This window comes from Ruminococcus flavefaciens (assembly GCF_900119075.1).
Lineage (GTDB): Bacteria > Bacillota > Clostridia > Oscillospirales > Ruminococcaceae > Ruminococcus > Ruminococcus flavefaciens_Q.
The window spans coordinates 1-57,671 of sequence record NZ_FPIP01000007.1; the positions used below are offsets into that span (position 1 = coordinate 1).

At 46.8% G+C, this 57,671-nt stretch carries 38 protein-coding genes and 1 other annotated feature (1 of these 39 running past the window's edge); of the genes, 13 read left to right on the plus strand and 25 right to left on the minus strand.

All coding sequences use genetic code 11. The features are described from left to right. The 3 genes from BT105_RS10380 to BT105_RS10390 all read right to left on the minus strand — a co-directional run. The coding region (locus BT105_RS10380) for an MBG domain-containing protein (RefSeq protein WP_143186576.1) at positions 1–6,830 on the minus strand (6,830 nt) is incomplete at its 3' end. 1,019 nt (positions 6,831–7,849) lie between these two features. Continuing rightward, positions 7,850–8,368 carry a putative ABC transporter permease gene (locus tag BT105_RS10385; protein ID WP_072300688.1) on the minus strand — a complete coding sequence of 173 codons (519 nt, stop codon included), beginning with the start codon at positions 8,366–8,368 and terminating at the stop codon, positions 7,850–7,852. Next, on the minus strand, positions 8,365–8,538 hold the full coding sequence (locus tag BT105_RS10390) for a YccF domain-containing protein (protein WP_081367863.1): 174 nt from the start codon (positions 8,536–8,538) through the stop codon (positions 8,365–8,367). The genes BT105_RS10385 and BT105_RS10390 overlap by 4 nt, the downstream gene beginning before the upstream one ends. A gap of 814 nt (positions 8,539–9,352) precedes the next feature. Here BT105_RS10390 and BT105_RS10395 point away from each other — a divergent pair. Continuing rightward, positions 9,353–10,624, plus strand: coding sequence for a hemolysin family protein (locus BT105_RS10395; RefSeq protein ID WP_072300689.1), 1,272 nt, complete (start codon positions 9,353–9,355; stop codon positions 10,622–10,624). A gap of 50 nt (positions 10,625–10,674) precedes the next feature. Next, positions 10,675–10,980, plus strand: a complete 306-nt coding sequence (locus BT105_RS10400; protein ID WP_072300690.1) for a hypothetical protein — start codon at positions 10,675–10,677, stop codon at positions 10,978–10,980. 176 nt (positions 10,981–11,156) lie between these two features. On the opposite strand, the gene BT105_RS10405 is transcribed toward BT105_RS10400, so the two are convergent. The 8 genes from BT105_RS10405 to BT105_RS10440 all read right to left on the minus strand — a co-directional run bounded on the left by BT105_RS10405 (position 11,157) and on the right by BT105_RS10440 (position 21,780). Beyond that, positions 11,157–12,473 carry a protein kinase domain-containing protein gene (locus tag BT105_RS10405; protein WP_072300691.1) on the minus strand — a complete coding sequence of 439 codons (1,317 nt, stop codon included), beginning with the start codon at positions 12,471–12,473 and terminating at the stop codon, positions 11,157–11,159. A gap of 24 nt (positions 12,474–12,497) precedes the next feature. Next, positions 12,498–13,445, minus strand: a complete 948-nt coding sequence (locus tag BT105_RS10410) for a GDSL-type esterase/lipase family protein (protein WP_072300692.1) — start codon at positions 13,443–13,445, stop codon at positions 12,498–12,500. Between the two features lie 12 nt (positions 13,446–13,457). Continuing rightward, complete coding sequence (locus BT105_RS10415; RefSeq protein ID WP_242940121.1) at positions 13,458–15,149, minus strand: MBOAT family O-acyltransferase; 1,692 nt, start codon at positions 15,147–15,149, stop codon at positions 13,458–13,460. A gap of 395 nt (positions 15,150–15,544) precedes the next feature. Further along, positions 15,545–16,948 (minus strand): sodium-dependent transporter, encoded by a 1,404-nt coding sequence (locus tag BT105_RS10420; protein ID WP_072300693.1) that lies wholly within the window; start codon positions 16,946–16,948, stop codon positions 15,545–15,547. A gap of 249 nt (positions 16,949–17,197) precedes the next feature. Further along, positions 17,198–18,055 (minus strand): bifunctional methylenetetrahydrofolate dehydrogenase/methenyltetrahydrofolate cyclohydrolase FolD, encoded by an 858-nt coding sequence (gene folD / locus BT105_RS10425; protein WP_028515806.1) that lies wholly within the window; start codon positions 18,053–18,055, stop codon positions 17,198–17,200. 2 nt (positions 18,056–18,057) lie between these two features. Continuing rightward, complete coding sequence (gene lgt / locus BT105_RS10430) at positions 18,058–19,233, minus strand: prolipoprotein diacylglyceryl transferase (RefSeq protein ID WP_072300694.1); 1,176 nt, start codon at positions 19,231–19,233, stop codon at positions 18,058–18,060. 4 nt (positions 19,234–19,237) lie between these two features. Next, a complete protein-coding gene (gene yfmH, locus BT105_RS10435; protein WP_242940122.1) occupies positions 19,238–20,518 on the minus strand; it encodes an EF-P 5-aminopentanol modification-associated protein YfmH in 1,281 nt (426 codons plus the stop codon). Further along, entirely contained in the window at positions 20,515–21,780 is a 1,266-nt protein-coding gene (locus BT105_RS10440; protein ID WP_072300695.1) for a M16 family metallopeptidase, read from the minus strand. Before BT105_RS10440 ends, yfmH begins: the two co-directional genes overlap by 4 nt. 342 nt (positions 21,781–22,122) lie before the next feature. Here BT105_RS10440 and BT105_RS10445 point away from each other — a divergent pair, with 342 nt between their 5' ends. After that, complete coding sequence (locus tag BT105_RS10445) at positions 22,123–23,091, plus strand: RING finger protein (RefSeq protein WP_072300696.1); 969 nt, start codon at positions 22,123–22,125, stop codon at positions 23,089–23,091. Positions 23,092–23,174: 83 nt separating this feature from the next. Beyond that, entirely contained in the window at positions 23,175–23,708 is a 534-nt protein-coding gene (locus BT105_RS10450; protein ID WP_072300697.1) for a hypothetical protein, read from the plus strand. Positions 23,709–23,785: 77 nt separating this feature from the next. Here BT105_RS10450 and BT105_RS10455 read toward each other — a convergent pair whose 3' ends face one another. From BT105_RS10455 to BT105_RS10470, 4 genes are all read right to left on the minus strand, one after another. Further along, a complete protein-coding gene (locus tag BT105_RS10455) occupies positions 23,786–24,349 on the minus strand; it encodes a type II secretion system protein (RefSeq protein WP_051530652.1) in 564 nt (187 codons plus the stop codon). Positions 24,350–24,495: 146 nt separating this feature from the next. Continuing rightward, positions 24,496–25,713, minus strand: a complete 1,218-nt coding sequence (gene tyrS, locus BT105_RS10460; protein WP_072300698.1) for a tyrosine--tRNA ligase — start codon at positions 25,711–25,713, stop codon at positions 24,496–24,498. A 126-nt stretch (positions 25,714–25,839) separates the two neighbouring features. Further along, positions 25,840–28,662, minus strand: coding sequence for an excinuclease ABC subunit UvrA (gene uvrA / locus BT105_RS10465; RefSeq protein ID WP_072300699.1), 2,823 nt, complete (start codon positions 28,660–28,662; stop codon positions 25,840–25,842). 17 nt (positions 28,663–28,679) lie between these two features. Then, positions 28,680–29,141, minus strand: a complete 462-nt coding sequence (locus BT105_RS10470; RefSeq protein ID WP_072300700.1) for a hypothetical protein — start codon at positions 29,139–29,141, stop codon at positions 28,680–28,682. A gap of 60 nt (positions 29,142–29,201) precedes the next feature. Beyond that, positions 29,202–29,408: a binding site (T-box leader), on the minus strand. A gap of 375 nt (positions 29,409–29,783) precedes the next feature. Here BT105_RS10470 and BT105_RS10475 point away from each other — a divergent pair. After that, positions 29,784–31,253 carry a DUF1846 domain-containing protein gene (locus BT105_RS10475; RefSeq protein WP_072300701.1) on the plus strand — a complete coding sequence of 490 codons (1,470 nt, stop codon included), beginning with the start codon at positions 29,784–29,786 and terminating at the stop codon, positions 31,251–31,253. 122 nt (positions 31,254–31,375) lie between these two features. Here the strand turns inward: BT105_RS10475 and BT105_RS10480 are convergent, their stop codons facing one another. From BT105_RS10480 to BT105_RS10495, 4 genes are all read right to left on the minus strand, one after another. Continuing rightward, positions 31,376–31,918 carry a stage V sporulation T C-terminal domain-containing protein gene (locus tag BT105_RS10480; protein WP_028515817.1) on the minus strand — a complete coding sequence of 181 codons (543 nt, stop codon included), beginning with the start codon at positions 31,916–31,918 and terminating at the stop codon, positions 31,376–31,378. A 117-nt stretch (positions 31,919–32,035) separates the two neighbouring features. Continuing rightward, positions 32,036–33,109, minus strand: coding sequence for an iron-containing alcohol dehydrogenase family protein (locus BT105_RS10485; RefSeq protein WP_072300702.1), 1,074 nt, complete (start codon positions 33,107–33,109; stop codon positions 32,036–32,038). A 390-nt stretch (positions 33,110–33,499) separates the two neighbouring features. Then, complete coding sequence (locus tag BT105_RS10490; protein WP_072300703.1) at positions 33,500–34,627, minus strand: MORN repeat-containing protein; 1,128 nt, start codon at positions 34,625–34,627, stop codon at positions 33,500–33,502. A gap of 172 nt (positions 34,628–34,799) precedes the next feature. Continuing rightward, the gene (locus tag BT105_RS10495) at positions 34,800–39,248 is read right to left on the minus strand and encodes a leucine-rich repeat protein (RefSeq protein ID WP_072300704.1); all 4,449 of its coding nucleotides are present in this window, start codon (positions 39,246–39,248) and stop codon (positions 34,800–34,802) included. 219 nt (positions 39,249–39,467) lie between these two features. On the opposite strand from BT105_RS10495, the gene BT105_RS10500 reads away from it, so the two are divergent. Further along, on the plus strand, positions 39,468–40,700 hold the full coding sequence (locus BT105_RS10500; protein WP_072300705.1) for a leucine-rich repeat protein: 1,233 nt from the start codon (positions 39,468–39,470) through the stop codon (positions 40,698–40,700). A 37-nt stretch (positions 40,701–40,737) separates the two neighbouring features. Here the strand turns inward: BT105_RS10500 and BT105_RS10505 are convergent, their stop codons facing one another. From BT105_RS10505 to BT105_RS10525, 5 genes are all read right to left on the minus strand, one after another. Beyond that, positions 40,738–41,847, minus strand: a complete 1,110-nt coding sequence (locus tag BT105_RS10505; RefSeq protein ID WP_072300706.1) for a GGDEF domain-containing protein — start codon at positions 41,845–41,847, stop codon at positions 40,738–40,740. Positions 41,848–41,919: 72 nt separating this feature from the next. Then, positions 41,920–43,605 (minus strand): bifunctional diguanylate cyclase/phosphodiesterase, encoded by a 1,686-nt coding sequence (locus BT105_RS10510; RefSeq protein ID WP_177243963.1) that lies wholly within the window; start codon positions 43,603–43,605, stop codon positions 41,920–41,922. A gap of 147 nt (positions 43,606–43,752) precedes the next feature. Beyond that, positions 43,753–45,495 (minus strand): putative bifunctional diguanylate cyclase/phosphodiesterase, encoded by a 1,743-nt coding sequence (locus BT105_RS10515; protein ID WP_072300708.1) that lies wholly within the window; start codon positions 45,493–45,495, stop codon positions 43,753–43,755. Positions 45,496–45,698: 203 nt separating this feature from the next. After that, positions 45,699–47,990: a putative bifunctional diguanylate cyclase/phosphodiesterase gene (locus BT105_RS10520; RefSeq protein ID WP_072300709.1), complete on the minus strand. Its 2,292-nt coding sequence runs from the start codon at positions 47,988–47,990 to the stop codon at positions 45,699–45,701. Positions 47,991–48,026: 36 nt separating this feature from the next. Beyond that, positions 48,027–49,739 carry a sensor domain-containing diguanylate cyclase gene (locus tag BT105_RS10525; protein ID WP_072300710.1) on the minus strand — a complete coding sequence of 571 codons (1,713 nt, stop codon included), beginning with the start codon at positions 49,737–49,739 and terminating at the stop codon, positions 48,027–48,029. Between the two features lie 236 nt (positions 49,740–49,975). Between BT105_RS10525 and BT105_RS10530 the strand changes: the two genes are divergently transcribed. The 4 genes from BT105_RS10530 to BT105_RS10545 all read left to right on the plus strand — a co-directional run bounded on the left by BT105_RS10530 (position 49,976) and on the right by BT105_RS10545 (position 53,608). Next, positions 49,976–50,446 carry a VanZ family protein gene (locus BT105_RS10530; RefSeq protein WP_081367865.1) on the plus strand — a complete coding sequence of 157 codons (471 nt, stop codon included), beginning with the start codon at positions 49,976–49,978 and terminating at the stop codon, positions 50,444–50,446. A gap of 178 nt (positions 50,447–50,624) precedes the next feature. Next, positions 50,625–51,632: a GHMP family kinase ATP-binding protein gene (locus BT105_RS10535; RefSeq protein ID WP_072300711.1), complete on the plus strand. Its 1,008-nt coding sequence runs from the start codon at positions 50,625–50,627 to the stop codon at positions 51,630–51,632. Between the two features lies 1 nt (position 51,633). Then, a complete protein-coding gene (locus BT105_RS10540) occupies positions 51,634–52,938 on the plus strand; it encodes an HAD-IIIA family hydrolase (RefSeq protein WP_072300712.1) in 1,305 nt (434 codons plus the stop codon). Positions 52,939–52,954: 16 nt separating this feature from the next. Further along, positions 52,955–53,608, plus strand: coding sequence for a D-sedoheptulose-7-phosphate isomerase (locus BT105_RS10545; RefSeq protein ID WP_072300713.1), 654 nt, complete (start codon positions 52,955–52,957; stop codon positions 53,606–53,608). Between the two features lie 73 nt (positions 53,609–53,681). On the opposite strand, the gene BT105_RS10550 is transcribed toward BT105_RS10545, so the two are convergent. Next, a complete protein-coding gene (locus BT105_RS10550; RefSeq protein WP_072300714.1) occupies positions 53,682–55,220 on the minus strand; it encodes a hypothetical protein in 1,539 nt (512 codons plus the stop codon). Positions 55,221–55,502: 282 nt separating this feature from the next. Here BT105_RS10550 and BT105_RS10555 point away from each other — a divergent pair, with 282 nt between their 5' ends. The 3 genes from BT105_RS10555 to BT105_RS10565 all read left to right on the plus strand — a co-directional run. After that, positions 55,503–56,087, plus strand: coding sequence for a 3'-5' exonuclease (locus BT105_RS10555; protein WP_081367866.1), 585 nt, complete (start codon positions 55,503–55,505; stop codon positions 56,085–56,087). Continuing rightward, positions 56,074–56,838, plus strand: a complete 765-nt coding sequence (locus BT105_RS10560) for an MmcQ/YjbR family DNA-binding protein (RefSeq protein WP_072300715.1) — start codon at positions 56,074–56,076, stop codon at positions 56,836–56,838. Before BT105_RS10555 ends, BT105_RS10560 begins: the two co-directional genes overlap by 14 nt. Positions 56,839–56,952: 114 nt before the next feature. Next, positions 56,953–57,671 carry the 5' portion of an alpha/beta fold hydrolase gene (locus BT105_RS10565; RefSeq protein ID WP_072300716.1) on the plus strand. It continues 301 nt past the right edge of the window, so 719 of the gene's 1,020 nt are visible here — the first part of the coding sequence; it begins with the start codon at positions 56,953–56,955; the stop codon falls past the right edge of the window.

Consider the following 57,671-nt stretch of genomic DNA (forward strand, 5'->3'; position numbering starts at 1 on the left):
ACCTGATCACCGTAAACATAGTTTTCACCGATCTGGATATATGGTCTCAGGTAGATGCCTGTACCATTGTCACTTGCTCCGATCGTGCCGGTTGCAGCCGTCTTTATGACGCTTGCTACGCCAGCCATACCGACTGTCATATCCTTATCCAGTTCTCCGTCTCTATAGCACAGGAAACCGTAGACTGCATTCTCTGGTCCGTCATAAGTATTCTTGTAACTAAAAATGATACCGCCGGTGCTGTTGGCTACCTTAAAGCCTGTTATCTTTGATGTTGCTGCCGCCAGCGTTTCCTGCTTGAGCAGCTCGGAATGCTTTACATATACCTGATCTCCGTACTTGTATTTATCACCGATCTTGATGTATGATCTCAGATAAATACCATTTCCTTTGTCGCTTGCTCCGAGTGTTCCCTCGGCAGTTGTCTTTTTAATACTTGCTATGCCTTCCATTCCAACTGTCATGTTCTCGTTCATTACGCCGTCTCTATAGCACAGGAAGCCATATTCTGCATTTTCATTTCCGCTATATGTATTACTGTAATTAAAGATAACTCCTCCGTTTTTATTTGCAATGGTATAGCCCGTGATCTTTGATGCCGCTTCATCAAATGCCTTTTGAGCCATAAGCTCGGAATGCTTTACATATACCTGATCTCCGTACTTGTACTTGTCACCGATCTTTATATACGGTCTCAGATAAATGCCATTTCCCTTGTCGCTTGCTCCAAGCGTTCCCTCAGCAGCTGTCTTTTTCACACTTGCAATACCAGCCATATCAACAGTCATATCCTTGTTCAGTACGCCGTCTCTATAGCACAGGAAGCCATATTCTGCATTTTCATTTCCGCCATATGTATTGCTGTAATTGAAGATAACACCGCCGGTGCTGTTTGCCATGACATAACCTGTTATTGCAGTTGTTGCTTCATCATACGCCTTCTGATCCATCAAATCAGAGTGCTTTACAAACACTTGCTCGCCATAAACGTATTCTTCACCAATCTGGATATACGGTCTCAGGTAGATGCCTGTACCCTTGTCACTTGCTCCGATCGTGCCGGTTGCAGCCGTCTTTATGACGCTTGCTACGCCGTTCATTCCTACTGTCATATCCTTATCAAGTACACCGTCTCTGTAGCAAAGAAATCCGTAAACAGGATCGGTATCGCCTTCATAGTTATACCTGTAGCTGAAGATAACTCCGCCTGTCGTATTTGCAGACTGCCAGTCGGTGATCTCGGAGAATGCTGTGATATACGTATCCTGTACTGTCTTTGATGTCGAATACTCTTCTTCCTCAAAGGTCACAGTTGCTGTATACTTCATTCCATTAGCTACTCTCGTCGGCACCACAGCAGCATTGACTGTTGTCTTTGCGCCGCAATCATCACATTTAAATATTGCAACCGCCTGATTGTCATTCGTCCAGTACCACTGTATATTTTCAGTGCCATAGTCGTGATTTCCGGTCACTGCAATTGCAAGCTGGGCAGCTGTTACAGGAATATATGCTCCCTCTTCATTCTTGAGGTATGCTGCACCGTTTTCATCTGTCCAGTGTGCCTTTACTCCTGCTGCTCCGCAGGATGCATTGACCTCGGCTACTGCTGTGTAAGCGTGATCTATGACAAATGTTCCGTCTGCTGTACCTGTGTAGTTCGTTCCTTTCTTTGCTGTTACGATCACATAAGCCGTACCAACCTTTGTATTGTTGATGTACTCAATGTCGTAGTTTTCAGGAGCAATAACGCTTTCATTTGCATCCTTTACAACGATAGTTGCTGGAATAATTGCAGTGCCTGTATACGAGAATGTTCCAGTCACTTCGGCCGTCGCTATTCTCGCCTTAGCGATTTCAAATGTCGCAGATGCAGTACCTGTATAGCCATTTTCAGCTTTTCCGGTAATAGTAACCACAGCAGTTCCCGCATTGATGTTTTCTGAGTAGTTTACTTCATAGTTATCGGCATTGACAGTATTGCTTCCGTATATAACTGTTACAGCAGGTCTTTTTTCACTTCCATCATAGAAAAGATCTGCGGTATCAACCGTTATCTCTGCGTTTGTAAGATCTGTGCCGATGATGAAATACGCTCTGTATTCTTCAGTATAGTTATTAATACCTTTAATGACAACAGATCCCGTACCTGCACTGTTATTGTTCTCGTAAGATACAGTATAGTCTGTGCCTTTTATGAGTATAGTGCTGCCCATGATTACAAAATCAACATTAGGCTCATATGGAGTGTCTCCAAAATCGAAGGCCGTCTTATTCAGTATGACATCAGCAGAACTGATTGACTTCGCTGTGATTTCAAACTTCGGAATATCCTCGCCTGTCGCAAGCTGTACCTGATAGTTGCTTCCAGCGTCAAGCGTGCCAATCGCAAACGCATATTTGCCAAAATTTTCTCCTACCGCTCTGCTCAGAGTACCTGAAACGGTATCCTCTCCAACAAGGCCAACCGATGTATATGTGAAAGTCGGATCTGTTTCGCCGAATACCTTTGTCTGTTCCGCATCAGGAGTTACCGTTACATCTTTCTTCGTGATGTTGACAGTAGCATAACCGGTCGCTGTCACATAATTTTCCTTTTCGACCTTGTAGTAAACTGTCTGTGCTCCGTCTGTGAAGTCCGTAAAGGTGACCGCAGCTTCGGAATACGTGCCGTCAGCTTTTGTAGAATAGGATATGGTTACACCCTCGGGATTTGTTACGTTAACGCTTATACCGTGAGCCTGACCGTCATATGCGCCTTCATACCCGACAGCTTCGACTGATATTGCAGCTTCTGCAATACTTGCCGTGTCGATTGTACCGAAAGGTGCATCCTCGCTGCCAAGATCATTATGATTGTTATCGCCCTTAACATACCAGTAAATGGTATATGTGGAAGCATTTGTGCCAGTTGGAATATCCTCAGACCATGCGCTGTAATTGCCGAGACGATACCAGATCGTACCAATATTGCCTGTTACAGAACCTGCATTTACAAGTCCATAGCTTGCTTCCGGAGCATACACAAGACCGTTAACGGCAGTCGGAGGAGTCACATCATCAGTCAGTATATTCGCCTTAGCAATACTATAATTAGCTGAAGCCTCATTGATAATATAATTACCGTTTGTTTTATCTGCATTATTTGTAACAGTAACCGTTGCGGTACCTGTTCCCGCCAATGTGTTATTTGTATAGGAATATGTATACTCAGAAGCATCTATCACAGCACCTGTCTCTGCATCACCGTCCTTGACTGTAAATGACATTTCTTTTGCATTTCCGTCATAGGTCAGGACTTCATTGCCGAGCACGATTGTGGGAGTCACCTGTTTCGGGTTGATCGTAAACTGCTTTGTGAATTCCGTAAAGCTGTAATTGCTGATATCCACAGGTTTGATCGTTACGTTAGCTGTACCTGCGTTCACATTATTAACATACGAAAGCGTATAGTCCGTACCCTTAACAAGAGTGGCGTTTCCGACCACAAGTGTCGGCTCGGGTGTCTGCTCGGCACGGTTATATGTTACGGCTGTAATTTCTGAAACGTTCAGCTTAGAAGCAGTATCTGCTGAATTCTCAGAAATCATCAGCCGATTGATCGTCCAATCAGCAGTTGTCTCACCTGTGTAATTTCCCTTAAACTTTATCGCTACCGAATAAGTACCAGCATTCGTCTGAGCGAATACATGAGCACCATCAAATTCTTTAAAGGCTCCGCCGTCAGACCACCCAAAGTCAAAATCTGTACCCTCAATGAGAGCAATACCTGATCTTGTTATCGTAAATGTAGGAGTCTGAGCGCCGCCATTAAAGGTGAGCGCAGGAGCAGAAATGCTGTACTCTGTTGTATCAGTATAAGCTCTGGCGCTGATCGTGAACTGTTTTTTTAGCGTGTAAGTCGCACCGTTGTATGTAACAACCGCAGCCACAGTATATGTGCCGACAGGAACCGTCCCACCCGTCAGCGCAGTCGCTGTGATCTCCTGATCACTGCTGTTATAGACCTTGACGCTATTTATTTCTGCGTTCTTGCCATAACGTTCAGTCAGCGTAACACCAGGATCAATAGTATTACCAAAAGTGTATTCTGTATCAGTATTGATTTCTGCAAGTGTCAATACATCAAGATCATTTCCAGCACAGCCAATCACAAGCTGATAGCCGTTTTCAGCCACACTTGCTGCATATGGATGATCATGAACTGCAAGCTGATAATTCACTTCATCTGTAACAGTCAGCACATAGCTTTCGCCAATTCCGAGTGTTACAGGATTTTGACCAGTAAGCGTTAGGATCTTCCCAGTGTTATTTGTGATCGTATAGCTGCTTTCTACTGCAAGTGTGTAAATATTTTCAGATGCCGTAACACCTGAAACCGTAATGCCTTCGGCGATCTCATTTGTGACAGTTAGTTTCTGATTTGCATTTCTCGCTGTAAAGGGAATAGTAACAGTATCCTTGTAAAAAGCCTTACCCTCAAGTGTAACTGTACCCTGTTTATGCTTTCCTGTAATCGGATATTCCACAGACTTTACGATGTAATCAGTATCAAGTGTCAGTTTCTTGCCGTTGAATGTGATGTCAATATCAGCATTTCGGAAACTATCGGTCGTGACTGTATTATTATCATTCAGTACGATCGTCTTATTGACAGAAGCCGAGGTATAACTACTATTGTTAAGCTGTCCGATAATGTTGAAATTCAGCACTCTGCTGTCGCTGTAATTTCCCTTGCCGACAACTACGACACGTGCCTGTCCCGGATCCTTGTTGCTGTTGTAATAGCAGTAAAAATCAGTATCTTTACGAAGTGTATCATCACCGTTTTTCAGAACGGGAACAGGCTCTTTTTCGGTATTATCAAATGTAACGTCAGCAATAGCTTCACTTTGAACGCTTGCAATATCTCTTGCGGAGATCACGAAGTTTTTCGTGATCTTGCCTGCATAAGTACCCTTGCCGATGATTGTGACAGCACCCATACCTACCGCAGTATTCTCGCCGTACTCCAGTCTGTAATCAGTACCCTCTATAAGCTCCTCGCCCTCATAAACAACTGTTACATGAGGTCTGATCTGCTCAGCCCGATATGACTCAGTTTCCGGATCAAGCGTCACAACTGCATCGCGGATATCCGTACCAACAACATAATCAGTGGTTGCACTGCCAGTAAAATTTTCGCTGATGTCTTTGACAGTCACAGTAACTGTACCGATGTTGTCACTGTCAACTGTGCAGGCAGAATCATATTCATCAGCAGGAACGACTAAGCTGCCCGCAATAACGACTGTAACATTCGGATTAGTAGCAGTATCGGGCACGCTTGTCTTGTCCAAAACGATAGTTGCACTGCTGATACTTTTCTTTGCTATCGTTACCTCAACAGGAGTTGCAGAAATGACAGTTTTATAGTTGCCTGCGGCGTCTTTCGCCATTGTCCAGACCTTGTAAGTACCTGCATCTGTGCCCTTGGGGATAACCGTGCTCCAATCGCTGCTGTCAGCAGCAAGAGCAGAATCACCGACTGCATAATACAGTGTACCGTGTGCTGCACTGCCCTTGGTAACAAGCGACTGAGCCTTGCTTGTGTAGGTAAGTCCCGACCTTGCAGCAGGGGCATTTATAGAGTTATCCGCCTGCTTTATTTCAACAGCAACTTTCTCGACCGCAGAATCATTATGGTTGCTGTCTCCCTTGACATAGTACCATACATAATATGTACCTGCATTAGTCATTTCAGGGACAGAATCGCGCCAGCCGTCAGTGTTTGTTGCAGGCGTGCTATCTTCTGTGGTTACCTTATACATGAGTGTACCGCCGCTTGCTGTGCCTGCGTTGACAAGCGCCTGCGGATTTGTATTATAGGTCAGGTCTATTGCAGACGGAGCAGAAGCAGAAGAAGCAGCCTTGTTTATAGTAAAATTCTTAGAGCCGCTTACGGTATAGTTACCGTTTGCCTTATCGGTAATAGTAACAGTCGCCGTGCCTGCATTTTTATTATTTGAATAGCTTGCTGTGTATTCGTCTGCTTGGATGACAGTGCTGCCGTCCTTGACTACAACAGCAGGTTTCTTTTCATTTCCGTCATAAGTGTAGCTGCTCTGGTTAAGCTCAATAGTCGGATTGCTGACGGTCTTGGGGCTTATCGTGAAATTAGCCGTAGCTGTTCCGCCGTTGTAATTAATGGTCGCAGGAATGGTAGCCTTGACTGTATATGTCCCTGCGTTGCTTGGCTTTGTATTCGAGTAGGCGCTGTCTGCTTCGGTGCTGACCTTATACTGATAAGTTGGAGTACCATTGCCCGGATTTCCGCTGACAGACGGGTTGCTTGCCGTGCTGCCGTATGTCCAGCCTGTCATAGAGACTGACGGGTTAATACCTGCCTTGCCGACAGTCACCGTAACAGTCGAATCCTTTGTTCCGCTGTTGTAGTTACTGTTTCCGGCAGCTGTTGCCCTGATTCCGAGTGTATATGTACCCACAGGTGTATTTGCAGCGATAGTGAGCTGTGTACCGTTAAGTGAGAAATAGTTTGAAGAATTGCCGCTTTGGATAGCATATGATACTGTGCCCTGTACGTTTGACGCGCCTGTCAGCGTTGCAGTCTGTGCGCTTGTGCTAAAGGATTTGGAGACATTTTGATTGCTAAAGGTCAAAGGGTTTGATGCCTTACTAATCGTTACTTCAACAGAACCTTCACTCGAATCAGAATAGGTCGTACCACCATATGTACCGCCGGACGCTTTATAGTAAACAGTGTATGTTCCTACACTCGTGGCAGTGGGAACAGTATCTTGCCAACTGCCGTCACCAAGCTTATATTTCATGGTGCCGTTACTTGCAGTACCGCTTGTTACAAGAGCTTGAGCTGAACCAGTGTAGGTCAATGTATTCGCAACCGGAGCACTGGTAACTTCTGCTTTAGGTGAGCTTAAAGTTATATGGCCTCTACTATAAGTTAATTGACTTGTGATGGTAAGAGTAACATCTGTTACTATATACATATGGTCTGTTGTATAAGTCTCTCCACCATCCTGAGTATAAAATAATTTGGGAACACCATCTACGTTCAAATAATAATTATCTGTTGTAGCACTATATCTATCATTGTAACCGGGATTTTTAAATGTTACACCGGCTTGAATAATATCTCCAACTTTCAAATCGTTATATTTGAGATCATATCCATATCCAATTCCTGTTCCACTGGAATATGTCGTTGCCGCACTCGCCGTCAAAACATTATTGGCAAACAATCCGCCTCCCTTCACGTTCGCATAGAGACCGCTGCCGCCTGCTACAATCAGAAGCGCCATTATACCCGATAAAACACGCTTCATTCCATGACTTAAATTGCTTGCCATAATAAAATCCTCCTTATTAATAATAAAAAAATCTTCCTGTAACGGCTCGTCCTCTTAACCCCCTGAGACTTTGCCGCCGTAAAATATAAAAAGCGTACCAACGAGCATAGTTAACCCGTCAGAACGCTTTTAAATCATTATTGAATTGTAAAAGGGCACAGTTATTCCATGTCTGTCTGTCTGTCTGTCTGTCTGTCAAATAATACGACCACCACATGGATCAGTCAACCTCTTTTCACAAAAATTTACATAATGTTAATAATTATATAGCAGTATATAACTGTTATATGATTATTATAACACAACGATACAACTTTTTCAAGTAGTTTGTAAATATTTTTTGTATTATTGCAAATTGACGAGATCTCTCATATTTATACATATAGTTGAATCACGGTTGATGTTAGTATTCGTGAAGTTATAGATGTCAACTCCAGAATAGTGCGCTATAGAGGAGCGCGTTCAGGGGCTCGGCAGATTTTTTATTTAAGATGTTCACTGAATGATATGACTATATCCGTAAGTATTGCTCCTGCCATAAAAGCTCCCGTGCCGAGGCATACTGGTTCGGGGAGCTTCTCGCTGAGCTTACCCGACAGCGGGTGAAGCCCGTAAAAATAAGCCACCGCAAGAACTCCGAATATAGCGCTTGATATAAGGCTCGACCTGTCAAGTATGGAGAAATACCATGTCTCGTATGTCCAGAACTGCTCGTGGAAGATGAATCCCAGCAGATATGAAGCTCCCAGCTCTAATACCGTCGTCACTGCCATTGCAAACAGGAAGATGAACAGCGGATTTCGCTTTTTTCTCAGCAGGGCAAGAAGTATGAATGCTCCCACGGAATAAATGGGTATTATCGGCATATGGAGCATTCCGCGGTTGTCGTAGTAACGGAACATTATCCATGTCGTCGCTACCTCATAAAGCCAGCCCACGAAGCCTGCTGCCGTGAACTCGAATACATATCGGAAGAATATCCGCGTCCACTCTTTTTTCATCTTACCTTAGCCCCGAACGGCATAAGAGCCAGCTTTGCCAGCTTGAAGCACTGCTTGCCTATCGGTATGCCGATTATGGTGATACACCACAGAACTCCTGCCAGAAGCCAGCTGAGCCCGCTGGCAAATCCTCCGAATATGAACCATAATAAATTACCTATGCACCCCATATTTACCCTCTTTTCATGTGTTTTGTCACTGCCTGTGACTTCATAAAATAATAAATATGTATTTGACATGCTTAATAAAGCGTGGAATGGAACTAAAAAGAACTTAGATAACTTAATACAATAATCATAGAAAAAGTTACAATATTGCATTGAAGGTCATAAGATAATGGTGAGACTTGTTTTGACATTGACGTATTTGTGAGTAATACTTTGCGAAAATGCTAAATGAAATAATTAAGCCTACATATTATTCTAAGGCTTGAGAAGAAAAATACCTTTAATAACGCTTGAACGTTATCAAAGGTATTTTTTATAAAAGTATACAAGATATATTAACGCCCTATAAAGATTTGTTCCTATTCGGATTGAATTACTTTTCTTTGATAAGGGAATCTTGCGTTGCAAGGCGTCCCCTCTCAAAAAACAGTCCACCGGACTGTTTTTTGATTCACCCCTTGCGAAGCGCCTTCGTAACTGTGGGGCTTTGCCCCAGGCTAATCGCCCCAGCCCCTCTGTCGCTTTGCGACATCTCCCCACACCGTGGGGAGTCACCCCACCAGAGGCGCTGCCTCTGGACTCTGCCAAAGGAACACAGTCCCTTTGGAATCCCGTTCATAGTATCAGCATAAATAACAGTTCACTAATTACCCAAATTACTTGCATTATTCTGATATATATGATATAAGCGCGGAGCCCACGCCGCCTTTTGGCGTTAAAGTTATTATAAACATTAGTTTTTTAGCCGTGAATGTTGCTTTTTCTGTTTTTTTATGATATAATAAAAATATTATATATTATTAAGGAAAGGAAAACTATGGACAGTTCAGATATATGGAAGATAGTTCTTGTAGTTGCGATGATGATATTTTCGGCGATATTTTCAAGTACCGAAACTGCCTACTCCAGCGTCAACAAGCTTCGTCTGAAGAATTATGAGGCTCAGGGCAGCAAAAAAGCCAAAAAAGCCCTGAAGCTTGCAAACCGCTTCGACGAGGTGCTGACGGCAGTCCTTATCGGCAACAATATCGTCAATATCGCAACATCGTCAGTGAGCACTATCATATTTATAAGTATAATGGGCAGCAAGGGCGCGGCGGTGTCCACTATTGTGATAACCGTGCTGGTGCTTATCTTCTGCGAGGTGCTCCCCAAGTCCTACGCCAAGAAAAACGCTGAAAAACTGGCGCTTGCGTTTGCTGCGCCTCTTTCGTTCCTTGTTATGGTGTTCAAGCCCTTTGTGTGGCTGCTGAACAAGCTCTCGTCGGCTATTGCCAAGGGCGATGAGGCTCCCAGCGTTACCGAGGACGAGCTGAAATACATGATAGACGAGATAGAGGAGCAGGGCGTTATCGAGGAGCAGGAGAGCGAGCTGGTAAAGAGCGCTCTTGAATTTGACGAGATAACCATAAACGAGATACTTATCCCCCGTGTCAAGGTCATTGGCGTGGAGCTTGGCTCCACTATCGACGAGATAAAGGAGATATTCAGCAGCGAGATGTACTCCCGTCTGCCCGTTTATGAGAAAAGCCTTGACAATATCGTGGGTATCATCACAAACAAGGCGTTCTTCAAAATGCTTGTTGAGGGCGGAAACGATGTTAACTCCATAATACAGGAAGTTCCGCACATTGCCGATACCAAGCTTATAAGCGAGGCTATGCGTGATATGCAGCGCTCAAAGGTACATCTTGCAGTAGTTATCGACCAGTACGGCGGTACCAAGGGTATCGTTACCCTTGAGGATATCATCGAGGAGCTCGTCGGCGAGATATACGACGAGGACGACGAGATAGAGACCAATATAATGATGCTTGCTCCCGATAAGTACGAGGTTGCAGGCGATATGAGCATAAGCGATATGCTTGAAATGCTTGACCTTGACGATGATATGATAACCACGGATTATACCTCTGTAGGCGGCTGGGTGACAGACGTTATGGAGCATATCCCAGAGGCAGGGGAGACCGCCGAGAGCGGTATTTTCCGCATAACTGCCGCCGAGGTAAACGAACAGAACGTTGAAAAGGTCATTATCGAGGTTCTTCCAACAGACGATGATGACGAAGAAGACGAGGACGAAGAATAGTATTGTAGGGGCGGATATTATCCGCCCATGCGATTATCAGAGGTGAAGCCATGAAAAAGAAAAGCGGAAAGGCGTATATTATTTCGGGAGCAATACTGCTTTTGGCAGGTATACTTGCTAATATCCGTACTATATTTCTGCTTGTGAACATTCTTACAGCTCCCGAGCCTGAGGGAATAGGCATTATCGGCGGTGCGGACGCTCCCACTGCGATATTCCTGACAGACAGGCTGTTCGGGGAGCTCAATATCATCGAAAAGGCAGGACTTCTGCTGATAATTATAGCTCCTGTGCTGATTATTATAGGTATAGTAAAATGCTTATGTACGAAACGCCGTTTCAAGGATTCGGAATAACCATTTGTAGGGGGACGGCGTCCTCGACGTCCCACAATTGCAACGGAACTAACGGGCTGTCGGGGACGCCAGCCACTACAATGATTTCATGTTATTTGCAACGTAATTGACGGGACGCCGAGGGCGGCGTCCCCTACAAAAGAACCCGAAACAGTATAACTGTTTCGGGTTCTTTGTCATTCTACAGTGCCCTCGCTTCTGCCGATAGTGAGGACGAAGCCCTTGTTTATAGGCATTATGCCCTGCGGCTCAACGGTTTTTACCGTATTGTCGGGGAGCTTTACGTTCCATGTATCGTTGGTGAGATTGCGCAAAGCGTGCTTGCTTGGGTCTTTCTTGTTGCGGACTACCTCGCCGATGACCTTGTGGAAGTCGCCGTCGGTGTCGCCTGTCATGCCCTCGTAGAGCTTAGCTCCGCCGAATGAGGGCAGCTCAAAGCGTTTGAACTTTATGCTCTCTGTGCAGGTGAGCTGACCGCCGCAGTACATACAGTTCACGGAGTATTTCGGCGCGATGAATGTCTCCTTGCCGCAGTGAGGGCAGGGAACAGTCTCGCTTCTGAGCCTTACGAAAGCGTCAAGCCATGTGAGCTCGATAACTCGGTCATATGGGGGCTTAACGGAGCTCTTTCCGAAGGACTGAATGAACAGGTCGCGGATATAGTCGGGATATATCTTCCAGAAACGGAGAGTATTTGTGTTGAGCTGATTGTTTGCGGCATTTCTGTCGTCCTCGGGATCAAGAACGAAAACAGGATCGCTGCCGTAGAATTTCTTTTCAAGCTCGGGAGTCATACACGGGGGAGTAGAATACTTGCCCTCCAGAGGGTGCTCTATGAACAGCATACGGAACAGGATAACAGCCAGTGAGAAACGGTCAGAGCGCTTGTCGGGAGCTCCGCCGAGAACTACCTCGGGAGCCATATAGCGCTGTTTGCCAGCGATACCGAAGTTTACGCCGCGCTCGGAAACATTGTCGTTGTCGCATATGAGAACGTCGCCGTTCTGCGGATTTATGAAGAAGTTTCCGTTATTTAAGTCCTGATAGCTGTAGCCGTCGTTGTGGAGAGCACGGAAGCCCTCGATGATATTGATAGCTGCGTTGCAGCGAGCAGTAATATTTGCGAAGCTTGCCTTCATGCGGCGTGTCTTGGGATCCCACAGCAGAAAGCGTGTAAGCTCCTCATAGCCCTTTGGACGGAGTGGCATGATGTAGCCGAAGCTGCCGTCTATCCAGTTGGAGAGCTCCTCAGGCCAGAGAAATGCACTTGTGGGAGCGCCTTTTTTTATGTTAGCCTTGAGGTTTTCGTAGAATTCCTGCGGGTTCTTCATCTTGTCGATAGTGGACTTGTGATACCATTTCAGCGCCATTTCCTTGCCGCCGCACTCGACTCTGTAGACATTTCCCTGTCCGCCGCCGCCGAGGAATTCGAGAATGGTAAATGTGGAATTATATACAGTTCTGCCCTTGTATCCTACTTTTAGTTCTGCCATGGTGTACTCCTTTCGGTATGGATATTACTGGTTTGAAAAGCTTTCGTTCTGAGGACGTGTTGTTACAGCAGGCTCAGATGTATAAGTTGAAGCCTCTGTAGTTTCTGTCTTTGCTGCTTCTGTTGCTGCAGGCGCAGAAGGTGCAACAGTATTCTGACAGAGCCAGTCGCACCATGTTGCGTAATATTTTGCAAGAACGTGAACGCCGTCGCTGGCGTAATCTGCTGTAAGAGCGCCGTTTTCGTCGTCAAAGACTCCGTTTACGCATATATAGAAGGTCTTTTTGTTGTCGGCGAGCTCCTGTATCCTGCTGTTTAGGATATCAATGCGCTCGTTGGTTATATACTGAGTCTGACCTGCTGTGGTAACGTGGAGATTTCCCTGTAAGTATATAAGGGCGTCGGGCTGAGCCTGACGAATGCCGTCCACAAGCTTTCTGTAAGCCGCAACAGTGTATTCAAAGTCGTTGCCTACCTCGTTGATACCCAGCATTACGTAAATTTTGCCGTATTTCTTGCCGCTGAGGAACTCCCAGATGGTCTTGCCGTTTACATAGGAGTTATCTATCTTATATGCCGAAAGACCGATATCGCAGAAGTAATCCGCATTTTTCAGAGTACCGTAGTTCGAGATACCCACTGTACGTGAATCGCCGATAAACAGTGCGTCGTCGAAGTACTCGGGACCGCTCTGCACCCAGTTTACGGGAGAAGTTGTAGGCTCTGTGGGTTGTTCCTGTGTGGCAGGAGCAGTTGTTTCGCCCTCTGATGTGGGCTGAGCCTCTGTTGTGCTCTCCTGAGAAGCTGTGGTGGTCGTCTCAGCCGCAGGTGCTGCGGCAGATGGCTCCTTTGCGGCAGCCTTGGGCGTTACCAATTCGCTGTCCTTCCAAATCTGCTTATATATGTACGGTGAAGCCACCAGACAGGTGAGCAGAAGTATCACCGTGTATATGCATTGTTTTAACTTGCTCAATTTTTTCTCTCCTTAGAATCTGAAATACATGAATGGATCGTCCATGCCTCTGTACATACAGTATACAGCCGCACAGAATACCAGAATCAGCAGTATTGCTGTTAAAATGGAATGCTTTATCTTCTTGTAGACAGCCTCGGGTATCCTTGTGGAGAACAGGAGAGCCGCTGCAAAGTATTTCCAGTATTTCGTCCAGTAAAATGCGTAGTCCTTGTCCATAATTGCAAATGTCTTCTGAGGCAGGAACGGGATAAGCCTTTTGAAGTATATTCCCAGCTCATGGAAGTCGGTGATTGCGAATAACAGCCATGTTACGGGGATTATAATCAGCATATACAAGTGACCGAGGGGCTTTATCCTGTTCAGAGTCTTGCCTGTCCAGAATTTTTCCGTCATGATAATGATGAAAAGCACCAGTCCCCAAAGTACAAAGTTCCAGCTTGCGCCGTGCCACAGACCTGTGAACAGCCAAACAACAAGCATATTGAACACCATTCGTCCCTCGCCCTTGCGGTTTCCGCCGAGAGGGATATAGATGTAGTCCTTGAACCATGAGCCCAGCGTCATATGCCAGCGACGCCAGAACTCGGTCATAGTCAGCGACATATAGGGGTGGTCAAAGTTCTTTGGAAGCTCAAAGCCCATTACTCTGCCCAGACCTATCGCCATGAGGGAATAGCCGCAGAAGTCGAAGTAGAGCTGGAATGAGTAAGCAAATATACCCAGCCATGCAAGCCTTGAGGAAATGCTCTCATAGCCTATCATGGAGATATCGCTCCACAGACCTCCTATCTGATTGGCGATAAGCACTTTGTAGCCCAGACCGATAGTGAAGGTCTTGAGACCGTCCTCGACCTGTGCAATGGTGTGGGTACGGCTTTTCAGCTCCTTTGCGACGTGGTCAAAGGTAACGATAGGACCTGCGATGAGCTGAGGGAACATAGTGATGTATGCGCCGTAGTTGACGAGGTTCTTTTCGGCTTTAGCCTTGCCGCGGTATATGTCGATTATGTAGGAAACGTTCTGGAATGTGTAGAAGCTGATACCGATAGGCAGGATTATATTTTTCAGCGTCAGGCTCTGGTGGAAGATATTGTTGATATTTTCCGTGCCGAAAGTCCAGTATTTGAAGAAGATAAGCCACCAGAAGTTGAAAACTATGCCAAAGAACAGCCAGAGCTTCTTAACGTAGCGGCTGTTCTCGATGAACTGTGCAACGATGAAGTTCAGAAGCACCGTCAACAGGAAAAGCAGGATATACACGGGCTTTTTTACGCCGAAGCTGTAGAACAGGACGCTTCCTGTGAATATCACAAGGTTCTGATACTCTATCCTTGTGGAGGAGTAGGCGTGTGCAAGGAGAAATCCCGTTGTCAGCAGGAATATCAGTACGGGTACGGGCTTGAAGAGTCCGTGGTCGTGGAACAGGACATAGCCTGCAACGGCGCTTGCTATGATTATTACGTCACATCGGTACCGCTTTTCGGGAGCTGTGCAGGACTCGAACAAAAGCCAGAACACAGCCGCCAAGTAGAGCGCAATGTTGAGGATACTCGTCAGGTGCAGTACGCCGAAAACGGCGTAGCCTGCAATTATGCTCGATACGACTAAAACGATGTTTCTGTATTTTTTCTCAGACGCCGAATAGGCAATCAAAAAAACAGGCAGGAATATGAAAATAAATTCCAAGCTGCTGAAAACCAAATATACCACCCTTTAATTAATTCATTTATTATTAAAACGCAGAATGTCATAGTATGTATTATCTGCGGAAAATAGCGTTATAAAAACTCATACATTACTATTTTACACGTTTGATATATAAATGTCAATACCTTTGGAATAATGTAGCAATTTGCAGTAAACAGCCGCTTTTTAGCGATTAGTTATTAGTGATTAGTGATTAGCAGAACTAAGAGCTGAGAACTAAGAATGTAGGGGCTGCCTTTGGCAGTCCGCGCCTAACGAAATAACCCCGAATATCTATTTGTAGGGGCGCACAGTGTGCGCCCGTTAGTTTTTGCGGCTATTTCGGGCGAACGATGTTCGCCCCTACAAAAAAGGAACGCCGAGAACGGCGTTCCTTACGGGAATACATCTTAAATATCTGTTACAAATGGCGTAATAAGTATCATTATCATGCATATCGGGCATACTGCCTTTATCATTACGCTGTAGAGGAGCTTTGAGCGGAAACGCTTTTCGCCGAACATTACCTCCTCCTCGATATATCTGGTCTTGACCGCATAGCCGACAAGTATACAGGTGAGGAATGCAAGCACAGGCATCATAAGGTTGTTTGTGGTAAAGTCGAAGAAATCAAGTATCTGCATACCAAAGACCTTTACGTCAGCCCATATGCTGTAGCCCATTACAGAGAGCATACCCATGATAAGGGTGAATACTATTACGATACAGCAGCTCTTTGCACGGCTGAGCTTGAATTTCTCCATAACTACGGCAACTACGGTCTCCATAAGGGATATTGAGGAGGTAAGAGCCGCCAGAACAACGAGAATGAAGAATGCTGAGCCTATTACCTGTCCTGCAGGCATTTCAGCGAATACCTTCGGCAGGGTAATGAACATGAGTCCGGGACCTTTGTTGAGAGCAGCCTGATCTCCGCCTGAGAATACGAACACCGCAGGCACGATGATAAGTCCTGCGAGAAAAGCAACGGCGGTATCGAATATCTCTATCTGACGGACTGAGCTTTCGAGGGAGTCCTCTTTTCTCATGTATGAGCCGTAGGTTATCATGATACCCATTGCTATTGACATCGAGTAGAAAAGCTGTCCGCAGGCTGCCGCAATTGTTTGCAGTAGCTTTGGCAGTGTGAATCCCTCAAAATTGGGGAGCAGGTAGTATTTGAGTCCTTCGCCTGCGCCGTCAAGAGTAAGGGTGTATACTGCGATACCAACGATAAGCAGCAGAAGTACTGGCATAAGGAATTTGCTGACCATCTCTATGCCCTTTTCAACGCCGATAAATACAGCGATAGAGGTGAGAAGCACGAATATTATGAAGAAGAGAGAAGGCTGTCCCAGCAGTCCGATGAAGTGCTCGAAGAATGTTAGCTTAACGTCAGGTGAAGCGCCTGTGTATTCTGCTTCGGCAGCCGCAGCTCCGCCTCCTGAGACGAATACCGTCATGTATTTCAGCACCCAGCCGCCGATAACGCAGTAGTAGGGGAGTATCAGCGCAGGGATAACAGCGGCAAGGACTCCGAGGAATGAGAAGCGCTTGTCAACGGCTTTGTAAGCGCCGATAACACTTTTGCCTGTGCGCCTGCCGATAGCAATCTCTGTAAGCATGAGGGTGAAGCCGAAAGTCATGGCAAAAATGAGATATACCAGCAGGAAGAAGCCGCCGCCGTATTTAGCGGCAAGATATGGGAATCTCCAGATATTGCCCAGACCTACCGCAGAGCCTGCCGCGGCAAGTATGAAGCCTATTTTTGAACCAAATCCGCCTCGCTCGGAGGCTTTTTTCGTGTCATTCATATGAATTTGTCCTTTCATTTTGTCGTAATAATGCAATACAAGTATAATTATAGCATTAGTAATAGGAAAAATCAATATCAAGTTCTGCATAACATCAAAAAAGAAAAAGGAACGGCGAAACGCCGTTCCTAAACGGGGCGATGTGGGTGACTCCCTGCTGTGCAGGGAGATGTCCGCAGGACAGAGGGTACGGGTGCCTGTTAGGCATCGCCCCCTACTAATTACTACTCTCTACTTACTACTCACTACTCACTCGATACCTGCCTGCTGTTTAGCAGCTGTGAGGGTGTTCTTCATTAGCATTGCGATAGTCATAGGACCTACGCCGCCGGGTACGGGAGTGATGAATGAAGCCTTCTTCTCGGCGGACTCGAACTCAACGTCGCCGCAGAGCTTGCCATTGTCGAGACGGTTCATGCCTACGTCGATAACTACAGCGCCTTCCTTTATCATGTCGCCTGTAACGAAGTTAGCGCGTCCGATAGCAACTACGAGGATATCAGCGCCGAGGCATACTTCCTTGAGGTTCTTGGTCTTGGAGTGGCAGATAGTAACTGTGCCGTTCTTCTGGAGAAGAAGCATAGCCTGAGGCTTGCCGACGATATTGCTTCTGCCGATAACTACGCACTGCTTGCCTGTGATATCTGTGCCTGTGCTCTCGATAAGGCGCATAACGCCTGCGGGAGTACATGGCAGGAATGAATATTCGCCTATCATTATCTTTCCAACGTTGATAGGGTGGAAGGCGTCAACGTCCTTATCAGGGGAGATAGCGTTGATAACAGCCTTTTCGTCGATGTGCTTCGGCAGAGGAAGCTGTACAAGAATGCCGTTTACTCTGTCGTCGCGGTTAAGTACGTTTACAAGGTCGAGGAGCTGCTCCTGAGTGGTGTTCTCGTCGAGAGCGTACTCGAATGACTGGAAGCCTACAGCTTCGCAAGCCTTTTTCTTGTTGTTTACATAAACTCTTGAAGCAGGGTTGTTTCCTACGATAACTACCGCAAGACCAACTTTAAGTCCCTTTTCTTCCCTGAGCTTGGCTGTTTCCTCTGCAACTTCAGCCTTTACTGCTGCTGAAACTGCTTTTCCGTCGATTATCTGTCCCATGGTTATTTATCCTCCTTGTTTTCATCGGACTTTTCGTCCTCTGTGTCATCATCTTTATTTTCAGAAGCCTCCGCAGGTTTTGCAGGAGCTTCGTCATCATCGTCGTCGAAGTCGTCGTCATCATCGTCAAAGTCCAGCTCTGACTCGTCGAAATCATCGTCATCATCGTTAAGTATATCCAGCTCGTCGTCGTCAATGCCGTCTATTTTGGCGTCCTCGTGGGAGATACCCATTTTCTTGCGGCGTGACTCCTCGATGAGGTGGTGCGATTCTTCTGTATTCACATAGAGCGGCATACACTCGGGATCGCGCTTTTTCTTGGAGAAGAGCACTATCTGGAGTATCACTGAGGCTACGAAGATAACTGCCGAAAGAGCCTGCGAGATACGGATATTGCCCAGCATAAGGCTGTCTGTGCGGAGCCCCTCAACTACAAAGCGCTCAGCGCCGTACCATGCAAGGTACATGAGGAATATCTGTCCGTCGTACTTTCTGCGCTTTGACCAGAATGAGAGTATCACAAATCCAAGCAGACACCATACTGATTCGTAGAAGAAGCAGGGGTGAACGGGCTTTTCCCAGAGCATATTGAGACCGTTGTTGTACATATCTCCGCCCATTTGCATACCGTCGCTGATAGTGCGCTGGATAGTACCGCCAGTCATGCCGAGGAAGAAGTCGGTATTCGTACCGAATGCCTCCTGATTGAAGAAGTTGCCCCAGCGTCCGATGCCTTGTCCGATGAGAAAACCAAGTGCCGTGATATCAAGCATTGGGAGCATTTTGACCTTGCGTATCTTGCATATGGTAAGACCGACAAGCAGGGCTCCTATGATACCGCCGTAAATGGCGAGACCGCCCTGACGGGTGTTGATGATAGCTTTCCAGTCGCCCTTGTATTCGTCCCAGCGCATGAGCACGTAGTATATGCGCGCACCGATGATACCGCCGATAACTCCGCCGATAATGGCGTCAACAGTTCTGTCGGAGTCAAGTCCGAAGCGCTTCATTCTTGGAAGAGCGTAGATAAGTGCAAGGATAAGTCCGAGTGTGATGATTATTCCGTACCACTGGATATCAAAGCCGAATACCGAGAATGCGGTAGGATCAATAATGAATTTCCAGCCAAGTTCGGGAAATTGTATTTCGTGTGGTTCTAATAGTGTTTCTGTGGACATTTGGTCAATCCTCCGTTTCTATTACTGACAGAACACATCTGTCACGGCGCAGCTGACTGCGCATAAAATCAATAACATCGCCGCAGGTGAGCTCCGACATTATGCTGATAGAGTCATAAGGTGAGACGTTCTCCATATAGGCGTTGAGCATAAGGCTTGCAACAGCCTCGACGTTGTTGAGCTCGCGGACCATTATGCCGTAGGCGGACTTCTTTACGCGCTGGAAGTCCTTTTCGTTTATGCCCTCGGCAATAAGGCGGTCTATCTCGGCGAATACAGCCTCGCGGATAAGCTCGGGCTTTTCGGCTTCGCCCGAGAATATCAGGGTGAAGTAGCCGTCACCGTAGAATACCTCGCAGTTGAAGGTGGAGTTTATCACCTCGTCCTTGAGGAGCCGCTCGCACATAGGCAGTGCAGGATCGGTGAGCAGTGACGATACTATAGAAGCCGCTGAAACAGCTTTGAGACGGTCGATACCGCTTCTCGGAGCGCATTTGTAGCCGAGATTGAAGATAGAAGCGCCCACGGGCTGTTTTTCCCGCGTTTCAGCTTCGACTATCTCATCGGGCTCGGGCGGAAATACTGATTCCAGTCCCTTGTCCGCGCAGGGCTTCAGATATTCGTCGCATATCTCAAGCACCTTGTCCGCACTGATGTTTCCTGCAATGGAAAGCACCATGTTATTGAGGTTATAGAATGTGTCGTAGCACTTGTACAGGAGGTCAGCGTCTATCTTTGCGATACTCTCCACAGTGCCTGCGATGTCTATTTTAACGGGGTGGGCGTGGTACATAGCTCTCAGCATATTGAAGAACACGCGCCATTCGGGATTATCGTTGGTCATTTTTATCTCCTGACCGATGATACCCATTTCCTTGTCCACGTTTTCCTTGGTGAAGTAGGGCTTCTGGACGAAATCCAGCAGTATTTTCAGATTCTCCTCATAATTTTGGGAGCAGTTGAAAAGATAGCAGGTCTTGTCGAATGAGGTATAGGCGTTGCCCGAAGCTCCTGTTTTTGCGTAGAGCTCAAAAACTCCGCAGTCCTCGTTCTCGAAGAGCTTGTGCTCCAGAAAATGGGCGATACCCTCGGGAACAACGGTATAATCGCTGTCAGCGGCAGTCTTGAACATAGTGTTCACCGAGCCGTATTTTGTGCCGAAGAGGGCTTCAACGCCGCTGAATCCGTTCATTTCGCAGATATAGATATCAAGTCCGCTGGAGTGCTTTACGTGGATACAGCTGTCGCCTGTACGGGCGCTGGTGAGAATTTCCTTTTTCATCATTCCTGCACCTCCTTGTTGAGCATGAGGTAGATACTGTCAAGCTTCAGCGATTTTGCGGCTTCGACCATTCTTTCCTTGGTCACGCCGCGGAATCTGTTGAAGTGCTCCTCGGGGGTGTAGTAGTCGTTCTCGAAGAAGCAGTCCGCATACCATGTGATGTACGATGTGGGAGTGTCGCCCACCTGCGAAACTGCGTTATCCAGAGCCATAAGAGAGCCCTGTATCTCCATATCGGAGATATTGCCCTTCTTTATCTCTTCAAGCTGAGCAAGTATCTCAGCCTTGGCCTTTTCGATGTTCTTTCTCTCCACGCCGCAGTCAACGAAGAACGCTCCCTTTATGGAGATAGAGCGGCTTGTACAGTAGTAGCAAAGGCTCAGCTTTTCGCGGACGTTTAGGAAAAGCTTGGAGAATGGCAGCTCACCCAAGATTATGCTGACCATTTTCAGAGCGTATCTGTCGTCGGAATCGGTCTTGAAGTTCAGCACAGCCTTGCACTGGTTGACGTCGTATTCCTCTGAAACAGTCTCCACCTCTGCTTTGAGGGGACTGTGACTGCGAATGCTGACATCTTTGGGAGCTCTTTCTATCTCAGCGAAGCTCTCGCGGAACATATCCGCAAACTTGTTATCCTCGTCGGGGGATACGAGATATATCTCTATTTTAGCGGTTTTCAGCAGCTCCTGATATGCTGCGAAGGCTTCCTCGGCTGTTGAGGAGAGGACAGCCTCCTTTGAGCCGTATTCCATAATTGCAGCAGGCTCGCCGCGGTAGGCTGTCTGGACAGCTCTTGTTATGGCGTAGCCGCGCTTCTGGTTGAATTCCGCGTTTATATTGTCAAGGAGGTCCTTTTTGACCATTGCAAAGGATTCGCTGTCGTATGCTCCGTCCCTTACATTGGGAGCGAAAAGGCAGTCGTGAACGATAGATACCATTTCTCCGCTGATATCCTCGCCGTCGATAGCGTATTTGTCGTCCAGCCACGAAGCGCTGAGACCGAGTATCTGTGCGTCGCCCTTTTTCTTGGCTATAGAGCCTACAGAAGCGCCGTAAAGCTCCGAGAGCTTTTCGCTCATGGCTGCATAGGTGGGGTATCTGCTGTTTGATACTGCCAGCACTCCTGTGCCGAGATTATTGAGAGCGGCGGTCTTTTCGTCCGACTCTGTCAGAAAGTATACCGCAAGGACGCAGGATTTGAATTTGCTGTCCACCATGGACGTGAAGCCTATTCCCTTGCCAAGCTCTGACCTTTTGTATATCATATGGCTTGTACTCCAATCATAAAACTGGTGCATGAACCTTGTACAGTTCTGCATATATAGTCTATTATATCACAGTTGAGAATAAATTACCATAGTATTTTTGAATTTTTTTCAATAATTTAGATAGTAGAGCTAAGTAGGGGCGGATATTATCCGCCCGAGCCCTCAGCAGTTAGCTTTAGAGCTAAGAACTAAGATTATATGTGGCACACATTATACAATATCATTATATGTATAAAGAGAGCAATTCTAAAATTAAACATAAAAATACTTGATTTTTATTGCATAAAAGTGGTATAATATACTTTAAGATTTGTAATCATTTAAAAAGGGGGCTGAGAAATGGATTATATCGGAGAGATATGTCCCGTATGCGGTAAAAGCTTTACTGCTGATGATGATATAGTTGTGTGTCCCGACTGCGGTACTCCGCACCATAGGGAATGCTATAAAACAGAGAATAAATGCGCCAATGCAGCCTTGCACGGAACAGGCGAAAAATGGAAGCGCAGCAAGCACGACGAGAAGCTGTACAAGATATGTCCGGTATGCAGATTCCCCAACAGGGCTGCGGACGAGACCTGTCAGCGCTGCGGCAGCGACCTTGCCGAAGCTACCAGTGATCCCTTTGAGAAAGCAGGGGAGAACGGTGAGCAGCCTCGCGATCCGTTTTCTGCATACAGCCGTGAGGAGCTTTTCGATCCTATAAAGTATCTCGGCTATGATCCCAACGAGGACATGGGCGGAGTTACCATTAAGGACGTTTCGGACTTCGTAGGTCCGAGCACTATATACTATGTGCCGAAGTTCAAGCAGATGCAGGAGAGCGGCGCAAGACCGTCCTTCAATCTGTTCAGTCTGGTATTCCCGTCACTGTTCTTCGCAAACAGAAAGATGTGGGGCTGGGCTATACTTGCTGCAATACTGGGCATAATTTTCAATCTTCCTGCAAATCTCCTTATGTATATCGAGGAGTACCCAAAGGATATCGCAGGCTTTATTGCCGATAAGCAGGATCTGTTAAAGACCATGAACGAGGTCTTTATGATAGCAGATATGGGAATAAGGGCTCTGTCGTGTTTATTTGCCAACTGGCTGTATTTCAGGTTTGCCATGCGTTCGGTGAAAAGGCTAAAGCACAATGGTGCCGAAAGCGCCCGAATAAAGTCCGTAGGCGGCGTAAAGCCCTTGAATATGGTGCTGATACTGCTGATAAAGTACGGAATAGGACTTGTTGCGATAATGTCGCTGTATGTTTTGTTTACAATGGTTACTACGATAAACGATTTCAGCACTCTTTGTCTGTGGTAAAGCCTGAGTATAACAAAATAAGGGGAATGTCGGGCATTGCTGCGGAAAAGTCTGCTTTTACTGTGTAACAGGGGGGATCACGATTGAAGCTCAGAAAGGCATTGCTTCTGATAATGCCGTTTATGCTGCTGTTGCTGTACAGCTGCGGTTTACAGGACTATCCTACGTATACCTATGAGCTCAGCAACGGGCTCGGTGAAAAATATCTGGTGAATTACTGCGAACAGACCAATTATCCCGATAATATCACCAGAATAAAGGTTTTCAAGGAAAAACACAAGGTAAGCGATTTTGAGGGCGGAGCCTATTCGGGCTGCGATTCATATATACCGTCGCAGGTAATGCTGATATGCAGCAGTGACGGCGTGGATTATTACTATATCCGCTCTCAGTTCGGAGAATATATTGCAGCTGACGGTCTTGCGGACCTGAAGATGAACTTCAACATGATGTCCATAAGCCGCGATGTTTCGGAGCTCAAGGATACCGAGAAGCATACATATTCAAAGCTTGCAGGACTTATCCGCGGCGCAGTATCGGCTGATGCGGCAAAAAAGCGCTTTTCGGACTGCGGCTACAGCTCCGACAGCTTTATGGCATTTTACAATTATGAATGAAAAAGCTCCTCATCTGAGGAGTTTTTTTACTGTCAGTACGCAAAAAACTGAGCCCTGCAAAAGCAGGGCTCGCTGTTTTAATTGTAGTCGGGCTGAGTATCGGGCCACAATCTGAACATAGGAGTATCATTGCTGCCGTCGCCTACCCAGATCTCAACTGATTCGTAGCTGTTGTTCTTAGCACAGATGAACCAGCGGTTGAGTTCCTTGCCCTTATCGGATTGGGTGTACTTTACAGGAGTTCTCTCAGTTCCGAGGAAGTTATTGATAGCGTCCTCAAACAGCTGAGAATCAGCACTTCCGTTTGACCATAACGGCTGATGGCTGCCTGTGTTCTTAGCACCGTCCTTTGAGCAGACCACATAAAGGTCATAGACCTCGCCTGTGCCGCCGTTTGGGATAGTGACCTGTCCTTTGTTGTCGTTGTTTTTGACAAAGGATTCCTGAGCATCCTCATTGTCGGCAAGAACAGCCATTACACCGGTGTAGATAGTATGTGCTGCTGAGATGTCGGATCTGCGCTTTGACTTTTTAACGTATCCGATGAGAGACGGAACGAGTATAGCTGCAAGCACGCCGATGATAGCGATAACAACTATAAGCTCGATCAAGGTAAAACCCCGTTTTCTGTTTCCTGTCATAAAAAAGCCCCCCTTTATCATGATGAAGAAAACTAAGATTTTCCTATATTATACGTTGTTTTTTTTGATTTGTCAATAGCTTATTCAAAGAAAATCATATAAATAATTATTTTTTTTGATTAATTTATACTTGTCGTAAAAAGCACTTATTTTATAACAATTTTTTTGAAAGCTTTCTTGCCCTTGCGGACGATTGTCTCCCCGTCGAGGACTATCATTTCCTTGGGATCAGACTTCTTTTCGTCGTTGACTGTGATGCCGCCCTGCTGTACAAGACGTCTTGCTTCTGATACTGAAGGAGCAAGCTCAGCCTTTACGAGAAGTGTGAGGAGTCCGATAGCGCCGTCTGTAAGGTCAGCGGAGTCTATCTCAGCTACAGGCATATTCTCGTTGTTTCCGCTGCCGCCGAAGAGAGCCTTTGCAGCTGCCTTAGCCTTTTCAGCCTCTTCCTCGCCGTGTACAAGCTTTGTGAGTTCGTATGCGAGAAGCTCCTTAGCTGCGTTGAACTGAGCGCCCTCCATAGTCTTTTCCATTTCCTCTATCTGCTCAACAGGAACGAAAGTGAGCATCTTCAGGCACTTGATAACGTCGGCGTCGTCAACGTTTCTCCAGTACTGGAAGAACTCGTATGGAGTTGTCTTCGCAGGATCGAGCCATACTGCGCCCTTTTCGGTCTTGCCCATTTTCTTGCCCTCAGAGTTGAGGAGGAGAGTGATAGTCATAGCATAAGCGTCCTTGCCAAGCTTTCTTCTGATAAGCTCTGTACCGCCAAGCATATTTGCCCACTGGTCGTCGCCGCCGAACTGCATATTACAGCCGTATTTCTGGAAGAGCTCAAGGAAGTCGTAGCTCTGCATTATCATGTAGTTGAATTCGAGGAATGTAAGACCGCGCTCCATACGCTGCTTATAGCACTCATGTGAGAGCATACGGTTTACGCTGAAATGAGCTCCCACGTCGCGGAGAAGCTCTATGTAGTTCAGCTTCATGAGCCAGTCAGCGTTGTTTACGATGATAGCCTTGTCCTCAGAGAAGTCGATGAAGCGGCTCATCTGCTTCTTGAAGCAGTCAACGTTGTGCTGGATAGTCTCGGGAGTCATCATTTTTCTCATATCGGTTTTTCCAGAAGGATCGCCTATCATGGCAGTACCGCCGCCGATGAGGACGATAGGCTTGTTGCCTGCCATCTGGAGTCTCTTCATAAGGCAGAGCGCCATGAAGTGACCAACGTGGAGAGAATCGGCTGTAGGATCAAAGCCGATGTAGAAGGTAGCCTTGCCTGCATTGACAAGCTCCTCTATTTCCTTTTCGTCTGTGAGCTGCGCGAGGAGACCTCTGCGCTTGAGTTCTTCAAAAGTAGTCATTATTTATTTCTCCTTTATATATTATCATTATTTAACTTGGATATGACGTTCAGCGAACGTTAAACGGATAAGCAATGAAAACGTCGGGCGTTTTCATGTATATCACGACCTTTCGGTGTAAATCGTTTATTTGAGGTATCCCTTGAGATACTGTCCCGTATAGGACTTTTCACACTGAGCGACCTCCTCGGGAGTACCCTGCGCCACGATAGTACCGCCGCCGTCGCCGCCCTCGGGACCGAGGTCGATGATGTGGTCTGCGACTTTGATGACGTTGAGGTTGTGCTCGATGACGAGGACCGTATTTCCCTGGTCAGTCAGCCTTTGCAGAACGTCTATGAGCTTATGGACGTCGGCTGTGTGGAGACCTGTTGTGGGCTCGTCCAGTATATAAATGGTATTGCCTGTGGAGCGCTTTGAAAGCTCCGTTGACAGCTTGACTCGCTGAGCCTCGCCGCCTGACAGCGTTGTAGCAGGCTGACCTATCTTGATGTAGCCAAGACCTACCTCCTGCAAGGTTTTCAGCTTTTTGGCTATTTTCGGGATATGCTCGAAGAATTCCACGCCCTCGTCCACGGTCATTTCCAGTACGTCGTAAATGGACTTGCCCTTGTAGTGGATATCGAGAGTCTCGCGGTTGTAGCGTTTGCCCTTGCAGACCTCGCAGGGCACGTAGATATCGGGCAGGAAGTGCATTTCTATCTTGATTATGCCGTCGCCCTCGCAGGCTTCACAGCGTCCGCCCTTAACATTGAAGGAGAATCGTCCGCTTGTATAGCCGTGAGCCTTGGCGTCGGGAGTTTTTGAGAAAAGGTCGCGTATATCGCTGAAAACGCCTGTATATGTGGCAGGATTAGAGCGGGGAGTGCGTCCGATAGGGGACTGGTCTATGCAGATGACCTTGTCCAGATGTTCAAGTCCCTCCATTTCGCGGAACTGACCGCATCTTGTCTTGGCGCGGTTCAGCTTTGCGGCAAGATACTTGTAGATTATCTCGTTCACAAGTGAGGACTTGCCCGAGCCCGACACGCCCGTAACGCATACGAGCTCGCCGAGAGGTATTGAAACGTCGATATTTTGCAGATTATGCTCGGCAGCTCCGCGGACGGTAAGGAACTTTCCGTTGCCGCTCCTGCGCTTTTTCGGGATATCTATTTTCTTTCTGCCGCTGAGATACTGACCTGTTATTGAGGTCTTGCATTTGAGGAGCTTATCCACAGTTCCTGCAAAGACAACCTCGCCGCCGTGTATGCCTGCCCCGGGACCAATGTCCACGATGTAATCAGCGGCAAGCATTGTATCGTCGTCGTGTTCAACGACTATGAGGGTATTTCCAAGGTCGCGTAGACGTTTCAGCGTAGCTATGAGCTTGTCATTGTCGCGCTGATGAAGTCCGATACTTGGCTCGTCAAGGATATAGAGCACACCCACCAGTGATGAGCCTATCTGTGTAGCAAGGCGGATACGCTGGCTTTCACCTCCCGAGAGAGTTCCCGATGAACGTGAAAGGGTAAGATATTCAAGTCCCACGCTTTTGAGGAAGCCCAGACGCTCCTTAATCTCCTTGATTATGCGCTCGCCAACGTAGCTGTCGTGCTCCGAGAGCTTCAGACCGTTGAAGAAGCCGAGACCGTCCTTGACGGAAAAATCGGTGAGCTCGCTGATGTTCTTGTCGCCCACAGTGACCGCAAGGTACTCGTCGCGGAGCCTTTTGCCCTTGCAGACGGGGCACTCCACCTCGCTCATATACTCCTCTATCTCATTTTTTGACCATTCGCTTGAGGTCTCCTTATAGCGGCGCTCGAGGTTGTTGACAACGCCTTCAAATGGTGAGTTGTAGGTTCCGCCGCCGAGAGAAGCAGGACGTTTCAGCTCCAGTGTCTCGTCGCCTGTGCCGTAGAGGAAGAGGTCAAGCTGTTCCTTTTTCAGCTTCTTGACGGGAACGTCTATAGGTACGCCGTACTTCTTTGAGATAGCACGGTAGTACATGGTAGCGATAGATGTCTCGTCAAGACTGTTCCAGCCCGAGGCGTTTATAGCGCCCTCCTCGATAGACAGGTCTTTGTTGGGTATAATGAGGTCGGGATCGATGTGTCTGAACACGCCCAGACCTGTACACTTGGGACAAGCTCCCACAGGATTGTTGAATGAGAACATGACGGGTTCAAGCTCGCCTATACTGATATTATGCTCGGGACAGGCGTAATTCTGGGAGAAAAGAATCTCCTCGCCGTCGATGACGTCCGCAATGGCAAGACCGCCTGTAAGATTGAACACAGTTTCAAGGCTGTCGGTGATTCGGGACTCGATGCCCTCTTTTATAACGATACGGTCAACGATTATATCAATGTTATGCTTCTTGTTCTTGTCAAGCTTGATATCCTCGCTGAGCTCGTACATGATACCGTCAACTCTTGCACGGACAAAACCAGATTTTCTGGCGCTTTCAAGCTCCTTTGAATATTGTCCCTTGCGGTTGCGGACAATAGGAGCGAGGAGCTGGAGCTTCGTACCAACGGGGAGTTCCATAAGGGTATCCACCATCTGGTCAATGGTCTGCTGGGAGATCTCCCTGCCGCAGACAGGACAGTGGGGAACGCCTATCCTTGCGTAAAGCAGACGGAGATAGTCGTATATCTCGGTAACGGTACCCACAGTTGAACGCGGGTTTTTGGAGGTAGTCTTCTGGTCAATGGAGATAGCAGGGGAAAGTCCCTCAATGCTGTCCACATCGGGCTTTTCCATTTGTCCGAGGAACATTCTCGCATATGAGGAAAGGCTTTCCACGTAGCGGCGCTGACCGTCGGCGTAAATGGTATCAAAGGCAAGGGAGGACTTGCCCGAGCCCGAAAGTCCCGTCATGACGATAAGTCGGTCACGGGGGAGTTCCAAGTCTATATTTTTAAGGTTATTGGCTCTTGCGCCTTTGATGATAATCTTATCGGTCATAAAAACTCCTTTTGAAATCAGTCACAGTGCTTGATTATGGTCTTGATTAGACCAAGCAAAGCCGAGTGTATAAAGGTACGGACTGCTATGAGAGCCTGTCCGCCCATGAAAACGTACTTGCAATAGGTATAGAAGTATTCTCCCACGCCGTCCTTGTATCTGTCGGCAAGGGCAGAATAGTAGGGTTCAAGTGTGGAATTGCCGAAGCTGACGTACTCCGTGAATATGGCAAGGAGAATAGCGATAGTAAAGCCTAAGTTCAGATGAGCGCTGTCAAGTCCTGCAAGTCCCGTTATCAAATGAATATATCTTGTGGAAAAGCCGATGACTATAATGCACAGCAGAGTGCATACTGTCATGCGTATAAAAGGGGAGTACGCACCGTTTTTTGCAGGGCTTATGAAGCCGATATACATGAAAAACAGCGCTATAAGGAATACTGCCGCAGAAATACTGAGATATGCAATGGCTCTTTTCATAGTTTGCCCCCTTACTTATTTATAATACGGAAATATAAAAGCCCCCGAGCAGAAAAACTGCTCAGGGGCGAAGCTACTCGCGGTACCACCCTGATTTATCCGATAATCGGAACTCGAAAAGCTGTAACGGGCATACCCGACCGCACCTACTCAGGTTCAATGCGGCAACTCCCGAATGTAGGTCACTATGCGCCGTCGTTTCCTCGCACCAGACGGAAACTCTCTGTATCGGGCATTGCACAGGTTTTATTCGTTCACAGTATTTGCTTTTACATCATAGCATATATTTTTGTTGTTGTCAAGTGGGAAGAACGCCTGTAGGGGCGTATATTATCCGCCCGAGCCGTTAGCCGTTAGCCGTTAGCTTTGTAGGGGCTGCCTTGGGCAGTCTGCGCCTAACGAAATAACTCTGAATTACTATTTGTAGGGGGCGATGCCTACATCGCCCCGTTGCCTTTGTTTTATTTTGACGGGCTGATGTAGGCATCGCCCCCTACAATGATACATTCTCAGTTTTTTACGCATTAATTTGCACAATACTTGCGGAAATGAACAACAGAATTTTTTTCGGCGCAGTACTTGAAATTTGTCGGGCTTTGGTATATAATAAATTATTATAATGTTTGCGGGAGGAAGAGAAAAATGAGTTTCAAAATCGGTTTTGACAACGAAAAATACCTTAAAATGCAGTCTGAGCATATCCGACAGCGTATCGCAGAGTTCGGCGATAAGCTTTATCTGGAGTTCGGCGGTAAGCTCTTTGACGACTTTCACGCTTCGAGAGTGCTTCCCGGCTTCAAGCCTGACAGTAAGCTCCAGATGTTATTACAGCTCAAGGACGAGGCTGAGATAGTAATTGTCATCAACTCCGACGACATCGAGAAGAACAAGGTAAGAGGCGACCTTGGCATTACATACGACGTTGACGTTATCCGTCTTTTCAACGTTTTCACCAAGATAGGACTCTATGTCAGCAGCGTTGTCCTTACAAGATACGACAATCAGCCAACTGCCGACGCTTTCCAGAAGCGCCTTGAAGCTCTCGGCGTAAAGGTTTACCACCATTACAGCATTAAGGGCTATCCTTCCAACCTTAAATACATCATCAGCGATGAGGGCTACGGCAAGAACGACTATATCGAGACCTCACGCAAGCTCGTTGTCATTACAGCTCCCGGTCCCGGAAGCGGTAAAATGGCTACCTGTCTCTCTCAGCTCTACCATGAGCACAAGAGAGGACTCAATGCAGGCTATGCCAAGTTCGAGACCTTCCCAATATGGAACCTTCCTCTCCGCCATCCCGTTAATATCGCCTATGAGGCTGCTACCTCAGACCTCAATGACGTGAACATGATAGATCCTTTCCACCTTGAAGCCTACGGAAAGACTACCGTAAACTACAACCGTGATGTTGAGATATTCCCCGTTCTCAATGCTATGTTCGAGACTATCCTCGGCGAGTCTCCATATAAGTCGCCTACGGATATGGGCGTTAATATGGCAGGCAACTGCATTATCGACGACGAGGCTGTCTGTGAGGCTGCAAAGCAGGAGATAATCCGCCGCTACTATACAGGAATGTGCGAGTTCCGTAAAGGTCTTATCTCCGAGGACGAGCTAATGAAGCTGGAGCTCCTCATGAAGCAGGCAAGCGTTACCGTTGAGGACAGAAAGGTAGTATCTGCGGCTCTTGAAAAGGAAAAGGCTACAGACGGACCTGCCGCTGCTATGGAGCTCCCCGACGGAACTATCATTACAGGACGCACATCGAATCTTCTCGGCGCAATATCGGCACTTCTCCTTAATGCGCTGAAGCACTTCGCTGATATCGACGACGAGATACTGCTCATGTCGCCACACGTTATCGAGCCTATTATGGCACTCAAGGTAAACCACCTCGGCAATAACAACCCGAGAATGCACACCGATGAGACTCTCATTGCGCTGTCTATCTGCGCAAACAACGATGATAACGCAAAAAAGGCTATGGAGCAGATATCAAAGCTCCGCGGCTGTGAAGTTCATTCTACAGTTATCCTTTCGGCAGTTGATGAGCGTATCGCAAAGAGACTCGGTATAAATCTCACCTGCGAGCCGAAGTACGAGGCATAATTGATAGTTTAAAAGGCACTCATTTGAGTGCCTTTTTTGGCTGTATATTGGGAGATAAGACGGGCGCACACTGTGCGCCCCTACATAATTATTAGCTCTAAAGCCAATAGCTAACGGCTGATTTAACCCTCTATCTGCCGCGCAAGGAACTGTGCGGCGGCGTTTATCAGGCTCTTTTGCAGGTCTGTTACCTCGGTGCACTTCTCACTGGTGAGAAAGGCGACAGCTCCCGAAACATCGCCTGCCGTGATGATAGGCAGAGCGGCTATGGCAGTCCTGTCCACGCCCTCGGCAGGGAAAAAGCTGTTTGTGCTGCCGTCGGGACAGAAAAACTGTCCGCGGCTTTCCATGAGCTCCTCAAGCTGTCCCGTGACGCGGCGCTCGGAAAACTCCTTCCGCGGAACGCCTGCCGAGGCTACTACATGGTCTTTATCGAAGATGATAACAGGACAGCCTGCTATCTTATGCATGATATCAGCTACATAGCCTGCATTCTCGCTCATTTCGCTGACGGCGGAGTACTTCTTGAAGATGACTTCGCCCTCGCTGTTTGTGTATATCTCGAGTGGATCTCCTTCACGTATCCGCATAGTTCTGCGTATTTCCTTAGGGATAACGACACGTCCGAGGTCGTCTATCCGTCTGACAATACCTGTTGCTTTCATAGGTCAATTCTCCTTGATTCTGCAAAATTTGGCAGTTGTGGGCTGCATGGATAGTATCTGCAAATTATTTGAAATTATGCTGAAAAAGCACTGCCAGATGACAGCGCTTTCGTTTTTTTATATATTGATGATGTCTTCCATAACGCTTTCAGTGATCGGATACGGACACTGTACGATCTTTGCCTTATTGCTCATGACAGCCTTGGCCGACCTTTCAAGAAGCTCACGCGGCACGTATACAGGAGCAAGCTTTGCTATGTATTCGCCAAGCTCATCTGTATCTTTGAAGCCAAGAGCGCCGAGTATGGCGGTTTGTCTTTTTGGGGGTGCGTGTTTCAGGAATCTGCTCTGGAAAGCTCCAACAGCAGCACCGTGAGGGATACCTGATTCATAAGTGAGCATATAGCTGAGAGCGTGGGGGATAGTAGTTCCTGTCTGAGCAATGGAAATGCCTGCAAGGGTTGAGGCGTTCATAAGCTTTTGAGCAGCATTGAGGTCAAGAGCTTCACTGCCTTCGATATAAGGGCGGCATTCTGCCCATTCCTTCATACCTGAAAAAACGCTCATGTTGCAGTAGGTATCATCGCGGCTAATGACGCCGCTCTCAATAAGATGCGCGAGTGCGTCCACGGCGGTATTGACGATTATCTTTCGCGGAGCTGTCATCAGGTATTTTCCGTCTATGAGTGCGATTTGCGGGAATATCTTGTGCTTTATGGAGACTTTGGTCTTTAGGTCATGTCGGGTGAGTACAGCGACGCCCGTTGCCTCCGAGCCTGTGCCGCAGGTAGTGGGGACGGCTGCAACAGGAAGTGCTGATCCAGGTGACAGCATATACATCAGCTCCCATGAGCTATCGCAGTTTTTTATCATCAGTGCAGCCGCCTTTGCAGCGTCCAGTGCAGAACCGCCGCCGATACCGATAACGAAGTCTGCATTGCAGCTCACGCCAAGCTCTCTTGCAGCCATTACTGTTTCCACGGAGGGATTTTCCTCCACCTCGTCAAAAACCGTATATGCGGTAAGTTGCTGTTTCAGCGCAGCAATGACGTCATCGAGAGCGCCGTTGACCTTTGAGGAGTTCTTTCCCGTGACGATGAGCGCGTGAGAGCCAAGAGCTGCAAGCTCGCAACCGTGATTAGATATGCAGCAGCTTTCGCTGAATATTCTTGTCGGCATATAAAAATTCATATCCTACCTCGTTCCCAACAATAAAGACCGCCGCATATCCGCGATACTCATATAGAAGTTTTATAATTGATTATTGAGAGAACCCCTTTTGAAAAAGGGGCTTCTCTCAAACTCTCTCCCTAAAACTTTCGTTTTGTTTTTTCGCAGATAGGGCGCACCTGCATTTTGCAGGTTTTTTTATTTATGGAGCGCCCTATCTGCGAAAAAAACAGATAAAAGTCTTTGGAAAGGGGTATGGGGATGACTCCCCGCAGTGCGGGGAGATGTCACGCAGTGACAGAGGGGCGCGCCTCCGTCAGAGGAACCTTTCCTCAGAAAGGTTTCCCCCATAATTAACTATAAGTTTCTATATAAGTGCCACGGTTAGGACGGTCTTTATCATTATATGATTTAAAGTAATTCTTCGTTTATGAGCTTTTCGTTGTTCCATTTCTGGCGCATTTTCCTGCCGTCGGCAAGAGTTACGATACCGATACCGCAGCGCATATCATTGAGCCATTCGCCCTCGAAAACATCGCCGCTTTTTGAGTAGAACACGCCGTGACCGTGCTTAAGGCTGTTGGAGAATTCTCCCTCGAAGCGATCTCCGCTGCTGTAATAGAATATGCCGTGACCGTTTTTAAGGTTGTCCTTCCACTCGCCGTCGTACTTGTTGCCGTTCTGACTGGTGTATACTCCGTAGCCGTTGCGCAGGTCGTTTTCAAACTCGCCCTCGTAGATATCGCCGTTAGCCCATGTGAAAACACCGCTGCCGTGCTTGACGCCGTCCTTGAAGTGCCCCTCGTATTTATTGCCGTTTGTATAGGTGAACACGCCCTTGCCGTGCATTTTGCCCGTAAAGCCGACCTCGCCTTTATATATGCCCGTATCAAATTTAATGGTTCTTGATGCGTCGGGAGATGGTTTCGGAGTACCGCTGACAAGCTTTTCGCTTATCATGTCGCCCTCCTTGTAAGTCCGCTTGTATACGCAGTTGTCGCGGTCGGTGAGGGTAGCTTCGCCCTCGAGCCTGCCGTCTATCCACTCGCCCTCTATTATACTGCCGTTTTTGCAGGTGAACACGCCTTTTCCGTGATATCGGCTTCTGTTCCATGTGCCTCTGAACTTTTCTCTTCCGTTTTCGTAGTACTCGATACCCTCGCCGCACTTCCAGCCCTCGAGCCAGTCGCCGTCGTAGATTATCTTGCCTGTCTGGCTGTATTCCTTGCCCTTGCCGTGAAATCTGTCGTTCCAGAAGCTGCCTGCGTAAACAAGGGATTTGCTTGCGTCGTCATCGTCACCGCCCTGCACAAGGTCATAGTAGCCCTTGGCGTATTTCTTGCCGAAGCCGCATAGTCTGCCCTTTGCCCATTCGCCCTCATATTCTATGTCAAGGCTGTTGATGAAAACTCCGTGACCGTTGGGCTTCCTCGAAGAATCAACATGGCCTGAATAAGTACCTTCTCCGAGAGTTTTGCTGACGAAGTGGATATTGTTTGCGATTCCGTTGCTGACTTTTAGAAAATCCATCATTCCCATAATATCTTCTCCTTATCGTATCTTTCTTGTTTAAATGGAGAATTTGACGAGATAAACTGTCATGAGCTTTAAAAAAAGCAAAATAAATCACATATATTGTACCATATTCCGTGAATAAAGTCAATGACTAACAAACAGACCGCCCGAAGGTGGTCTGAATGTGTTAGATCAATTAAAGCCCCTTTGCGAGGTATTCCTCTAAGCTTATTTTTTCCTTGGTTGACCAGTATGCGTAGTATGAAAGTACATATGAAGCGTCTACTGCGTCTACCTTGCCGTCTTTGTTTACGTCTCCCACAGCCTTCTGCTCATCGGTTGCAGTTGTGTGGTTTGTGGAGTTCTGAGCGTAAACGGTAAGTATGTAAGAAGCGTCTACTGCGTCTACCTTGCCGTCGCCGTTGTAATCGCCCAGCGAAGACTTTGGCTTAACAGGCTGTGTTGTGGTAGTTACAGGAGCAGTTGTTGTAACTGTGGTAGATGTTACGGTAGATGTTGTAGTAGAAACAGGAGCTGTAGATGTTGTAGTTGTTACCGGCTTAGTGGTTGTGGTGGTAGCTGGTTTTGTAGCTGTTGTTGTAGAAACAGGCTTTGTGGTTGTAGTAGTAGCAGGTTTTGTAGCTGTTGTGGTAGAAACAGGTTTTGTTGTTGTAGTGGTAGAAACTGGTTTTGTAGTTGTTGTTGTAGAAACAGGTTTTGTAGTTGTTGTTGTAGAAACAGGTTTTGTTGTTGTAGTGGTAGAAACTGGTTTTGTAGTTGTAGTAGTAGAAACTGGTTTTGTGGTTGTAGTGGTAGAAACTGGTTTTGTTGTTGTAGTGGTAGAAACAGGTTTTGTTGTTGTAGTGGTAGAAACTGGTTTTGTTGTTGTAGTGGTAGAAACTGGTTTTGTAGTTGTAGTAGTCGAAACTGGTTTTGTAGTGGTTGTAGTAGTCGTTGTTGTGGTGGTCTGTGTAGTAGTTGTTGTCACAGGCTCATGTATGCGAAGTGTCTTCTTGAATTCTTCAGCAGAAACATTTGCATAGCTTGAGCAGCCGCTGCTTACTACAACGTTTACGTCGATAGTATCGGTAAAGTCGCCTTTGATATTGAATGTATCGGTAAGCTGTTCTGTTGACGCATGGAATGCAGGGGATATCTCGATATCGTTGCCTGAATCAAGCAGTACTGTGCTGGTGTTTACAGATTCGGGGAGCATATACTTGCTGAACTTAAGGCAGATATTTGTACCGTCATATGAAAGGTCTGTTACCTTTGGTGCTTCACTGCTTACAAGTGCGAAGTCTATACCCTTCTGAACAGGCGGAACGTTTGTCCATTCGCTCTCCATTGGCTCGAAGCCCTCTGCCTTGCATACTATCTTCCATTCGCCTTCGGGAACGTCCCATGTGTAGGCGCCGAATTCATCTGTAAGGAGCGGATTCTGCTGATCGTAGTCCTTGCCGTCCCATGCAACTGCCTTACCGTTTTCGTCCATGTAGTATACAGTCATCTCAGCGCCCTTTACAGTGTTTGAAGGAGCTCCCTCATATACGATACCTGAAGGCTCAACGAGGAATCTTATATTGCCCGGGCGTGAGAAATAGCCCCTGGTATAGTCGATATCAAGCTTTTCAGCCTGTAATGCGCTGTATTCGGACTTTGTCACTACAACAACGTTGAGAGTACCGGGAACATAGTTCTTGTTGCCGTCGAAATAGCCCTTTGCTGTCCATAAGCCTGTCTTTTCGTCGTATGTAGCTTCAAGCTTAGCTACCTTGTCAAGCTTTGTGCTTGTGAAGTAAACTTTTTGAACAAGAGTGCTGTTGCTTATCTCGGCTGTCAGGTTGAGAGCCTTGTTGGGGATAAGATACATTACAGGCGATGTGCATTTTGTGAATACGTCGGTAATATCGGTTTCTGCCGCATTTCCGTTTACGCCAAGCTTTATGCTGCCGACAGCAGGTACTTCCTTGTCGTATACTACCTCAAAGTCAGATGTTACTGTATCGCCGTATTTAGCCTTGAGCACGTACTTTGTTCCGCTTTCGCCCTCGGGGAGCTCAACAGCCAATGAGTATTTGCCTGTCTTTGCGTCAGCAACAGGGCTGCCGATAAGCTTGTCGCCGAGATATATGCCTATTTCCTTGCTCTTGGGACCTGTACCGTTTACATTTATCTTTAAGCTGTTTGTGGTGCTCGGAGCTGAAAGGCTGAGAACGTCGGCTGTGAATCTTACTGAGTGGATAGGCTCGGCTCTGTCGTATTTGCCCTCTTTAAAGACAAGGTCTGCGTCGATATCGAACGTGCCTTCCTTTATGGCTTTTGCAGAGAATGTGAGCTTGCCCGATGAGGAGCTGAATGGTATCTTAAGTGCTGAAACATCTTCTCCTTTGACCGTTCCTTCGTTTGTTTTGAATGTATCGGGCAGAACTGTTACTCCGTCAGGGACAGTAAGCGAAATGGTAAAGGTGCTGTCCTCGTTGAAGCGGCCTTCAAGAGCTGAGAAATCGACTGTGAAATCTACAATGCCGTCTACAGCAGCGTTTTCTGTAGTTATAGTCATTGTCGAAACAGGACGTTCAAGGTATACAAGGTTCATATCCTTAAGAGAATAGCACTTTGTAAATGCAGTTCTGTCAAATGTAAATGCAGTATTTGAATAGTCTATCTCTGAGAGCTTGCGGCAGTTGTAGAACGAGTTTGAAGATGCCTTGAGCTTTGCGGCTCTGAGAGTAACCTTTTCGAGAGCCTTGCAGTTTGAGAATGCGCTTGAGCTGATAGTAGTAATACCTGAGCCGATAGCAGCTGTCTTAAGGCTCTGACAGTCGTTGAATACATAGCTTGAAAGATTCTTTACGCTGTCAGGGATATCTATGCTTGTAAGACCTGACCTTCTGAATGCAGAGCCGTCTATTCTTTCAAGAGATGCAGGAAGCTCAATAGACTTTAGTCCTGAGCAGCTTTCAAATGCATAGCTGTTTATAGTCTTGATAGTTTTCGGAAGAACGACTTCCCTGAGCATACGGCAGCCGCTGAAGCACTGAGTAGGAACAGCAGTTGAGCCCTCTGCGAAGCTGACCTTTTCCAGCTTGCTTTTTGTGAAAGCATAGCCGCTGCTCTTTAATGTAGTTGGGAGAGTCAGCTCCTTGATGCTTGTACCTGTAAATGCATTGTTGTTTATAGTAGTGATACCCTCATGGAGAGTTATATTCTCCAGTGATGAACAGTTCTGGAAAGCAGAGCCGTTTATCTTGGTAACTGTCTTAGGCAGGTTTACCTCAGTGAGCTTTGAACAGTTATCGAATATCCAGCTCGGTATAGTTGTTGTGCCCTCTGCAAAGGTAGCTTTCTGGATATTGCTGTTTCTGTTGAACGGATATGTAGCGTCAGTAAGCGTCGAAGGCAGAGTTACCTCTGTAATGGCTGTGCCTGAGAAAGCGGAGCTGCCTAAGAATGTGATACCCTCATGGAAAGTGAACTCAGTAAGAGATGAGCAGTTCTGGAATGCGGAGCTGCCTATCTTTTCTACAGTTTTCGGAAGATTTACATCTGTGAGCTTGGTGCAGTTGTTAAATATATAGTTAGGTACTTTTACGGATCCCTCAGCGAATGTTGCTTTGGTTATCTTGCTGTTAGCGAAAGGATATGTAGCGTCTGTAAGTGTTGATGGGAGAGATACCTCGGTAAGACCTGAGCCTGTAAAAGCAAAGCTTCCCAAGAATGTGAGTCCCTCATGGAAATTGAACTCAGTAAGAGATGAGCAGTTTTTGAATGCATAGCTGCCTATCTTCTCAACAGTTTTCGGGAGGTTTACCTCTGTCAGCTTGGGGCAGTTGTCAAATATAAAGCTTGGTACTTTTACAGTTCCCTCAGCAAAGGTTGCCTTGGTTATCTTGCAGTTGCTGAATGGGTATTCAGCGTCCTCCAGTGTTGCGGGGAGAGATACCTCTGTGAGAGAGGTGCCCGAGAAAGCGTAGTTTCCTAAGAATGTGAGTCCCTCATGGAAATTGAACTCAGTGATAGATGAGCAGTTCTGGAATGCATAGCTGCCTATCCTTTCAACAGACTTAGGGATAACCACCTCGGAAAGCTTGGTGCAGTTGTCAAATATAAAGCTCGGTATTTTTTTTGTGCCGTCTGCAAAGGTCGCCTTTGTTATCTGGCATTTATTGAAAGGATATGTAGCGTCCGTAAGTGTTGATGGGAGAGATACCTCAGTAAGATCTGTTCCGGAGAAGGAATAGCTGCCTAAAAATGTCAGACCTTCGTTGAATTTAACGCTTTTGAGAGCGCTGCAGCCGTAAAAAGCATTGTTGCTTATTTTTTTCAGACCTGTCGGCATAGTAACAGAGGCTATGTTTGCATTTCTCTGAAAAGCGTAGCTTTCGATAGCATAGACCTTGCTTCCGTCCAGCTCTTCGGGTATTGTCAGTTCAGCGGCAGTACCTGTATACTTTCTGATTACTGCGCCGTTATCGTCAGTGTAGTACTGGTAATCACCGCTTACGAGAGTTTCGGCAGCACTTGTCTCGATCGCACTTATGGGGAGCTTTATTCCCATATCTGCAAGTGGAGTACAGCATACAGAGCTGATAGCTGCTGCGGCTGTCAGTGAAGCCAGAAATCTTTTAGCTTTTTTCTTCATCGTTTTTTCCACCGTCCTATATTATTTATGGTTTTGATACCGATATATATTATATAATATTTATCTGAAAAAAGAAATATTATTTTTGGATTTTTGTGTAATGTTTTAAATCTACGCATTAATAGTATAGTTTGTTTATGCAGTTTTTTACTGCGGATATTGCTATTTCTTGAAATGTATGGTATTATAATGAAAATACTGATTTTAGGGGGCGTTAGCATGAGAATAAACAGAGCTTTATCATTTGCTGTCGGAGCTTCATTGCTTTTGGGTATGAGCGGTGCATTGTCTGTATCCGGCGGCATTTCAGCTATCGAAGTTTCAGCGGCGGAGCCTGCTTCAAGCGGAACCTGCGGAAAGAGCGCGACATGGGCTCTTGACAATGCCGGTACAATGACTATAAGCGGTACGGGAGCTATGTACGGGCTCAATTCAAATTATACCCTGCCATGGGCAGAGCAAAAGGACAGCATAAAAAAGGTAGTCATCGGCAAGGGCATAACCAATGTGGGAGCTCAGTGCTTCAGCGAATGTAAAAATCTTGTATCTGTTACCTTGTCAGACACGGTCACAAATATCGAGACCTATTCTTTCAACAGCTGTATAGCGCTGAAAGCGATTGATATCCCCGATTCTGTGACAAATATCGGTTCTTCGGCATTTGCCATGTGCAGGACGCTTGCCGATGTAAAGATACCCTCGTCGGTAAACAATATCGGCGCCCTTGCTTTTGGAGGCACGGCATGGCTTAATAACGAGGTAAAAAAGAACGATTACGTAATAGTCAACGATATGCTTATTTTTACGGCAGATATTGAAGAAGCAGATATTCCCGATACTGTCACGAATATAGTCAGCAATTCCTTCTGGGGACATACCGCGCTGAAAAAGCTGACTATCCCCGAAACAGTTACTCAGATAGGATATAATGCCTTTTCGGGCTGTTCCTCACTTGCCGCTGTTACTATCCCTGCGTCGGTCGGGGATATAGGTATGCAGGCATTTACCAACTGCGCCGCTCTTGAGGAAGTCGTTATCCTGAATCCCAATGCTGTGATATTCGACAGAGCCACTACATTCGGCAATAATTACAAGGACTACAGCGGAGTCATCAAGGGCTATGACGGCTCGACGGCTGAGGAGTATGCAAAGAAGTACGGCTACACCTTTGAATCACTGGGAAAGGCTCCTGAGCCTGTTACATACAAGCTTGGAGATGTGAACAGCGACGGCTATATCAATGCAGTTGACGCTTCCGAGGTGCTGTCCTATTATGCTAAGGTCTCAACAAAGCAGGAGGGCGGATTTACTGCTCAGCAGCTAAAAGCAGCAGATGCCGACGGAAACGGACTTATCAACGCAGTTGACGCTTCTATTATATTGTCATATTATGCGTATACTTCGACGACAACAGGTGAAGCAATGCCTTTTGAGGAATACGTCCGTTCGTGATATGAGCAGCAGAAAAGCTCCCGAAACGGGAGCTTTTTCAATCTGTATATTCAGTGTGGTTCTTGCCGTTGCGCTTGCCTTTATAAAGGCGTTTATCGGCTTGGCTTATGACCTTGTCGATGATATCGTCGGGAGCACCCTCGCAGATACCTATCGTCATTGTTACGGAAAACGTAGTATCGTCCTTGACAAACTGCTGCTGACTTATCAAGGTCACTATCTTATCGGAGAAAAGGCGTCCCTTTTCAAGCTCCTCATCGGGGATAACAAAGAGGAATTCCTCTCCGCCCCACCTTGCGGCACAGCCGCTGTCAGGGAGATTATCCGATATGACCTCGGCTACGGTGGAGAGCACGCAGTCTCCGAAATCATGACCGTAGGTATCATTGACTTGCTTGAAATTGTCGATATCTCCGATACCGAGCACGTAGTTTCTGCCTGTTTCCCTGCTTTTTTCGCATATTTCCGTGAGACTCCTGTGCATTGCGCGGCGGTTGCTGAGCTTTGTCAGGGGATCGACAGAAGCCATAATGCGAAGCTGTTCGTTCTGTACTCTCAGTTTGCATTCGGTATATCGGTTCATGAAGGTATATATAGTCGTAGAGTATACCAGTACAAATGAGCCTATAAATATATTTATAAAGTAAAAAACAGAAGCAAATGCAGTATCATCGATGTTGTAAACTGTATAATTATTGTCACGGTAGATGTATTTCAGTACTCCATACAGCAGTATCGAGGTGAACATTACCACAAAGGGAGCCTTTTTGTTCTTATTCGGCATAAGAAAGGCTATGGGTATTATCATAAGCAGAAACATACCGAAATCAGGCACCCAGCCAACGCATATCGTTGCAAGGGATGCGTGGATTATTATTTCCGCAAGAGCTGCATATGCGAGGAGAAGCTTGTTTTTTACTTTTTTGACCAGTATGATAGTCAACGCATAGAATAATACGCTGAAAACATTGAATATTGCCATATTCTTGACGCCTGCATTCAGGAAAAGGAAGAAATACAGTATATGTGCAGCCAGACAAGCGGCAAGTGCAAAGAAATAGGCAATGAATTCTATCCTGTGCGATACCAGATGATCCATTTTTTCAATGAATCCGAGGTCTTTTTCGTAGTTTTCTTTTGTATACATATGTATATATCACTCCCTTTGGCAAAAAGGATGCTGACCGAATGTATTATTCCGTCTGTTTTGATATATGTTTTATATAGGATAACGCTTTTTATCCAGTCTTTTCTCGAATTCCTCCAGCGGAAGGGGCTTGTCAAAGAGATAGCCCTGTGCAAGCTCGCAGTCATTCTTGCGGAGAAGCTCCAGCTGAGCAGGAGTCTCAACGCCCTCTACGATACATTCAAGACCGATCTCCTTAGCCATAGCCATAACGTGCTTGAACATTATGCTTCTTGTGCTGTCATTTGATTCGCCGTCCAGAGGAAGGAATATCCTGTCGACCTTCAGCACATTCCACGGAACAACTCTTATGAGGTTAAGTGAAGAATAGCCCATGCCGAAATCGTCCACAGAGGTGTAAATATTCTGGTGGTGAAGCCCGTCAACTACGCGGCGGAGGTCCTTGAATTCCACGTCGGTGGTGGTCTCGGTAAGCTCTATCTCAATGAACTGGTGAGGTACTCTGTGCTTGTCTATTATCTCTATGAGAGTCTGGAGAAGATCGGGGTTAGTCATATGCCGTCTTGAAAGGTTAACAGACACGCGGACCACATTTCTGCCTTCGTCCAGCCATTTGCGGATATGGCGGCACACCTTGTCCAGCATATAGAAATCCAGCTTGCATATCTCGCTGGTCTCTTCGAGAACGGGGATAAACTCCATAGGCGGAACTATCCTGCCGTCATGGAACCAGCGGCACAGCGCCTCTGCGCCGCATATCTCGCCTGTGAGAATATTCACCTTTGGCTGATAGAAAACGTGGAATTCTTCGTTTTTCAGAGCCTCTGGGAACATATTCTGTATGCGCCTTGAGCGTTCTCTGTCGGACATGAGCATATCCGAGAAGAAAATGATATTTCCCTGAGCGCCGTTCCTTGCTATCTGATAGGCGTGCATTATCTTGCCCATGATATCATTCGGGACAGTTACCGTATAGCCGTCGGGAATGACGAAAACTCCTGCATAGCAGGATACACGGGCGGTATTGCCGTTTTTATCTATGACTACTATTGCTTCGTTAAGGTAATCGAGGAGGTCAGGCAGGTCGGTCTGGTCACATATACAGACAAAGGCGTCACCGCCGAGACGTGAAACGATACCGCTCTCGCCGATAAGCTCCTCTATATGCCTGTAGTGATTGATGAGAGTCGTATCTCCGCTGTTTCTGCCGAATTCCTCGTTTATCAGGGCGAAATGCCTGAGATTATAGTTTATGGCAGCCTTGCCGTCAAAATCGCCGGGCTGACATTTACATGCCATATACCTGAAAAAGCTGCGGATATTGCGGAAGCCCATATCGTCATAGAATGCAAGCTCCTCGGCAATTACCTGCAAACGGTTGCGGCTTATAAAGGCGAGGGCAGTCCTCATGGTAAGGTCAGCCATGAACAGCTCCTCATTTGAGAGGGGCTCCTCGTCCTCGGCCATATATATGGTCATGGAGGTTATTGCCATAAGTCTTGTTACAAAGCGCACTGTATGTATAGGCTTGCCGTCTTTTCCCGTATCGTAGCTGCACATTTCTTCGCCCTTTCCCAGCTTTTCGTCAGCAGGGCTGCGGTAAAAATGGGTAACAGCCTTTGAAAGTCGGAACATAGCCGCTATTTCGTTTAATATTTTTTCTATCTGAGGAATATCAGGTTCCTGATTTACTATCTGCGTAAGAGAAGCAAGCAGCGTATACAGACGATAAAAGTCAAGCTCACGCTCATTATTCATTATTGCTACCTCCGTTCTATCGAATTTGAAAACACAGATGTATTTGATCATATATATTATACATTTTTTTTCGCCTTTTTTCAAGAGATAAAATGTAAATTCTTTAATATACACATAAAAACGCTCCCATTTGGGAGCGTTATCTATTTATTCGGTTGAAAGTTCTGCGAGCACGAGCTGCTCGGCGTCCTCCTGAGGCATCGGACGTCCCCAGATATAGCCCTGTATCAGGTCACAGCCTATCTCCTTGAGAGTTTCGAGCTGTTCGGGCTCTTCAACGCCCTCGGAAATTACGCTGAATCCCATGATATGGCCAAGGGAAATGATAGCCTCAACGTATTTCTTGGCCTTGTCCGAGTCGTTCATCTTGTCGATGAATGACTTGTCTATCTTGAGCAGATCGGCAGGGAAGTTGCTGAGGTAGCTGAGTGACGAATAGCCTGTACCGAAGTCGTCGATAGCCAGCTTTATGCCCATAGCTCTTATATCGTTTATGCACTGGAGGGCTTTTTCAGCCGAATCTATCATAATTGATTCGGTTATCTCTATTTCAAGCTGCTCTGCGGGGAGACCGCTTGATTTGAGAAGCTCCTTCAATTCTTCAAGGAAGTCGTTCTTCATCAGGTGCCTTACAGAGGCGTTGAGGCTCAGGATAAGGGAATTGCCTGTCCTTGCGCGGAGCTCTCCGAAGAAAACGGCTGCCTTTCTGAAAACTGCGGAGTCAAGCTTGTCGATAAGACCGACCTTTTCTGCCACGGGGATGAATTCAGCAGGGGACATTATCTGTCCGTCGGCGTCCTTGATACGCGCCAGAGCCTCAAAGCCGCGGAGCTTATGAGACATATCGTACTGAGGCTGCAAATGGAAGAAAAGAGAGTCTTTCTTCAGAGCGTCCCTTATCTTTCCCTCTATTTCGAGAGTGCGCTCGGTCTTGAGCAGATCGGGGGTAAAATGCAGGATATGGACGCTGCTCTTTCGTGCCTTTACTTCGGTAAGTGCGGCGTCTGCGTAGGAGAACAGCGAATCTGGAGTCTTGGCGTCGGAGGGGTACTCCGCATAGCCGAAGCTTGCTGTTATGAAGAAGTCGCAGCCGTCAATGGTAAGGCGGTCTCCGAGAACGGCTTCATAGTGCTTTATGGTCTTCATTATGCCCGTTTTGGAGTGATAACCGCGGATTATCAGTACATATTCGTCGCCGTTCACACGGGCTACGAAGTCAAGGGTGCCCGAGGTACCTGCATCGGCAATATTCTTCCAGCGCTTAGCTATCTCAATGAGGACTTTATTTCCCGATTCATAGCCCATTGTGCTGTTTATGCCCTTGAAGCTGTTGATGTCGATGTGAACAAGTGCGAATTTCTTGCTGTCCTTGATGAGCTTGTCCAGAAGCTCTGAACAGGCGAATCTGTTGGGAAGTCCGGTTAGTCTGTCAGTAACAGCCTGATCGCGCATACGTTCCTGATATTCATTCGCTTTGTTGTTTCTGATGTAGATTATTATTATAGCGAGTATTGTCAGGATATTACCGAAAACACCTGGTATATTGCTCAGGTTGTGGTGGACGATGATAGACTGGAAGACAAGCGGAAATTGCAGCAGGAGTATTCCCAGCGCGGTATAGAAGCCTATTTCACCGAAAAACACTACAAGCAGGATTATGCATATGTTTCCCAGATTTGAAACAGCACCTGTGATAGCGCCGAGAGGGATAGGCTGTCCTGCCAGCATTATAGGCGGAGGATTACCGCCTACAGAGAGCATTCGGCAGACTACAAAATCCGCTATATACAGCAAAAGTATCAGCACAAAGAATAGCGGATAATACTTCTTGCTTTTAGAAAGAGCGTCCAGAGTTTTTTGGAACGTCTTTTTTTCCTTATTTTTTTTCAAATCAATATTCCCCCGTTTCTAATGGAAATATTTATATATCGAAAATAATGTCAAAAACTGGATATAATCCACAGATATACATTAGTATTATACACTATAAATAAAAGAAAAGCAATAGATAAATTATTAAAATCTGTTTATTTTTGTAAAATAATGATTTTTTGACAGAAAAACAGGCTGCCTGAGCAGCCTGTATCCTGTTATTATTCACTTTTACCCGTTTCTGAATGGCTTGTGATAAAATCTTCAAAGTCACTGACAGGCATCGGCTTTGCGAAGTAGTAGCCCTGAAACAGATTGCAGCCCATTTTTTCCAGCGCCTCGTACTGCTCCGCTGTTTCAACGCCCTCTGTAAGTGAGACGATGCCCAGCTCCTTGGTGAGGTTGATGATGTTCTTGACGATAGTCTTAGCCTTTTCCTTGTCGCTGGTCTTGCCGAGGAACTTCATATCTATCTTCAGTACGTCAACAGGCATATCCTTCAGCATATTCAGCGATGAATAGCCGCTGCCGAAGTCGTCCATCTCAACGATGAAGCCCGATTTCCTGAACTCGTCAAGGAGAGCCATTCTGTTTTCGGCGTCGTTCATCATTACGGTCTCGGTTATCTCGATACGGAGCTTTGAGTGGTCGAGCCTGAATTCCTCTGCCAGCTTCTTTATCTCGCCCACAACGTCCACGAAGTAGAAGTCCTTTGGTGAGATATTTACCGATATGAAGAGGTCTATGCCCTGTCTCTGCCAGCGTGAGAGTATCTCGCAGGCACAGCGCCACATATGCTTGTCTACCTCGACTATCATGCCGTTTTTCTCGAAAACGGGGATAAACATACCTGGTGAAAGGAATCCGCGGTCGGGGTGTATCCACCTTACCAGAGCCTCAGCGCCTACCAGCTTGCCGTTCCTGTCGGCTATAGGCTGCAGATACGGGCGAAGCTGTCCTGTATTTATAGCGTTGTAGACCTGTGAGGATATCTCCTGATCCCAGAGCAGCTTTTCGCGTATCTCATTATCATAGTAGGCGATGTGAGTCTTGTATTCGTCGCTGATATTTGACAGTGACAGATGAGCTCTGTCGAACATGAGTGAGATATCATTGGTATCGTTTTTGTCAACGTCGTAAACGCCGAGATGTATCAGCAGATGATAGCCGTATACGGCAAGTCTGCTCTTTATCGTGAAGTGCGCCAGCTTGTCCTCGAGGAAGTCGGCGTCAAATTCCTGCTTTGGTATGCACACGCCGAAGGTATCTCCTGCAAGCCGTCCGTAGCAGCCGCTTTTAGGTATGTTCTCGCGGAGCCAGTCTGCGATATGTATTATAGCATAGTCGCCGAATTTAGTGCCGAAAATATCGTTTACCACCTTGAAATTCTTTACGTCAACATAAACTATGTAGTACTCAGTGTCGGGATTTGCGGACATTGTCTCGAAAATGCGCTGATAGAGGTACTCACGGGTATAAAGTCCCGTCATAAGGTCGTGAGTTGCATCGTACATCTCACGCTTTAACCTCTGCTGCTCCTCGGTGATGTCGCGTATTCGCAGATATGTTCCCGAAAGCTTCTGATTATCCACAGCGCGGCTCTCTTCGAGAGTGTAGTACCTTGCGTCGCTGCCGCTGCCTATTATACGCTGATTGGAGCTGTTGACGTCAGGAGAGCCGAACATTTTCGCCAGCTTGCCAGTTACCTCGTCAAGCTGCTCAGCGCTTAATTCCACCAGCTTGAAGCCCTGTTCGTTTGCCCATATGCAGTTGCCGGAGCTGTCGAAAATGTAAAGATATTCCGACATTTCCGATACTATATCGGACAGCATACGGTCAAGAAGTCTCAGAGGTCGGTAATACAGCGCAAAATAGAATATCAGCAGACCTAAGACGCCAAAGCCTATCATCGAGGTATCTACGGGACGTCTTGACAGTATGTAGAAGGTCTGCCATATGCCCTCTGCTATGATAGAGAGCAGGATTATAAGGTATTTTTCGGAATAGATACGGGGAGTTCGCTTTATGGCAACTATGAATATCAGCAGGACTGCCGCCAATATGCCGTAATCCACGATACGGTGAAAGATAAGTCCTGTATTGGGGATAAAGCGGTAATAAGCCAGCTTATCCACCATTATCTTTTCAAGCCTGAATACATGACCGAAAAGTGGGTTCAGCAGTATCTGCACCGCGTCAAAGGCAAGCAGTGCATATATGAACTTAGGCGGCTTCTGACCTTCGCCAACGCCTATACAGTACTTGTTGGTGAAGTTTATCAGAGAGAACATTACCATATCAAATCCGAGAAAGAAGAAGTAACAGCCTACCATGGCGATAGTTCGCTGATTTGAGCCGATTATGAGCAGGTTTCCGAGTACGGGTACTATAAACGAGGCTTCAAATAAGGCGACAGCTTTTCCCATGGGCTTTTTGGAACGCCGTGCTATAAATGAGCATATGCCCAGTGCGATTATAAGCACAGCAAATATTATTGAAAATACCGTTCTCACAGCTTCACCGCCTTTCGTCCGGAATCTGATAAAGTATCATTTATTATCGCCTAAAGCTTTGCATATTTTCTTGTTATCATACATAAGATTGTCTGCGCGTTCAAAAACGTCCTGTACACGCATATCCATATCGGGATCGAAGTCTGAAATGCCAGCCGCAAGAATGACCATTCCGTTATGCTTGTTTGCTTCGAGGACTTTGTTAAGCTCTGCCATAAGATGTGTACGCTCGTCGTAGTCGCTGCCCTTCATTATAACGGCAAATTCGTCGCCGCCGATACGGAAGACAGGACTGTGCTTGAAGATATTGCATATAATAGAGCAGGCATTGCGTATAAAGGCGTCGCCTGCGTTATGTCCCTTGGTGTCGTTGACCTCTTTGAGACCGTTGATATCGCATACCACAACGGAAAATGGCGGCTGAGTGCACTTTGCAATATAGTCGTCAAGCTCTGCTTCAGCCTGAGCATAGGCGCGTTTGTTCTTTACGCCTGTAAGGGAATCCTTGTTCGCCATATCCTGATATGCGAATTCCTTCTGCATAGCCTCGTCGATATTGGCAACGGCGATGATTATATGGTCGGAATCGTCCTGAGGACGAACAGCATACAGCGAAACATACTGCGGTCTGCCGTCGAGCATAAGTCTGTAGTTTACAGGTACCTTGCCATAGGTAGAGATGCCCTTCATCAGGTTTTCCTTCTGCATGACCGTAGACATCATATGGAGGTCGGGCTCGTAGATATCGCGCTTCATGTTCATCTGCGATTCGGCAAAGAAGTCCTTGCCTGTAGTGCCGACCTTTAGCTTTCTGTAGTTTTCGCTTGCGCTGTACTCAGTGTACTCGTTGGTGACGATATTTACAAGATAGATGACCTCATAGCGCTTTGCCAGTGCAAGAGCTATATCGCTGAATGTCTGGCTCTGAGCTTCACGGCTTTTTTCCGCGTCGATGTTGCGGACGCCCACAACGATATGCTCCTTGTCAGCTTTCTGGATAAAGGCGAGGAGATTAACGTAGTGATATTCATTGTCAACAAGCTGCTGATAGGTAAGCGAAACAGTTCCCTTTTTGCGGAGAGCCTTTAAAAGAACGTTGCGTTCCAGCTTATTTATGATATTTTCGCGGTCATCAGGGTGGATAACACGCTTCATATCCTCTTTTGCGCGTTCAAAGAAGTCGTTTCCGCTTCTGCCGAAGCCCTGCTTTGAAAAGGACTCACTGGAGCTGTATTCGGTATAGTTGCCTGTTTCGATGTCGATATGGTAGATTATCTCGAAAAGGCTTGCCAGTGATTTAGCTATCTCCGCATAGGCACGGCTGTTCTTTTCATTTTCGAGCTCCTTGCGCTTTTCGGCGTCGATATCACGGACGCCTATGACAATGCTCCTGTCATCGGAGCGAATGGTCTTCAGGAAGAAATATCGCGGCACACCGTCAATGACGAGGCGGTAGGTCAGCGAAAATGAGCGCCCGTTTTCCAGAGCTTTCAGTACGTTGCTTTTCTTGAAAGTTTCAAGGAAATATTCCTGATCCTCCTTATAAACGAGCTCACGGCAGTTCTGAGGCAGGTCTTCATAGAAGTTCTTTCCGCTGGATACCTGTACCAGCTCCTTATCGTCTCCGCTGGGGGAGTATTCAACATAGCTGTCATCTTCAGCGTTTATAACATAAATACTGCAATAGTCGTTGGCAAGTGCCAGCGCGAGTCTTGCAAAGGATATGGGAGTTTTGTCATGCTTTTTCATACGTTCAGCTCCTTTTAAGGCAGGTCATAGGTAAAAACAATTATATAATGATAAAATGCTGTGTTAATGTTATTATCTTTTTGTCTAATTATACCATAGTAATTTATTATTTTCAATACTGAACCACTATATGTTTACATATAATTAACAAATTGACAGGGGAGCTTTTCTTGCATTTTTTCATAAAATGTGGTATACTATTACTATAGATTACGCAGACAGGAGGCTGAGTACCGATGTTAAGGCTTAAAAACAGAATAAAAAGGCTCAGCCGAAGCGAGCTTTTGATAAAGGGGCTTTGTCTGTTTACAATGGTGCTGTATCTGTACTGCGTCCTAAGCATAACTCTAATCGACAGGACGTCGGGAATGCGCCGCCATGTCCTCAGACCTATGTGGGAGCTGAGCACTATGCTGCAAAGCGGCAATTACAGCTACTGGTCGGGGCAGATAGGCGGAAACCTCATAATGCTCCTGCCTCTTGGCTTCATGCTGCCCATAATGTCCGAAAAGTTCAGGAATATAAGGGCTGCCGCCATTGCAGGCTTTGTTTTCTCCCTGTTTATCGAGTTTTCTCAATATTACACAGGCAGAGGACTTTTTGAGTCGGATGATATAATCCACAACACTATCGGAGCCTGCATAGGCTGTATCATGTACGTGTTCATATTTGAAAAGCTTTTAGGCAAAGAGTCCGAAATGGAATGAATATCGGATCATAGTCCCGAAAACGGTGTATACGGAGCCGTTTCGGGACTTTTTTGCGCCTGTACGGGTGTAAATGTTGACAATGGCGGCAGGAATAGTGTATAATAAATCTATGTGAGCTTCTGCGCCATGACAGTTTGTCAGGCACAGATATGGTCAATTAAAGGAGAAAACAGACATGATTATTACAAAAACACCGTTCCGTATGTCGTTTTTCGGCGGCGGAACTGACATGGAAAGCTTTTTCAACGAAAACGGCGGAGCAGTGCTGTCCACCACATTTGACAAGTACTGCTATGTGAACGTCAGACATCTTCCCCGATTTTTCGACTATACCACGGAGCTTTCCTATTCAAAGACGGAGCGCGTGAAAAATGTTGAAGATATAATGCACCCCCTTATCCGCAATGCCATGAAAATGCTGGATATGCACGAGATAAGGCTTACCTACGAGGCTGACCTGCCTGCCCGTTCGGGACTTGGCACAAGCTCCTCATTTGCAGTAGGTCTGCTGAATGCATTCTACGCTCTTAAAGGCAAGTATGCCGATAAGAAGCGACTTGCGGAGGAGGCTATCCACCTTGAAAGAGTCCTCTGCAGCGAGGCAGGCGGCTGGCAGGACCAGATAGCGGCTTCCTACGGCGGCTTCAACCGCATTAATTTCAGCGACGAAGGCTTTGAGGTGCTCCCTGTTATCATAAGCCCAGAGAGAAAGCGCAGGCTCAACGAAAATCTTATGATGTTCTTTACGGGATTTACCCGTTTTTCCGCAGATGTCCAGCAGGCAAACAAGCTTGACGCCGCTGAAAAGAAGGCTCAGCTCAAGGAGATGTACAGCCTTGTGGACGAGGCGGAGCGTGTCCTTACGGATAAAACTGCCGACCTTGACGAGTTCGGACGTCTCCTCGACCACACATGGAGACTGAAAAGACAGGTGGGCGCGGCAGTCAGCACCAACAGCATTGACGCTCTCTACCAGAAGGGCATGGACGCAGGAGCCCTCGGCGGAAAGCTTCTCGGAGCAGGCGGCGGCGGATTCCTTGTATTCTACGTTCAGCCCGAAAAGCAGGAAAGCGTAAGACACGCCATGAAGGACCTTATGTATATTCCGTTTGAGTTCGAGAACGGCGGTACACAGGTGATACACTATACTCCCGAGATATACGTTCCAAAGGAAGAGGAGTAAGATGAAAACAGTAATTATGGCAGGCGGAAAGGGCACGAGGATATCCTCTGTAGCCTCCGATATACCAAAGCCGATGATAAAAATAGACGGAGTCCCCGTGCTTGAGCGCGAGATATGCTGTCTCAGGGAGCAGGGCTTCACCGACCTGATACTGACCGTATCCCATATGTCCGAGCAGATAATCGGGTATTTCGGCGACGGAAGCAGGCTTGGCGTGAATATCGAGTATTTTGTTGAGGAACAGCCTCTCGGCAACGCAGGAGCTCTTTTCAAGCTCCGTGACAAGCTTACCGAGGATTTCCTGCTTCTCAATGCGGACGCGGTTTTTGATATCGACTTCAACCGTTTTGTGGACTATCACAGGAAAAAGGGCGGACTTGTCACGCTCTTTACCCACCCCAACAGTCACCCGTACGACAGCGGTCTGCTCATTGCAGACGGGGACGGAACAGCGCTGAAATGGCTTGCCAAGGAGGATCAGCGTCCTCAGTGGTACAGGAACAGAGTAAACGCAGGACTTCACGTTATATCGCCGAAAGCTCTTGATATGAGCGGCATTGACGCTGACGCCGTAGGTACCGAAAAGGACGGCAAAACAGTCAAGGTCGACCTTGACCGTCAGATATTGAAGCCACTTTGCGGCACAGGAAAGATGTTCTGCTATGACAGTCCCGAGTACGTAAAGGATATGGGAACTCCCGACAGATATGCGGCGGTTTGCGCGGACTTCAAAAACGGCGTGGTTCAGGCGAAAAACCTCCGCAGCAAGCAGAGAGCCATTTTCCTCGACAGGGACGGCACACTTAATAAATACGTGGGATTTCTGCGTAATACAGACGAATTTGAACTGGTAAGCGGTGCGGCGGAGGCTGTGAAGCTCATAAATGCTTCGGGCTGTCTTGCAATAGTTGCCACAAATCAGCCTGTTATCGCAAGAGGCGAGGTCACATTCGATGAACTTGCCGAGATACACAATAAAATGGAGACTCTCCTTGGTCACGAGGGAGCTTATCTTGACGGCATATACTTCTGTCCTCATCACCCCCATAAGGGCTACGAGGGCGAGGTGCCCGAGCTTAAAATCGAATGCGAATGCCGCAAGCCAAAGGCAGGAATGCTTCTCAAAGCCGCCGAGGACTTCAACATCGACCTTTCGCAGTCATGGATGATAGGCGATGGAGAGAACGATATACTCGCAGGCAAGGCGGCAGGGTGCAGAACTGCGCTCATAGGAAACGAAAGCTTCGGACAGGATATTACAGCTGAAACCCTGACCGAAGCGGTAAAGCTCATATTGAAGCAGTAAGAAAAGGGGAATATTAATGTTAGAGCCGAGGCTTGAAAAACACGTTGATTTTTTGATAGAAAGATATCCTGTGCTTGAAAAGTGCAGGGAGGACATTATCAAGGCTTATCTTGTCATGGAGGAGTGCTATCTCCGCGACGGAAAGCTTATGATAGCAGGAAATGGCGGTTCTGCCGCCGACAGCGAGCATATCGCAGGAGAGCTCATGAAGCGCTTCAAGATAGCACGTACTGTTCCTGACGAGTTTGCGGAAAAGCTGAAAAGCGTTGATCCTGTCCGCGGAAAGAATCTTGCTGAGAATCTTGAGCGCGGACTTATGGCGATACCGCTGGTAGCTCACGAAGCTCTGACCACCGCCTATATCAATGACGTAGACGGACTGGGAGTATTTGCACAGCAGCTCTACGGCTTCGGCAGAAAGGGCGATGTTTTCCTCGGTATTTCCACCTCGGGAAACAGCCGTAATGTAATGTCAGCAACAGTAGTTGCGAGAGCTCTCGGCATAAAGGTCATAGGTCTTACGGGAGAAAAGGGCGGCGAGCTTGCAGAAGTCGCCGATGTAGCCGTAAAAGTCCCCTCAGCTGAGACCTATATGATACAGGAGCTCCACCTGCCCGTGTATCACTGCTGGTGCTTAATGCTTGAGGACAAGTTCTTCGGCGGGAAATAAAAGTGAATTAAACGTAAAAGAGGGCGTGATATGAGGTTATCACGCCCTTATTTAAGTGTCCTGTTTTTTGTTTTTATGCGAGCCCAAGCAGTCTTTCCTGCATAGCCTGAGCGTCCATGAGGGTTATTCCGTCGCCTGTATTATTGATATCGGCGTTGAATCTGCCGATAGCTGAAAGCTTGTACTTATCGGGATTAGCCAGCGACTGCATTATGAATACAACGTCAGCCATGTCCTTTTTGCCGTCTGCGTTTGAATCGCCTGTGCGCTCCAGATCGTCGCTGAGAGCAACAGGTGAGGAGTATTTCTCGGGGCTGTACTTTACAGCAGGTCTGCCGCTGTTATTTGACAGTCTGCCGATATAAGCCTTCAGCTTATCGGAGTAGTTATCGTACATCTCGATGCAGTCTTCATCTTCAAGCTTATCAAGAATGAAAAGATTCAGCATACTGAGGTCGTGGAGATCTCCGCATAGCCCGTTCCCGTTGAGGTCACAGCGCTCGGTGAAGTATTTCCATACATCGTCGGGAAGTATGGTCGATCCTGCATCTGCCTCGGAATACAGATCGTCCATATAGATGTATGTGTTGAAGGTATCATAGATATTGAGTATGCCGTCGCCGTTGGTATCGGGGATATACATAGGATCATCGGCTTTTTCATTTATGAAGCGGATATATTCCCTGTTGAAGAGCGCACCATTGAAGGTAAGGTACTCGTTCTTAGGGAGCCATTCTTCATAGCACTGCTTTGCGTACTTGCCGAAGTCATACTTGCCCGAGCCTGCAAAAATGTCCTCATAATAGTCGTTTGTGAGGTATTCCTGCTTTAATTCGTATTTTTCAAAGCAGTACATAAGCGCATACTCGTATACCCAGCAGCAGCCCATATCTCTGCGCAGCCCGTTTTCCAGCTTCTGACAGGGATAGTACATTTCTCCAGGTATCTGAGCAGCCTCTGCCATGGTGAAGTCCATATACGCACAATTGGTGTTGTTTATGCAGTATACCCACAGATAGTTGATATCGTCGAAAAACAGCTTTCCGTCGCCGTTTATATCGTAATCTATCTCTTTGCTTTCAAGCATTTCGCAGAAAACGGGATAGCCTGCCTGCAAGTGACCGCATTCGCCGAGAACGAGACTTACAAAGTCTTTTCCGGGATTGAGGTCGTATGAGTAGGCGGACACAAGTCCGCCGTTATCGGCTTTGGCGGAGGGCTGCTTGGTCGAATTGCTGTAATAGGACGGCTTTGTGACCTCGCGAGTAAGTCCGTTTTTGAGGATAAAGTACCTGATAAGGTGGACGGTGTCATAATAGTCGACAGATTTGCTGCCGTCATAATCGGCAATCTTGTCAGCGTCACTTGTGGCTGCCTCATCGGTCTCACAGCCCTCTGTATAGCAGTACAGAGCGTAGCAGTCTGCTATGGTGAAGCTGCCGTCGCCGTTGATATCGGTGATAAGAGCTCCGCTGTCCATAGCGTCGAACATCTCGAATTCTTCTTCCCAGATCCTTGTTGAGGGGATATTTTCAAACATTGCACCTGCGGACAGAGCCGAACTGCTTACAGCAGTTGTCAGGGCCGCAGCAATGGATATCAGCTTTTTCATTGGTCTACTCCTTTCGGTATAGATTTTATGTGTTGAATACATATATTTCCACGATTATATTATACACTTTTCTTTGATAAAAATCAATAATTATATGCAGAATAAATAAAAAATAAGCTAATTTCACAATGAGATTAAGATTTGGTTGGCTATGTTGTACACCCGGGAGAAAAATATTTATACGCTATGATACTGATAGTATAAAACGACCCTGATTTGACTTTTTTTCCTATCTATATTATAATAAACTGGATATGAAAAGTCAGTGGAAAGGAGCTTGTCATGAGCAGTATAAAACGCAGAAAGGGAAAGAGCAGGATAGCTTTCCCCGAGGATTATTGCGTAGTGGATATCGAAACTACGGGACTTTCACCCGAGGAGTGCGAGATAATCGAAATAGCGGCAGTTCGGTACAGAAACGGCGAAAAGGCGGAGGTATTCAGCACCTTCGTCAAGCCCTGCAATGCGATAAGCTCATTTATTACTCAGCTTACGGGCATAACCAATGAAATGGTGGCGGATGCTCCCTGTATTTCCGACGCTATAAAGGCGTTTTACGAGTTTGCAGGGGACGATATGCTCATGGGCTACAATGTCAACTTCGATATAAACTTTCTCTATGACAATCTGCTGCGCTGTCACGGTATTATCCTTGAAAACGACTTTGTGGACGTGCTTCGCTTTGCACGTAAGGTTCTGCCTCTTATGCCCGACCGCAAGCAGACCTCCGTTGCCGCACATTACGGTATAAATATTACTGGAGCTCACCGCGCGGAAAAGGACTGCGAGATATGCAATGCCTGCTACATACACCTTCGTGACGAGATGCGCAGACAGGAGAAGGAGGACTTACATGAAGAGACTTGATATGCGTGATAAGGTCTTTAAGTACGCAGCTGAAACCTTTGGCACAGAGCCGGAATACCTATGGAGCAGGCTGCCGGACTGTGCTGTGCTGCGCCGCAGAGACAATGACAAGTGGTTTGCTGTGATTATGGACGTTAAAGCTTCTAAGCTCGGACTATCCGGACAGGGCAAGACAGATATCATAGACATCAAGTGCAGTCCCCTTATGACAGGCTCTCTGCTTGGGATTAAAGGCATTTTTCCTGCCTTTCATATGAACAAGGAGAACTGGATAACTGTGCTCCTTGACGGTACTGTTGACGAAAAGCAGATAATGTCACTTCTTGATATGAGCTATGAGCTGGCAGGGCAGAGCGGCAGCGGCAAAAGGCTCCGAACCGAGCCCAAGGACTGGCTTATACCTGCGGCGCCTGCCATGTACGATGTGGAGCAGGACTTCCGCCGCGACGGTACTATAATATGGAAGCAGACCTCAAATATGATTGTGGGCGACACGGTGTATATCTATATGGCTGCACCGATATCGGCAGTAATGTACAGGTGCGAGGCTGTTGAGGTCAATATCCCGTACAATTACGACGACGGAAAGTATCGTATCAAGAAGGCGGTGAAGCTGCGGCTTGTTCACCGCTACAGTGAGGACGATATGCCTCTTGCGAAAATGAAGGATTTCGGCGTTGCAGCCGTCCGCGGAGCAAGGGGAGTACCCAACACTCTTGCCTGCGAATTGAAAAGACTTTGCGGAAAGTAACGTCAGCAGGCTTAAGATCGGGCTTGCTTCTGCTGATTTGCATTATTTTTCAAAATGTGATATAATTACATTCGTACATTTATTTTTCCCCGATTTTTTGACAGGAGGAACTTTATGCTTAATGCTGATCTGAAGGAATTTCAATTTGCTTCTGATTTTGACGAGCTTGTGATCTCGGCTGTGCTGGCTGTACCGTCAGGAGATATAAACGGCATTGTCCAGATAGTTCACGGCATGAACGAGCACAAGGAGCGCTATTATCCGTTCATGGATTATCTTGCGGAGCAGGGCTTCATCACCGTTATCCACGATAACCGCGGTCACGGAAAAAGCATCGTAGAGCCCGACGACCTTGGCTATATGTTCAGAAAGGGCGGCGAAGGCTTCGTAAGCGATATCGCTCAGCTCAACGCAAGGATAAGAGCAGCTTATCCCAATGTTCCCGTTTTTATGGCGGCAAGCGGTATTGGAGCAGCAGGCGCAAGATGCTTTCTTAAGGAGCACGACGGCGATATCAACGGACTGGTGCTTCTCGGCACTATCTGTCACTGTCCGTTCTCGCCTGCGGCAAGAATTATCAGCTCTGTGGCTTCAAAGCGCCCGGGCAGCCGTTTCAGAAGCGAGAAGATATTCGATACTATAGACGACAGCTTCGGTAAATTCTATGAATCTCCCATAAACTCATGGCGCTGCAGCGACGCAGACGCTGTTCTTGCATACAACGAGGATCCGCTGTGCAATTTCAAGCCTACCCTCAACGGCTATACCGAGCTTGTGTGGCTGCTGAAGCAGTCCGAGTCGGGACGGGGCTGGAACGTTACTCAGCCCTCACT

Excerpts from the sequence above, each read along its gene's own strand:
- BT105_RS10385 (WP_072300688.1), bottom strand. The coding sequence starts at position 8,368 with ATGAAAAAAGAGTGGACGCGGATATTCTTCCGATATGTATTCGAGTTC.
- BT105_RS10390 (WP_081367863.1), bottom strand. The coding sequence starts at position 8,538 with ATGGGGTGCATAGGTAATTTATTATGGTTCATATTCGGAGGATTTGCC.
- BT105_RS10395 (WP_072300689.1), top strand. The coding sequence starts at position 9,353 with ATGGACAGTTCAGATATATGGAAGATAGTTCTTGTAGTTGCGATGATG.
- BT105_RS10400 (WP_072300690.1), top strand. The coding sequence starts at position 10,675 with ATGAAAAAGAAAAGCGGAAAGGCGTATATTATTTCGGGAGCAATACTG.
- BT105_RS10405 (WP_072300691.1), bottom strand. The coding sequence starts at position 12,473 with ATGGCAGAACTAAAAGTAGGATACAAGGGCAGAACTGTATATAATTCC.
- BT105_RS10420 (WP_072300693.1), bottom strand. The coding sequence starts at position 16,948 with ATGAATGACACGAAAAAAGCCTCCGAGCGAGGCGGATTTGGTTCAAAA.
- folD (WP_028515806.1), bottom strand. The coding sequence starts at position 18,055 with ATGGGACAGATAATCGACGGAAAAGCAGTTTCAGCAGCAGTAAAGGCT.
- lgt (WP_072300694.1), bottom strand. The coding sequence starts at position 19,233 with ATGTCCACAGAAACACTATTAGAACCACACGAAATACAATTTCCCGAA.
- yfmH (WP_242940122.1), bottom strand. The coding sequence starts at position 20,518 with ATGATGAAAAAGGAAATTCTCACCAGCGCCCGTACAGGCGACAGCTGT.
- BT105_RS10440 (WP_072300695.1), bottom strand. The coding sequence starts at position 21,780 with ATGATATACAAAAGGTCAGAGCTTGGCAAGGGAATAGGCTTCACGTCC.
- BT105_RS10445 (WP_072300696.1), top strand. The coding sequence starts at position 22,123 with ATGGATTATATCGGAGAGATATGTCCCGTATGCGGTAAAAGCTTTACT.
- BT105_RS10455 (WP_051530652.1), bottom strand. The coding sequence starts at position 24,349 with ATGACAGGAAACAGAAAACGGGGTTTTACCTTGATCGAGCTTATAGTT.
- tyrS (WP_072300698.1), bottom strand. The coding sequence starts at position 25,713 with ATGACTACTTTTGAAGAACTCAAGCGCAGAGGTCTCCTCGCGCAGCTC.
- uvrA (WP_072300699.1), bottom strand. The coding sequence starts at position 28,662 with ATGACCGATAAGATTATCATCAAAGGCGCAAGAGCCAATAACCTTAAA.
- BT105_RS10470 (WP_072300700.1), bottom strand. The coding sequence starts at position 29,141 with ATGAAAAGAGCCATTGCATATCTCAGTATTTCTGCGGCAGTATTCCTT.
- BT105_RS10475 (WP_072300701.1), top strand. The coding sequence starts at position 29,784 with ATGAGTTTCAAAATCGGTTTTGACAACGAAAAATACCTTAAAATGCAG.
- BT105_RS10480 (WP_028515817.1), bottom strand. The coding sequence starts at position 31,918 with ATGAAAGCAACAGGTATTGTCAGACGGATAGACGACCTCGGACGTGTC.
- BT105_RS10485 (WP_072300702.1), bottom strand. The coding sequence starts at position 33,109 with ATGAATTTTTATATGCCGACAAGAATATTCAGCGAAAGCTGCTGCATA.
- BT105_RS10490 (WP_072300703.1), bottom strand. The coding sequence starts at position 34,627 with ATGGGAATGATGGATTTTCTAAAAGTCAGCAACGGAATCGCAAACAAT.
- BT105_RS10495 (WP_072300704.1), bottom strand. The coding sequence starts at position 39,248 with ATGAAGAAAAAAGCTAAAAGATTTCTGGCTTCACTGACAGCCGCAGCA.
- BT105_RS10500 (WP_072300705.1), top strand. The coding sequence starts at position 39,468 with ATGAGAATAAACAGAGCTTTATCATTTGCTGTCGGAGCTTCATTGCTT.
- BT105_RS10505 (WP_072300706.1), bottom strand. The coding sequence starts at position 41,847 with ATGTATACAAAAGAAAACTACGAAAAAGACCTCGGATTCATTGAAAAA.
- BT105_RS10510 (WP_177243963.1), bottom strand. The coding sequence starts at position 43,605 with ATGAATAATGAGCGTGAGCTTGACTTTTATCGTCTGTATACGCTGCTT.
- BT105_RS10525 (WP_072300710.1), bottom strand. The coding sequence starts at position 49,739 with ATGAAAAAGCATGACAAAACTCCCATATCCTTTGCAAGACTCGCGCTG.
- BT105_RS10530 (WP_081367865.1), top strand. The coding sequence starts at position 49,976 with ATGTTAAGGCTTAAAAACAGAATAAAAAGGCTCAGCCGAAGCGAGCTT.
- BT105_RS10535 (WP_072300711.1), top strand. The coding sequence starts at position 50,625 with ATGATTATTACAAAAACACCGTTCCGTATGTCGTTTTTCGGCGGCGGA.
- BT105_RS10540 (WP_072300712.1), top strand. The coding sequence starts at position 51,634 with ATGAAAACAGTAATTATGGCAGGCGGAAAGGGCACGAGGATATCCTCT.
- BT105_RS10545 (WP_072300713.1), top strand. The coding sequence starts at position 52,955 with ATGTTAGAGCCGAGGCTTGAAAAACACGTTGATTTTTTGATAGAAAGA.
- BT105_RS10550 (WP_072300714.1), bottom strand. The coding sequence starts at position 55,220 with ATGAAAAAGCTGATATCCATTGCTGCGGCCCTGACAACTGCTGTAAGC.
- BT105_RS10555 (WP_081367866.1), top strand. The coding sequence starts at position 55,503 with ATGAGCAGTATAAAACGCAGAAAGGGAAAGAGCAGGATAGCTTTCCCC.
- BT105_RS10560 (WP_072300715.1), top strand. The coding sequence starts at position 56,074 with ATGAAGAGACTTGATATGCGTGATAAGGTCTTTAAGTACGCAGCTGAA.